Annotated in this window: 55 protein-coding genes (2 of these 55 running past the window's edge); 42 read left to right on the top strand and 13 right to left on the bottom strand. The window is 69.0% G+C overall.

Annotation, left to right across the window (positions count from 1 at the left end; translation table 11 throughout):
* The 4 genes in view from FB381_RS22765 to FB381_RS22750 are tightly spaced (at most 17 nt apart) and all read right to left on the bottom strand, a layout consistent with a single transcriptional unit that may run on beyond the window.
* On the bottom strand, window positions 1-628 hold the 5' portion of the coding sequence (locus tag FB381_RS22765) for an aliphatic sulfonate ABC transporter substrate-binding protein (RefSeq protein ID WP_141782351.1). It extends 353 nt beyond the left edge of the window; only the first 628 of its 981 coding nucleotides appear in the window; its start codon is at window positions 626-628; its stop codon lies off the left edge, out of view.
* Window positions 629-645: 17 nt separating this feature from the next.
* Window positions 646-1,461, bottom strand: a complete 816-nt coding sequence (locus FB381_RS22760) for an ABC transporter ATP-binding protein (protein WP_141782350.1) — start codon at window positions 1,459-1,461, stop codon at window positions 646-648.
* A complete protein-coding gene (locus tag FB381_RS22755; RefSeq protein ID WP_141782349.1) occupies window positions 1,458-2,288 on the bottom strand; it encodes an ABC transporter permease in 831 nt (276 codons plus the stop codon). Before FB381_RS22755 ends, FB381_RS22760 begins: the two co-directional genes overlap by 4 nt.
* On the bottom strand, window positions 2,272-3,510 hold the full coding sequence (locus FB381_RS22750) for an ROK family transcriptional regulator (RefSeq protein WP_246088274.1): 1,239 nt from the start codon (window positions 3,508-3,510) through the stop codon (window positions 2,272-2,274). Before FB381_RS22750 ends, FB381_RS22755 begins: the two co-directional genes overlap by 17 nt.
* Before the next feature lie 232 nt (window positions 3,511-3,742).
* Between FB381_RS22750 and FB381_RS22745 the strand changes: the two genes are divergently transcribed.
* From FB381_RS22745 to FB381_RS22685, 13 genes are all read left to right on the top strand, one after another.
* On the top strand, window positions 3,743-5,089 hold the full coding sequence (locus FB381_RS22745) for a family 43 glycosylhydrolase (RefSeq protein ID WP_141782347.1): 1,347 nt from the start codon (window positions 3,743-3,745) through the stop codon (window positions 5,087-5,089).
* A 102-nt stretch (window positions 5,090-5,191) separates the two neighbouring features.
* Window positions 5,192-6,517, top strand: a complete 1,326-nt coding sequence (gene hemL / locus FB381_RS22740; protein ID WP_141782346.1) for a glutamate-1-semialdehyde 2,1-aminomutase — start codon at window positions 5,192-5,194, stop codon at window positions 6,515-6,517.
* Window positions 6,514-7,221, top strand: a complete 708-nt coding sequence (locus tag FB381_RS22735) for a histidine phosphatase family protein (RefSeq protein WP_141782345.1) — start codon at window positions 6,514-6,516, stop codon at window positions 7,219-7,221. The genes hemL and FB381_RS22735 overlap by 4 nt, the downstream gene beginning before the upstream one ends.
* A 34-nt stretch (window positions 7,222-7,255) precedes the next feature.
* On the top strand, window positions 7,256-7,849 hold the full coding sequence (locus FB381_RS22730; RefSeq protein WP_246088273.1) for a TlpA family protein disulfide reductase: 594 nt from the start codon (window positions 7,256-7,258) through the stop codon (window positions 7,847-7,849).
* Entirely contained in the window at window positions 7,846-8,604 is a 759-nt protein-coding gene (locus FB381_RS22725; RefSeq protein WP_141782344.1) for a cytochrome c biogenesis CcdA family protein, read from the top strand. The genes FB381_RS22730 and FB381_RS22725 overlap by 4 nt, the downstream gene beginning before the upstream one ends.
* Entirely contained in the window at window positions 8,601-10,178 is a 1,578-nt protein-coding gene (gene resB / locus FB381_RS22720) for a cytochrome c biogenesis protein ResB (protein ID WP_246088272.1), read from the top strand. The genes FB381_RS22725 and resB overlap by 4 nt, the downstream gene beginning before the upstream one ends.
* Window positions 10,175-11,200: a c-type cytochrome biogenesis protein CcsB gene (gene ccsB / locus FB381_RS22715; RefSeq protein WP_141782342.1), complete on the top strand. Its 1,026-nt coding sequence runs from the start codon at window positions 10,175-10,177 to the stop codon at window positions 11,198-11,200. The genes resB and ccsB overlap by 4 nt, the downstream gene beginning before the upstream one ends.
* Window positions 11,201-11,202: 2 nt before the next feature.
* Window positions 11,203-11,499, top strand: coding sequence for a DUF4229 domain-containing protein (locus tag FB381_RS22710; protein ID WP_141782341.1), 297 nt, complete (start codon window positions 11,203-11,205; stop codon window positions 11,497-11,499).
* Window positions 11,500-11,516: 17 nt separating this feature from the next.
* On the top strand, window positions 11,517-12,137 hold the full coding sequence (locus tag FB381_RS22705; protein WP_141782340.1) for a maltokinase N-terminal cap-like domain-containing protein: 621 nt from the start codon (window positions 11,517-11,519) through the stop codon (window positions 12,135-12,137).
* Between the two features lie 297 nt (window positions 12,138-12,434).
* On the top strand, window positions 12,435-13,499 hold the full coding sequence (gene chvE, locus FB381_RS22700) for a multiple monosaccharide ABC transporter substrate-binding protein (RefSeq protein ID WP_141782339.1): 1,065 nt from the start codon (window positions 12,435-12,437) through the stop codon (window positions 13,497-13,499).
* Between the two features lie 96 nt (window positions 13,500-13,595).
* Entirely contained in the window at window positions 13,596-15,128 is a 1,533-nt protein-coding gene (gene mmsA / locus FB381_RS22695; RefSeq protein ID WP_141782338.1) for a multiple monosaccharide ABC transporter ATP-binding protein, read from the top strand.
* Window positions 15,129-15,134: 6 nt separating this feature from the next.
* The gene (mmsB, locus tag FB381_RS22690; protein ID WP_141782337.1) at window positions 15,135-16,424 is read left to right on the top strand and encodes a multiple monosaccharide ABC transporter permease; all 1,290 of its coding nucleotides are present in this window, start codon (window positions 15,135-15,137) and stop codon (window positions 16,422-16,424) included.
* A gap of 196 nt (window positions 16,425-16,620) precedes the next feature.
* Window positions 16,621-17,496 carry a 1,4-dihydroxy-2-naphthoate polyprenyltransferase gene (locus tag FB381_RS22685; protein WP_141782336.1) on the top strand — a complete coding sequence of 292 codons (876 nt, stop codon included), beginning with the start codon at window positions 16,621-16,623 and terminating at the stop codon, window positions 17,494-17,496.
* A gap of 102 nt (window positions 17,497-17,598) precedes the next feature.
* Here the strand turns inward: FB381_RS22685 and FB381_RS22680 are convergent, their stop codons facing one another.
* The 3 genes from FB381_RS22680 to FB381_RS23995 all read right to left on the bottom strand — a co-directional run bounded on the left by FB381_RS22680 (window position 17,599) and on the right by FB381_RS23995 (window position 20,402).
* Entirely contained in the window at window positions 17,599-18,609 is a 1,011-nt protein-coding gene (locus FB381_RS22680; protein ID WP_141782335.1) for a type IV toxin-antitoxin system AbiEi family antitoxin domain-containing protein, read from the bottom strand.
* 206 nt (window positions 18,610-18,815) lie between these two features.
* Window positions 18,816-20,051, bottom strand: a complete 1,236-nt coding sequence (locus tag FB381_RS22675; protein ID WP_141782334.1) for an MFS transporter — start codon at window positions 20,049-20,051, stop codon at window positions 18,816-18,818.
* A gap of 177 nt (window positions 20,052-20,228) precedes the next feature.
* A complete protein-coding gene (locus FB381_RS23995) occupies window positions 20,229-20,402 on the bottom strand; it encodes a hypothetical protein (RefSeq protein ID WP_170225278.1) in 174 nt (57 codons plus the stop codon).
* Window positions 20,403-20,867: 465 nt separating this feature from the next.
* Here FB381_RS23995 and FB381_RS22670 point away from each other — a divergent pair, with 465 nt between their 5' ends.
* The 9 genes from FB381_RS22670 (at window position 20,868) to menD (ending at window position 33,537) form a co-directional block, all read left to right on the top strand.
* Window positions 20,868-21,134, top strand: coding sequence for a hypothetical protein (locus FB381_RS22670; protein WP_141782333.1), 267 nt, complete (start codon window positions 20,868-20,870; stop codon window positions 21,132-21,134).
* 39 nt (window positions 21,135-21,173) lie between these two features.
* Complete coding sequence (locus tag FB381_RS22665) at window positions 21,174-22,334, top strand: hypothetical protein (RefSeq protein ID WP_141782332.1); 1,161 nt, start codon at window positions 21,174-21,176, stop codon at window positions 22,332-22,334.
* Window positions 22,331-25,054, top strand: coding sequence for an ATP-binding protein (locus FB381_RS22660; protein WP_141782331.1), 2,724 nt, complete (start codon window positions 22,331-22,333; stop codon window positions 25,052-25,054). The genes FB381_RS22665 and FB381_RS22660 overlap by 4 nt, the downstream gene beginning before the upstream one ends.
* Before the next feature lie 32 nt (window positions 25,055-25,086).
* Complete coding sequence (locus FB381_RS22655) at window positions 25,087-27,207, top strand: hypothetical protein (RefSeq protein WP_211352514.1); 2,121 nt, start codon at window positions 25,087-25,089, stop codon at window positions 27,205-27,207.
* Window positions 27,207-27,749, top strand: a complete 543-nt coding sequence (locus tag FB381_RS22650) for a hypothetical protein (RefSeq protein WP_141782329.1) — start codon at window positions 27,207-27,209, stop codon at window positions 27,747-27,749. Before FB381_RS22655 ends, FB381_RS22650 begins: the two co-directional genes overlap by 1 nt.
* 3 nt (window positions 27,750-27,752) lie before the next feature.
* Entirely contained in the window at window positions 27,753-29,702 is a 1,950-nt protein-coding gene (locus FB381_RS22645) for a peptidoglycan DD-metalloendopeptidase family protein (RefSeq protein ID WP_141782328.1), read from the top strand.
* Between the two features lie 166 nt (window positions 29,703-29,868).
* Window positions 29,869-30,906 carry an AMP-binding protein gene (locus tag FB381_RS22640; RefSeq protein WP_141782327.1) on the top strand — a complete coding sequence of 346 codons (1,038 nt, stop codon included), beginning with the start codon at window positions 29,869-29,871 and terminating at the stop codon, window positions 30,904-30,906.
* Complete coding sequence (locus tag FB381_RS22635; RefSeq protein WP_281285067.1) at window positions 30,903-31,871, top strand: o-succinylbenzoate synthase; 969 nt, start codon at window positions 30,903-30,905, stop codon at window positions 31,869-31,871. The genes FB381_RS22640 and FB381_RS22635 overlap by 4 nt, the downstream gene beginning before the upstream one ends.
* A 61-nt stretch (window positions 31,872-31,932) precedes the next feature.
* Window positions 31,933-33,537, top strand: a complete 1,605-nt coding sequence (gene menD / locus FB381_RS22630; protein ID WP_141782325.1) for a 2-succinyl-5-enolpyruvyl-6-hydroxy-3-cyclohexene-1-carboxylic-acid synthase — start codon at window positions 31,933-31,935, stop codon at window positions 33,535-33,537.
* A gap of 106 nt (window positions 33,538-33,643) precedes the next feature.
* Here the strand turns inward: menD and FB381_RS22625 are convergent, their stop codons facing one another.
* The 3 genes from FB381_RS22625 to FB381_RS22615 are packed head-to-tail and all read right to left on the bottom strand — an operon-like array spanning window position 33,644 to window position 35,042.
* Window positions 33,644-34,213, bottom strand: coding sequence for a TIGR03086 family metal-binding protein (locus tag FB381_RS22625; RefSeq protein ID WP_246088271.1), 570 nt, complete (start codon window positions 34,211-34,213; stop codon window positions 33,644-33,646).
* Complete coding sequence (locus FB381_RS22620) at window positions 34,210-34,698, bottom strand: SRPBCC family protein (RefSeq protein WP_141782324.1); 489 nt, start codon at window positions 34,696-34,698, stop codon at window positions 34,210-34,212. Before FB381_RS22620 ends, FB381_RS22625 begins: the two co-directional genes overlap by 4 nt.
* On the bottom strand, window positions 34,695-35,042 hold the full coding sequence (locus tag FB381_RS22615; RefSeq protein ID WP_141782323.1) for an ArsR/SmtB family transcription factor: 348 nt from the start codon (window positions 35,040-35,042) through the stop codon (window positions 34,695-34,697). The genes FB381_RS22620 and FB381_RS22615 overlap by 4 nt, the downstream gene beginning before the upstream one ends.
* 198 nt (window positions 35,043-35,240) lie before the next feature.
* On the opposite strand from FB381_RS22615, the gene FB381_RS22610 reads away from it, so the two are divergent.
* Together FB381_RS22610 and FB381_RS22605 are read left to right on the top strand one after the other, a co-directional pair.
* Entirely contained in the window at window positions 35,241-36,119 is an 879-nt protein-coding gene (locus FB381_RS22610) for a GH25 family lysozyme (protein ID WP_141782322.1), read from the top strand.
* A gap of 298 nt (window positions 36,120-36,417) precedes the next feature.
* Window positions 36,418-37,692, top strand: a complete 1,275-nt coding sequence (locus FB381_RS22605) for an HNH endonuclease signature motif containing protein (RefSeq protein WP_141782321.1) — start codon at window positions 36,418-36,420, stop codon at window positions 37,690-37,692.
* A 360-nt stretch (window positions 37,693-38,052) separates the two neighbouring features.
* On the opposite strand, the gene FB381_RS22600 is transcribed toward FB381_RS22605, so the two are convergent.
* The 3 genes from FB381_RS22600 to FB381_RS22590 all read right to left on the bottom strand — a co-directional run bounded on the left by FB381_RS22600 (window position 38,053) and on the right by FB381_RS22590 (window position 40,359).
* Window positions 38,053-38,337, bottom strand: a complete 285-nt coding sequence (locus FB381_RS22600; protein WP_141782320.1) for a YciI family protein — start codon at window positions 38,335-38,337, stop codon at window positions 38,053-38,055.
* On the bottom strand, window positions 38,337-38,969 hold the full coding sequence (locus FB381_RS22595; protein ID WP_141782319.1) for an MBL fold metallo-hydrolase: 633 nt from the start codon (window positions 38,967-38,969) through the stop codon (window positions 38,337-38,339). The genes FB381_RS22600 and FB381_RS22595 overlap by 1 nt, the downstream gene beginning before the upstream one ends.
* A 67-nt stretch (window positions 38,970-39,036) precedes the next feature.
* On the bottom strand, window positions 39,037-40,359 hold the full coding sequence (locus tag FB381_RS22590) for an isochorismate synthase (RefSeq protein ID WP_141782318.1): 1,323 nt from the start codon (window positions 40,357-40,359) through the stop codon (window positions 39,037-39,039).
* Window positions 40,360-40,479: 120 nt separating this feature from the next.
* Between FB381_RS22590 and FB381_RS22585 the strand changes: the two genes are divergently transcribed.
* The 18 genes from FB381_RS22585 to nuoN all read left to right on the top strand — a co-directional run.
* Window positions 40,480-41,061 carry a hypothetical protein gene (locus FB381_RS22585; protein ID WP_141782317.1) on the top strand — a complete coding sequence of 194 codons (582 nt, stop codon included), beginning with the start codon at window positions 40,480-40,482 and terminating at the stop codon, window positions 41,059-41,061.
* Window positions 41,062-41,083: 22 nt separating this feature from the next.
* Window positions 41,084-41,773 carry a demethylmenaquinone methyltransferase gene (locus tag FB381_RS22580; RefSeq protein ID WP_141782316.1) on the top strand — a complete coding sequence of 230 codons (690 nt, stop codon included), beginning with the start codon at window positions 41,084-41,086 and terminating at the stop codon, window positions 41,771-41,773.
* Between the two features lie 20 nt (window positions 41,774-41,793).
* Entirely contained in the window at window positions 41,794-42,465 is a 672-nt protein-coding gene (locus FB381_RS22575; RefSeq protein ID WP_141782315.1) for an ankyrin repeat domain-containing protein, read from the top strand.
* Window positions 42,466-42,515: 50 nt separating this feature from the next.
* Window positions 42,516-43,193 (top strand): HD domain-containing protein, encoded by a 678-nt coding sequence (locus FB381_RS22570; protein WP_141782314.1) that lies wholly within the window; start codon window positions 42,516-42,518, stop codon window positions 43,191-43,193.
* A 232-nt stretch (window positions 43,194-43,425) separates the two neighbouring features.
* Window positions 43,426-43,782: an NADH-quinone oxidoreductase subunit A gene (locus FB381_RS22565; RefSeq protein WP_141782940.1), complete on the top strand. Its 357-nt coding sequence runs from the start codon at window positions 43,426-43,428 to the stop codon at window positions 43,780-43,782.
* Between the two features lie 135 nt (window positions 43,783-43,917).
* Window positions 43,918-44,472 carry a NuoB/complex I 20 kDa subunit family protein gene (locus tag FB381_RS22560; RefSeq protein WP_141782313.1) on the top strand — a complete coding sequence of 185 codons (555 nt, stop codon included), beginning with the start codon at window positions 43,918-43,920 and terminating at the stop codon, window positions 44,470-44,472.
* Between the two features lie 56 nt (window positions 44,473-44,528).
* The gene (locus FB381_RS22555) at window positions 44,529-45,149 is read left to right on the top strand and encodes an NADH-quinone oxidoreductase subunit C (RefSeq protein ID WP_246088334.1); all 621 of its coding nucleotides are present in this window, start codon (window positions 44,529-44,531) and stop codon (window positions 45,147-45,149) included.
* Window positions 45,146-46,468, top strand: coding sequence for an NADH-quinone oxidoreductase subunit D (locus tag FB381_RS22550; protein WP_141782311.1), 1,323 nt, complete (start codon window positions 45,146-45,148; stop codon window positions 46,466-46,468). Before FB381_RS22555 ends, FB381_RS22550 begins: the two co-directional genes overlap by 4 nt.
* Window positions 46,465-47,106, top strand: a complete 642-nt coding sequence (nuoE, locus tag FB381_RS22545) for an NADH-quinone oxidoreductase subunit NuoE (protein WP_141782310.1) — start codon at window positions 46,465-46,467, stop codon at window positions 47,104-47,106. The genes FB381_RS22550 and nuoE overlap by 4 nt, the downstream gene beginning before the upstream one ends.
* On the top strand, window positions 47,103-48,416 hold the full coding sequence (gene nuoF, locus FB381_RS22540) for an NADH-quinone oxidoreductase subunit NuoF (protein WP_141782309.1): 1,314 nt from the start codon (window positions 47,103-47,105) through the stop codon (window positions 48,414-48,416). Before nuoE ends, nuoF begins: the two co-directional genes overlap by 4 nt.
* The gene (locus tag FB381_RS22535; protein WP_141782308.1) at window positions 48,395-50,620 is read left to right on the top strand and encodes an NADH-quinone oxidoreductase subunit G; all 2,226 of its coding nucleotides are present in this window, start codon (window positions 48,395-48,397) and stop codon (window positions 50,618-50,620) included. The genes nuoF and FB381_RS22535 overlap by 22 nt, the downstream gene beginning before the upstream one ends.
* Entirely contained in the window at window positions 50,617-51,915 is a 1,299-nt protein-coding gene (gene nuoH / locus FB381_RS22530) for an NADH-quinone oxidoreductase subunit NuoH (RefSeq protein ID WP_246088270.1), read from the top strand. The genes FB381_RS22535 and nuoH overlap by 4 nt, the downstream gene beginning before the upstream one ends.
* Window positions 51,912-52,451 carry an NADH-quinone oxidoreductase subunit NuoI gene (gene nuoI / locus FB381_RS22525; protein ID WP_141782306.1) on the top strand — a complete coding sequence of 180 codons (540 nt, stop codon included), beginning with the start codon at window positions 51,912-51,914 and terminating at the stop codon, window positions 52,449-52,451. Before nuoH ends, nuoI begins: the two co-directional genes overlap by 4 nt.
* Window positions 52,448-53,176, top strand: coding sequence for an NADH-quinone oxidoreductase subunit J (locus FB381_RS22520; RefSeq protein ID WP_141782305.1), 729 nt, complete (start codon window positions 52,448-52,450; stop codon window positions 53,174-53,176). Before nuoI ends, FB381_RS22520 begins: the two co-directional genes overlap by 4 nt.
* Complete coding sequence (nuoK, locus tag FB381_RS22515; protein WP_141782304.1) at window positions 53,173-53,478, top strand: NADH-quinone oxidoreductase subunit NuoK; 306 nt, start codon at window positions 53,173-53,175, stop codon at window positions 53,476-53,478. Before FB381_RS22520 ends, nuoK begins: the two co-directional genes overlap by 4 nt.
* Window positions 53,475-55,352 (top strand): NADH-quinone oxidoreductase subunit L, encoded by a 1,878-nt coding sequence (nuoL, locus tag FB381_RS22510; protein ID WP_246088269.1) that lies wholly within the window; start codon window positions 53,475-53,477, stop codon window positions 55,350-55,352. Before nuoK ends, nuoL begins: the two co-directional genes overlap by 4 nt.
* Window position 55,353: 1 nt before the next feature.
* Window positions 55,354-56,778 carry a complex I subunit 4 family protein gene (locus FB381_RS22505; RefSeq protein WP_141782303.1) on the top strand — a complete coding sequence of 475 codons (1,425 nt, stop codon included), beginning with the start codon at window positions 55,354-55,356 and terminating at the stop codon, window positions 56,776-56,778.
* 4 nt (window positions 56,779-56,782) lie between these two features.
* Window positions 56,783-56,893, top strand: the beginning of a protein-coding gene (nuoN, locus tag FB381_RS22500) for an NADH-quinone oxidoreductase subunit NuoN (protein ID WP_141782938.1). It continues 1,437 nt past the right edge of the window; only the first 111 of its 1,548 coding nucleotides appear in the window; the start codon lies at window positions 56,783-56,785; its stop codon lies beyond the right edge, outside the window.

The raw sequence follows: 56,893 nt of genomic DNA, 5'->3' as shown, positions 1-56,893 counted from the left end.
TCATCTGGGACTCGAAGTCGGAGTTCTTGCCGAGCTCGACGACGTCGGGCACCTCGGCCTTGATGGTCTCGATCGCCGGGTACCAGAAACCTGCCGCGTCGATCTTCTTGGACGCGAACGCGGACACGACCGTCGAGGGGTCCATGTTGACCACTTTCACGTCCTTCTTGGTCATGCCGGCCTTCTCGAGCGCGAGCTCGAGGATCATGTCGCCCGAGGTGCCCTCGGGCACGGCGACGGTCTTTCCTCTGAGCTGCTCGATGGATGTGATCCCGGGCTGGGCGATGACGCGGTCGGCGTTGCCGAGCGTGTTGATCGCGACGACCTTGGCCTGCCCCGACGCCGGCATCCAGAACGCACCCGGGCCGATGTAACCGAAGTCGAGGTCGCCGGTGCCCAGCGCCTGGATCTGCAGCGGTCCGTTGGTGAACACCTTGGCGTCGACCTCGAGGTCGTGCTTCTCCCAGAGGCCCTGATCCTCTGCGATGGCGAGCAGGCTGGTGCCGTTGTAGTCACCGATGTAGCCGAAGCTGACCTTCTCGGTGTCGGAGCCGCCGCCGCAGGCGGAGAGCACCATGGCGGCGATGCCGAGGGCGGCAGCGGCTGTGATTCTGCGGGTGAGTGACATGGGGGTGGGTCCTTACGTCAGGCCGTCGTCGATGACGGCGCGGGGTGGTTCGAGTCGGCGGCGGTGCGGCCGTCCTGGTGGTAGACCGAGCGCCAGACGTGGTTGCGCAGGGCCGCGAACTCGGGGCTGAGCCGGAACTCCTCCGTACGCGGGTAGGGGATGTCCACGTCGACCACGTCGTAGATCCGTCCCGGCCGGGCGGCCATCACGATGACGCGATTGGCGAGGAAGACCGCCTCGTCGACGTCGTGGGTGATGAACAGGACGGTGCGCTGCTCCTTGCTCCACGTGTCGAGGAGCTGCTCCTGGAGCTTCACCCTGGTGAGTGCGTCGAGCGCGCCGAACGGCTCGTCCATCAAGAGGATCGAGGGGTTGACGGCGTACGCGCGAGCGATCGCGCAGCGCTGGCGCATGCCGCCGGAGAGCATCTTGGGCAGTGCGTCGGCGAACTGCTCGAGCCCGACCATCTCGACGAAGTGCTGTGCCCGCTCCTGGCGCTCCGCCTTGGCCACGCGCGCCGTCTTCAGCCCGAACTCGACGTTCTGGCGGACCGTCAGCCAGGGGAAGAGCGCGTACTGCTGGAAGATGACGCCACGTTCCGGCCCGGGCCCGGAGACGACAGCACCGTCGACGAGCGCCTGCCCCTCGGTGGGATCGTCGAGTCCGGCCAGGATGTTGAGCAGCGTGCTCTTGCCGCAGCCGGAGGGGCCTACGACGGTGACGAACTCGTTGTCGGCGATGTCGAGGGAGACACCGTCCAGCGCGGTGAAGGTCTCCTTGCCGAGGGCGAACGTCTTGGCAACGTCCTTGAGGGAGATCTTGGGGGTGATCATCGGCGCTCCTGCCATCCGGTGAGCTTGCGTTCTGCCATCAAGAGAATTCGGTCCATGACCAGGCCGAGGATCCCGATCGTGATGAGCCCGACGAAGATCGTGGGCAGGTCGTAGTAGAGCTGCGCGTTCTGCATCCGGAAGCCGAGGCCTTCCTGGGCGGCGATCAGCTCGGCAGCGACCAACGTCGCCCAGGCCGACCCGAGCCCCACCCGCATCCCGACCAGGATGAACGGCGTGGTGGCCGGCACGACCACCCGCAGGAAGATGCCGGCGTCGCGGGCACCGAGCACGCGGGCGGCGTTGACCAAGGTGCGGTCGATGTTGACCACGCCCTGGTACGTCGAGATCACGCAGACGAGGAAGGCGGCCAGGAAGATCACGAAGATCTTGGGCGGCTCGCCGATCCCCATCAGCACGATGGCCAGCGGGATGATGGCCAGCGGCGGGATGGTGCGGAAGAACTGCACCCAGGGCTCGACGAGCCCGCGAGCGATGCCGTACCAACCCATGAGGAAGCCGACCGGGATCGCGAGCGCGGTGCCCAGCACGAAACCGGCCAGCACCCGACCCAGGCTGGCCGCGATGTCGTCGAGCAGCGTCCCGTTCGAGAGGAGCGTGCCCGCGCGCGAGACCACCTCGGGTGGGGTCGGAAGACTGAGGCCGGCCGCGGCCAGCGCCCACCACAGGGCGATGCCGAGCCCGATGGACACGGTGTTCAGCGCGAGCGGGAGCCCGCGCCGCCGCGTACTCGCCGACGCACTGCGTCCGCCCTCGCCGGTACGGCTGGTACGGCCGGTCTGGACGCTCTGCTCACTGAGCACGGCCATGAGCCACTCCTCTTCTCGTCGTTGTGCCCCGCTCGATCGACGCCGGCCTGGATGCGGCATCGGAGGCCTCGGGATAGCCCGCCAGGATCGGTGAGCTGTGGAACAGCGCGGCGAGTGCGCCGAGCGCACCGTCGTCGTCCAGGAGCTGCGCGCCGCGCACCACCGGCGTCGTCGCACCGGGGAAGTTCTCGAACGCGACGGTGGCGGCCGCCTGCTGCACCACGGCCGGCGCGATCCGGGTGATCTCGCCGCCGATCACGATGTTGGCCGGGTTGAGCACCATCGATGCCGCTCCCAGCACCCGCCCGACGGCGGCACCGGCCTCTCGAACGACCCTGTCCGCGGTCGGGTGGGAGCGCTCGATCGCGGCTCCCAGATCGTCGAGGTCATCGATGAGGAGGCCCTGGTCGCGGCAGGCGGCGAGGATGGCCGGAACCGACGCCACGGTCTCGACGCAGCCCCTCTTGCCGCACCGGCACTCCAGGCCGTTGGGGTCCACCGTGACGTGCCCCAGCTCACCGGCCAGCCCCGACGAGCCGGCGACCAGGCGACCGCCGACCACCAGGCCTCCGCCGACGCCGTCGGAGAGTCGCACGTAGAGGAGGTCGTCGACCGAGCTGCTGCCGAAGGTGACTTCGGCGAGCGCGGCCAGGCGGCTGTTGTTGTCGACGATGACCGGGGCTCCGAACCGGTTCGCGAACTCGGCCTGTGCGGAGGCGGTGTCGCTGGCCGCGACCGAGCTGTGCGGTGCCAGGAGCAGGACCCCCGGAGCTGCCGTGTAGGGCCCCGGCACCCCGATGCCGATGCCCTGCAGCGCGCCGTAGTGAACTCCGGACTCCGCGGCGAGGCGGTCGAGGAGCCGGAACGCCGCGTCCAGCCGGATCGGCCAAGCGGTGTCGTCGTCGTACCGTTCCGACCCGGACACGACGATCTCGTGCGAGGCGTCCGCGACGGCGACCTGTACGCGGCGATGGCCGAAGTCGACGCCCATGAACTGCCCGGAGGCGGGGTCCAGGGCGAGGCGTTCAGCCGGCCGACCGCTGCCCTCCCGCTTGGCCGCGTCGGTGTCGACCACCACGAGGGCACCCCGTTGCAACAGGTCGCCGGTGATCTCGGAGAGGGTCGTGCGCGACAGCCCGACGGCTCGCGCGATCTCGCCCCGGCTCAACGCGCCCTGCTCGCGCAGGACGCGCAGGACGCGCTCTTCGTGAGTTCGTCTCACGAGTACATGCACTCCAGCGTGCGTTGCCATCCCGCCAAACTAGGGAGGGTGCGTTTTTCCGGCAACACCCCGACAAAAAGATTCGACGATTCGTCCGAACCAATGCCGAAAAGAGCTCCATGACTGCTGAAAAGGACCTTTTTGTCGTGGGTTCACTGTCGGAATGAGTCGGCCTAAGGTCTCCTCGCAGGCGGGGCACGGCGCCTCGTGCGGAGCAGGAGGGATGAGCCTGATGAGCGGTTTCGAGAAAGGATTACGCGTCGAGCGACGGTCCGTGCTGGCCGGTCTCGCCGCTGGAGCCATCGGGGCGTCGGGCCCGTTAGCAGGATCGGTCGCGGGCGCTGCCACCTCCGCCGCGACCGCGGCGACCGAGGCAGCGCAGGCGCGGCGGCACCCGCCGAGCTGGCCCGACCTCGAGCCGTACGGACTCGCGGACACCCGACCGGACCTGTGGCCCCGCGACGACAACTCCTTCATCCTCCCGTTGGAGCTCCGTCCACGTGATGAGGAGCGCGGCCAGGTCTGGATACGCGACACCTACGTCAACTGCTTCGTGGTCGACGGACGCCCGCTCTACGTCGCCACCGGGACCTCCCGTGTGCCCGAGCTCGACAAGGCCGCCCCGTGGAACGACGGGATCTTCGTGTGGGTCGCCCCGTCGCTGCGGGGGCCGTGGAGGCTGGTCGACACGACCGGGATCCGGCCCGACGCGGAGAAGGGCAAGGTCTGGTCTCCGGAGTTCACTGCCGAGAACCGGCCCGGACGCACGGTCGTCGCTCCGTGGCAGGAGTACTGGTACGACGACCGGTTCGGCAAGCGGGGACAGGTGTGGGCCCCGGAGCTGCATCTCCACCGCGGCACCTGGTACATCGTCGCGTGCATGGGAGACCACTCCCGCAAGGTCGGTTCGTTCATGCTGGTCAGCGAGGGCGGGATCGAGGGCCCGTACCGGCTCGTGGAGGGCAGTCTCGAGAAGCCGTTCGGCGACCCGGTGCCGGGCGGCCCGTCGTTCGTCGAGCCCGGCGCCTACCACCACATCGACGGCGGCCTCTTCGCCGAGGACGGCGACGCGTGGCTCGTCCTGCACAACGACCACTACGCGAGGTTCCGGGACGACATGGAGGACATCGTCCCCACGACGAACCTCCCCGCGTTCCGGCAGACCGCGTACTCGCCTGAGCCCTACCTCGAAGGGGCGCAGGTGTTCGAGCACGAGGGCAGGTACTACCTCCTCCACGCTGCCTGGGATCGGAGCTCGACCGACGCGGACGGCGGCACCCGATACGCCTACGACCCACCAGGCCCGGGCCGCACCCAGTATCAGTACGACGCCATCCTCGCCGTCGCGGACAGCTTCGAGGGCCCGTACTCGCGCCGGTGGACCGCAGGTGTCGGCGCCGGCCACAACAACATCTTCAGGGACCGCGCCGGCTCGCTGTGGGCGACGTTCTTCCGTAACCCGAACGCCGGCTACTGGGCCGACCCCGCCCGGATCGCCGACGCCGCCGTGCCCGGAGTCGTGCGGCTCGAGAGGGCCGGCGTCGACGGGAGCCGCCTCTACGTGCAGCGCCGAACATAGCGGTCGGCGTGTCCGTTGCCGTGTCGTCGCTGAGGCCTTCGGTTCCTGTGGGAAGGCGCACCGAATGTGAAGGATCCGGTAGCAGTGGGGGAGAATGCACGGGTGCCTGACGACATCTCACCCCTGTCCGCAGCGGCATCCGAAGCTCTCTTCGCCCGGGCGAAGACCGTGACGCCGGGCGGCGTGAACTCGCCCGTGCGCGCGTTCAACGCCGTCGGCGGGACGCCGCGGTTCATCCGGGAGGCGAAGGGAGCGTGGCTCACCGACGTCGACGGCAACGACTACGTCGACCTGATCTGCTCCTGGGGCCCGATGCTGCTGGGCCACGCCCATCCGGAGGTCCAGGCGGCGGTGCTCGAGGCGGTCACGCGCGGCACCTCGTTCGGCACGCCGACCACGCCCGAGGTCGAGCTCGCCGAGGAGATCGTGAGCAGGGCTCCGGTCGAGAAGGTGCGGTTCGTCAGCAGCGGCACCGAGGCGACGATGTCGGCCATCCGGCTGGCGCGCGGGTTCACCGGGCGCGACGTGATCCTCAAGTTCGCCGGCAACTACCACGGGCACGTCGACTCGCTGCTGGCCAGCGCCGGCTCCGGGCTGGTCACCCACGCCATCCCCGGCACTCCGGGCGTGCCCGAGAGCAGCACCGAGCTCACCGTCGTGCTTCCCTACAACGACCGCGCGGCCGTCACCGCCGCCTTCGAGAGCTACCGGGACCGGGTCGCCTGCCTGATCACCGAGGCCTCGCCGGGCAACATGGGCATCGTGCCGCCCGAGCCCGGGTTCAACGAGTTCCTGGCGACCACCTGTCGCGACAACGGTGCCCTGTTCATCTCCGACGAGGTGATGACCGGGTTCCGGGCCGGCAAGCAGGGTCAGTGGGGCCTCGACGGCAAGAGCGAGGGCTGGGCGCCCGACCTGGTCACCTTCGGCAAGGTCATGGGCGGCGGCTTCCCGGCGGCGGCCTTCGGCGGCCGCGCCGACGTGATGGGCTCGCTGAGCCCCGACGGGCCGGTCTACCAGGCCGGCACGCTGTCGGGGAACCCCGTCGCGACCACCGCCGGCCTCACCACGCTGCGCCTGGCGACCGACGAGGTCTACGACCACATCTCCCAGGCGGCCGAGACGGTCAAGGCGGCGATCGTGGAGACCTTCACCAAGGCCGGTCTCCCGCACGTCGTCCAGGCCACCGGCACGATGTTCTCCGTCTTCTTCGCCGAGGGGCCGGTGCGCAACTTCGAGGAGGCCAAGACCACCGACGAGGCGGCGTACAAGGCCTTCTTCCACGCCATGCTCGACCAGGGCGTCTACCTGCCGCCGAGCGCCTACGAGGCGTGGTTCCTCTCCTCCGCCCACGACGAGCGGGCCGTCTCCCAGATCACCGAGGCGCTTCCGTACGCCGCCGAGGCTGCTGCAAAGGAGCTGTCATGAACGCGAAGGGCACGAGCAACGAGACCACCGTCCACCTGCTGCGGCACGGTGAGGTGCACAACCCCGACGGCATCCTCTACGGGCGCCGTCCGGGCTACAACCTCTCCGAGCTCGGCCTGAAGATGGCCGACCGTGTCGCCGAGGAGATCGGTGAGCGAGACATCACCCACATCGTCTCGAGCCCGCTCGAGCGAGCCCAGCAGACCGCCGGCCCGCTGGCGCAGGCGCGTGGCCTCGAGATCTCGCTCGACGAGCGGGTGCTGGAGTCGGAGAACCTCTTCGTGGGCAAGAGCTTCCGTGACGGCCTCGGCCCGCTGCGCGACCCCAAGGTCTGGCCGAAGCTGATCAACCCGCTCAAGCCGTCGTGGGGCGAGCCCTACCTCGAGATCGTGGCCAGGATGATGTCGGCGATCTACGACGCGCGCGACGCGGCGCGCGGCCACGAGGCCGTCATCGTCTCCCATCAGCTGCCGATCTGGACCACCCGGCTCAACATCGAGGGCCGCAGCTTCCTCCATGACCCGCGCAAGCGGGAGTGCGCGCTGTGCTCGCTGACCTCGCTCCACTTCGTCGACAACGAGTTCGTCGCGCTCTCCTACAGCGAGCCGGCCGGCGACATGCTTCCGGCGAAGGACAAGTACGCGCCGTTCTCGGCCGGCGACGCTCCGGAAGGCTCGGGCCCCGAGGCCTCCGTCGACGATTAAGAGGCTCTCAGTTTTGTCAGGAAGAGTCTGGGGTGTGAACCAGAAGAGTGGCCGCGGCATCCCGGTGCGTGTAGTGCTCGCGCTGGCGATGGTCGGGCTGCTCGCCGCGTGCGGGCAGAACGGCACCAACGAGGCCGGCTACATCTCCGGCGACGGCCGCACCCAGGAGATCCCGGTCGCCGATCGCGGCGAACCGGTCGAGATCACCGGCAAGACGCTGGAGGGCAAGCCGTTCGACCTCGCCGACACGCGTGGCAAGGTCACCGTGCTCAACGTGTGGTGGACCGGGTGCGCGCCGTGCCGCAAGGAGATGCCGATGCTCCAGGCCGCCAACGAGGAGCTCGGTGACGAGGTCGCCTTCGTGGGCCTCAACACCCGCGACGCCTCGGCGGCGCAGGGCCAGGCCTTCGAGCGCCACTACGGCGTCGAGTATCCCTCGGTCTACTCACCCGACGGCGCTGCCGTGCTCGCGCTGAAGGGCTCGCTGGCGCCCCGGGCCATCCCCGCCACCGCGATCCTCGACACCCAGGGACGTGTGGCGGCTCTGATCCGCGGGGAGATCCCCTCGGCTCGTACGCTCGACACGCTCATCACCGCGGCGGGCTCCGGCGGCAAGGACCCGGCATGACCGACTGGTTCGCGAGCACCGCCGGGAGCGGGTCGCTGCTGCTGGCGATCCCGGTCGCGCTCCTGGCCGGGTTCCTCTCCTTCGTCTCGCCGTGCACGCTGCCGATGCTGCCGGGATACCTCTCCTACGCCACCGGCCTGTCCGGCGCCGACCTCGCCTCCGGTGACGTACGCCGCGGCCGCATGCTCGCGGGGTCGCTGCTGTTCGTCGCCGGGTTCTCCGTGGTCTTCGTGCTGCTCGGGGTCACCGTAGGCGGGATCGCCTACAAGCTGCTCGCCTTCCAGGAGACCGGCACCAAGGTCCTCGGGGTGCTCTCGATCGTCATGGGCATCGCGTTCATGGGCTTCATCCCGCTGCTGCAGCGCGACCTGAAGTTCCACAAGGTGCCGGCGGTCGGGCTGGCCGCCGCGCCGCTGCTGGGCTTCCTGTTCGGGCTGGCCTGGACTCCGTGCACCGGGCCGACGCTCGGTGTCATCACCGGCCTCGCCTGGGATCAGGGCACCGCCGCCCGTGGTGGTCTGCTGCTCGCCGTCTACGCGCTCGGTCTCGGCATCCCGTTCGTGCTGGTCGCGGTGATGTGGCGACAGGCGACGGTCGCGCTGAGCTGGTTCCGCCGCCACACCCGCGCGATCACGATCGTCGGCGGCGTGCTGATGATCCTGATCGGCGTCGCCATGCTCACCGGATGGTGGGACAACGGCGTCCAATGGCTCCAGGTGCAGCTCGTCCAGCGCTGGGAAGGCATCGCACTGTGAACGACGACTCTCGCCGCCCGGGCGAGCTCAACGCCCGCGAGCTGGCCCGCTGGGGCTGGCGCCAGCTGACCTCGATGCGTACGGCACTGATCCTGCTGCTGCTGCTCGCCCTGGCCGCGGTGCCGGGCTCGCTGATCCCGCAGGACGGGGTCGACTCGCTCAAGGCCGACCAGTGGCGCGAGGCGCACACGACGCTGACCCCGATCTACAAGACGCTCGGGCTCTTCAACGTCTACTCCACGCCGTGGTTCGCCGCCATCTACCTGCTGCTGATGGTCTCGCTGGTCGGCTGCATCATCCCGCGCTGCCTGGTCTACGCGAAGGCGATGCGCGCGCAGCCGCCGGCGACCCCGGGCAAGCTGACCCGGCTGCCCGACTCCGACTCGTACGTCACCGACCAGGAGCCCGAGGAGGTGCTCGCCGCGGCGCGCAAGCAGCTTCGCGGCTATCGCATCCGCAAGGCCGACGACGGCGAGTCCGTGAGCGCCGAGAAGGGCTATCTGCGTGAGGCCGGCAACCTGATCTTCCACATGTCGCTGATCATCGTGCTGGTCGCGTTCGCGACCGGGAGCCTGTTCGGCTACAAGGGCGGCGTGATCGTGCTCGTGGGGGAGGAGTTCGGCTTCGCCAACGAGATGTCGCAGTACGACGACTTCAAGCCGGGCTCGCTCTTCGCGCCCGAGGACCTCGACGACTTCACCTTCAAGATCGGCGACTTCAAGGCCGACTGGCTGACCACGGGTGCCGGCGCGGGCACGGCGCGCGGCTTCGAGTCGCACATCCGCTACACCGAGGGCTCCGCGAAGGCGAAGGACTACAAGCTCAAGGTCAACCACCCGCTGACCGTCGGCGGCACCGACGTCTTCCTGCTCGCCCATGGCTACGCACCGGTGATCACGGTGCGCGACGGCAACGGCGACGTGGCCTACTCGGGGCCGACGGTCTTCCTCCCGCAGAGCCAGAACCTGCTCTCCTTCGGTGTCGTGAAGGCGCCGTACGCCTCTCCCGAGGAGATCGGCTTCCAGGGGCTTTTCTACCCCTTCGAGGGCACCGCCGACGGCGAGCCCGTCAACCTCACCGGTGACATCGGCGACGGCAAGCACGCGATGCTGTCGCTGCAGGGTTTCCGGGGCGACCTCAACCTCGACTCCGGCCCGCAGTCGGTCTATTCGCTCGACACCTCCAAGGCCAACATGATGTCGCCCGACGAGTCCGGGAAGGCGTTCAACCTGCGGCTGGGGGACACGGTCGAGCTGCCCGACGGGCTCGGCTCGGTCTCCTTCGACGACGTCCAGCAGTGGAACCGGGTGCAGATCTCGAAGTCGCCCGGCAAGGAATGGGCGCTGCTCGGCGTCTCCCTGGCACTGGTGGGGCTGCTCGGGTCGCTCTTCATCCGCTCCCGCCGGGTCTGGGTTCGCGCCCGCCGAGTCGATGGGGGCACACTGGTCGAGGTCGCCGCGCTCGACCGCTCCGGCGGTGGAGACACCGCGGCCGTCGTCGCCGGTCTCGTGGAGACGTTGCGAGGCGGGCGAGCTGCGGACCAGCCGCAGACAGCACACGAGGAGAACCGATGACTGACCACACCTGGGGCGTTCTCAGCGACCAGGCCATCTCGGCGGCCGGGGTCGTCTACTTCCTGGCGCTGCTCTGTGCGCTGGTCGAGTGGTCGGCGTGGCTCTCGAGCGCGAAGGCCTCTGTCGCGGAGAAGGAGCTCGTCGGCGCCGGCGCGCCCACCGACTCCGCCGACTCCGCTGACTCCGTCGGGTCGGCTGCGGGCCTGGCCGATGCCGCGCGCGAGCGGCGAGCCGAGCTCTTCGGTCGCCTCAGCGTGCTGCTGACGGGCATCGCGGTGCTCTGCCACCTGGTGGCGCTGGTGGGTCGCGGGATGGCCGCCGACCCCAACCGGGTGCCGTGGGGCAACATGTACGAGTTCACGATCTCGGGCTCGTTCGTGGTCGCCGCTGCGTACGTCGTGCTCTACCGCCGTCTCAAGCTGGCCTGGATGGCGCCGTGGGTGCTCGGGTTCGTCGTGGTCGTGCTGATGCTGGCCGTGGTCGGCCTCTACGAGCCGGTCGCTCCGCTGACCGAGGCGCTCAACTCCTACTGGCTCGTCATCCACGTCGTCGCCGCGATCATCGCGACCGGTGGTTTCACGCTGGGAGGCATCGCCTCGGCGGCCTACCTCTTCAAGGCCCGCTTCCCCGACGCGACGATCCTGGCGCGGGTGCCCGACCTGGGCACGCTCGACCGGATCTCCTACCGCATCCACGCCTTCGCGTTCCCGATCTGGACCTTCGGGGTGCTGATCTCGGGTCCGATCTGGGCCCACGACGCCTGGGGCTCCTACTGGAACTGGGACCCCAAGGAGGTCTGGGCGTTCATCACCTGGGTCGTCTACGCCGGCTACCTCCACGCCCGCGCCACCGCCGGGTGGAAGGGCAAGAAGGCCGCGACCGTCGCGCTGATCGGGGTGGCCACGCTGTGGTTCAACTTCGTCGGCATCAACTACTTCTCCTCGACCTCGCAGCACTCGTACGCCGCCCCGGCCGGTCCGGTGGACGAGCAGGTCGAGATCACCGTCCCCGTGGGAGTCTGAGCATGAAAGAGTTCTGGATCTACACCGGTCTGCGGCTGCTGTCGCTGGTCGCGACCTTCGGCATCGTGGCGGGCATCTGGTCGCTCGTCGCCGGCGAGGTCAACATCTTCTACTCGGTGATCCTGGCGTTCCTGATCAGCGGCGCGCTCTCCTTCTTCGTGCTCGACCCGCAGCGTCGGGCGCTCGCCGAGAAGGTCGAGGCCCGCGCCGCGAAGGCGGTCGAGGCCTCCCGCGCCAAGGAAGACTCCGAGATCGACGGTGAGCCGACCGGCGAAGGCGATAGCCAGAAGGTCTCCTGACCTGTTAGACAACGATCATGGCGATCGTTCACAAGGCCACCCTCACGCCGTCGAAGGCCGAGATCTTCGGTGCCTGGCTGGCCGACCAGCCGTGGCGACCGGGTGACCTGAGCCGCCTGATCGGGGGCTACCGGTTCGACGACCCGGCCGGCAAGGTCGGGATCGAGTGCGTGCTCCTCGACGCCGGCGACTCCGTCGTCCACCTCCCGGTCACCTACCGCGAGGCGCCGCTCGAGGGCGCCGAAGACTTCCGGCTGTCGACCTGCGAGCACTCCGCGCTCGGCACCCGCTACGTCTACGACGCCTGCGCCGACCCGGTGGCCGTGCGGGTGCTCCTGACCGCCGCGCTCACCGGCGCGAGCCAGGAGCCGATCGACGTCTACGACGAGAGCGGTTTCGTCGAGCGCCGTGATGCCGTCGTCACTGCCGTCGGCTCCGGGTCGCGACCACGCAACGCGGCGCCCTCCTTCGACGGCGTGACCATCCGTTCTCACGGTGCCGAGACCCACGTCGAGGCGGGCAGCTTCGCGATCGTGGTCAAGCGCCTCGTCGACGGATCCGCCGCTGACGGCGACGAGTCGATCGACGTCGCCTGGCCCGGCGGGTCAGGTGCTCTGGTCGGCGTACGTCACCTGTGAACCATCGGCTCTCGGCTCTGCCGTGAGCCTGCTGTGAGCCCGCCGTGAGCGATTGCTCCGCCGGGCCCCGCGCGGGTCCTGCGGGCGACCGCTCGGACGGCTCTCGCGAGACGGGCGCCACACGGGGTGAACGCTTCGCTACCCCCGCGATCACTTAGTCACGAGTCGGAAACATCCCCGTTCGACTCTTGACGCGTTCGGCGTCGAAGGTGCAGCCTGTGCCGATGTGAGCGTTCACATCGTGATCTGGCTCACCCCGAGACCGGCCCGTGGCCGCAGACGAAATGGAGCAGGTAAGTGCGCAAGCTACTCACCACGATCACCGCGGCGGCGCTTGCGCTCGGCCTGGCGGCATGCGGCGGCGACGGCGGCGGCGATGGTGACAAGGGCACCATCGGTGTGGCCATGCCGACCAAGTCGTCCGAGCGTTGGATCGCCGACGGCAACAACATCAAGAAGGAGCTGGAGGCAGAGGGTTACAAGGTCGACCTGCAGTATGCCGAGGACGACATCCCGACCCAGGTCTCCCAGGTCGAGAACATGGTGACCAAGGGCGTCGACGTCCTGGTGGTCGCCGCCATCGACGGCACCGCGCTCGGCGAGGTGCTCGACACCGCCGACTCCCAGGAGATCCCGGTGATCAGCTACGACCGCCTCATCCTGGGCACCGAGGCCGTCGACTACTACTCGACCTTCGACAACTACGAGGTCGGCAAGCAGCAGGCCACCTCGCTGGTCGAGGGCCTGAAGGCGAAGGGCAAGGGGCCCTACAACGTCGAGCTCTTCGCGGGTTCGCCGGACGACAACAACGCCGACTACTTCTGGGACGGCGCCATGACGGTGCTCGAGCCGCTGATCAAGTCCGGCGAGATCGTCATCCCGTCCGGCCAGACCGACTTCAAGCAGGTCGCGATCCTGCGCTGGGACCCGGCCACCGCGCAGAAGCGCATGGAGGACCTCCTCACCAAGACGTACGCCTCGAAGAAGGTCCAGGGCGTGCTCTCGCCCTACGACGGTCTCTCGCTCGGCATCATCGCCGCCCTCAAGGGCAACGGCTACACCGCCGCCGACCTGCCGATCATCACCGGCCAGGACGCCGAGGTGCAGTCGGTGAAGTCGATCGCAGCCGGTGAGCAGTACTCCACGATCTTCAAGGACACCCGCAAGCTCGCGCAGGTGACCCTCGACATGATCATCGCCGTCGGTGAGGGCAAGGAGCCCGAGGTCAACGACACCGAGACCTACGACAACGGCAAGAAGGTCGTGCCGTCGAACGTCCTGGAGATCGTCCCGGTGAAGAAGGACAACATCCAGAAGGTGCTGGTCGACTCCAAGTACTACACCGCCGACGAGATCAAGTAGCGCCACACGGCTGGGCCCGGCGATCCGCCGGGCCCAGCCTGTTGGGCGTCCCGCGAGCGCCAGGTCAGCCTCGTGGGCCGAGAAGTCAGGAACGACATGACCTCACCGATCCTGGAGATGCGCGGCATCACCAAGGAGTTTCCCGGCGTCAAGGCGCTCGCCGACGTCAACCTCGTCGTCAACCGCGGTGACATCCACGCCATCTGCGGCGAGAACGGAGCCGGCAAGAGCACCCTGATGAAGGTGCTCAGCGGCGTCTACCCCCACGGGACGTACGCCGGCGAGATCGTCTTCGAGGGCACGCCCGCGACGTTCGGCAACATCCGGCAGAGCGAGGCCGCCGGCATCGTCATCATCCATCAGGAGCTCGCCCTCATCCCCGAGCTCTCGATCGCGGAGAACATCTTCCTCGGCAACGAGACCGCCAAGCGCGGCGTCATCGACTGGGGCCGCGCCAACCGTGACGCCATCGACCTGCTCGCGCGGGTCGGCCTGCGCGAGAACCCGCTGACGCCGGTCAAGAACCTCGGCATCGGCAAGCAGCAGCTCGTCGAGATCGCCAAGGCGCTCTCGAAGGAGGTCAAGCTGCTCATCCTCGACGAGCCGACCGCCGCCCTCAACGACGACGACTCCCAGCACCTGCTCGCGCTGCTGGAGGGGCTGAAGGAGAAGGGGATCACCTCGATCATGATCAGCCACAAGCTGAACGAGATCGAGCAGATCGCCGACGAGATCACCATCCTCCGCGACGGCCAGAGCATCGAGACCCTCTCCGTCGCCGCCGGTGGTGTCGACGAGGACCGGATCATCCGCGGGATGGTCGGCCGTGATCTCGACAACCGCTTCCCCGACCACACCCCAGCCATCGGCGATGTGCTCTTCGAGGTGCGTGACTGGACGGTCATGCACCCCCAGGACAGCCACCGCGAGGTCATCCGGCAGGCCAACCTCTCTGTGCGTGCCGGCGAGATCGTCGGCATCGCCGGGATGATGGGCGCCGGACGCACCGAGCTGGCGCGGTCGATCTTCGGACGCTCCTACGGATCGCGGACCTCCGGCTCGCTGGTCCTGGACGGAGCCGAGCTGCACCTCAGCACGGTCACCCAGGCGATCGATGCGGGCATCGCGTACGTCTCCGAGGACCGCAAGGGCCTCGGGCTCAACCTGATCGACGACATCAAGACCTCGGTGACGTCGGCCGCGCTGAAGAAGCTGCGCGCCGGGCTCGTCGTCGACGAGCACAAGGAGGTCGTGGTCGCCGAGAGCTACCGCAAGAACCTCAACATCAAGGCGCCCTCGATCACCGCCGGGGTCGGCAAGCTGTCGGGAGGCAACCAGCAGAAGGTGGTGCTGTCCAAGTGGATGTACACCGACCCGAAGCTGCTGATCCTCGACGAGCCGACCCGAGGCATCGATGTCGGCGCCAAGTACGAGATCTACGGGATCATCCAGGAGCTCGCCCGCAGCGGTCGCGGGGTCCTGGTGATCTCTTCCGAGCTGCCTGAGCTGCTCGGACTGTGTGATCGCATCTACACCCTCGCCGAGGGCGTGATCACCCATGAGTTCGACCGCTCAGAGGCCACCCAGGAGTCCCTGATGCGCTACATGACCGCGGACGCGAGGAAGTAACCCCCGATGAATGCCCTGCTCAACACACTGCGCGGGAACGTCCGCCAGTACGGGATGATCATCGCTCTGGCGGCGATCGTCATCCTCTTCCAGCTCTCCACCGAAGGCGTGCTGCTCAAGCCGCTCAACGTCTCCAACCTGGTCGTCCAGAACGCCCAGATCCTGATCCTGGCCATCGGCATGGTGATCGTGATCGTGGCGCGCCACATCGACCTCTCGGTCGGCTCCGTGGCCGCCTTCGTCGGCGCCGCGTCGGCGATCATGATGACGCAGTACAGCGTGCCGTGGTGGCTGGCCGTCTTCCTCGGCCTGCTGCTCGGCACCGCCATCGGCGCCTGGCACGGCTTCTGGGTGGCGTACGTCGGGATCCCGGCGTTCATCGTGACGCTGGCCTCGATGCTGCTCTTCCGCGGTCTGACGCTGGTCGTGCTCAAGGGCGCGACCGTCGGTGGCCTGCCCGACCAGTTCAAGGCCATCGGCAACGGCTTCCTGCCCGAGATCGGGCCGGACACCGGGCTGCACAACCTGACCCTCCTCATCGCGGTGGCAGCCGTCGGGGTGCTGATCTTCCTCGAGGTGCGGCGCCGCTCTGCCCAGGCTGCCTACAACTTCGACGTGCTGCCCTTCCCGCTGTTCATGGTGAAGCTGGCGCTGCTGACGATCGTGATCATGTACTTCGCCTACCTGCTCGCCGACGCTCGCGGACTGCCGATCGTCGGCCTGATCCTGGCCGGGCTGATCGTGGCCTACACGTTCATCATGAACAAGACGGTCTTCGGCCGGCACGTCTACGCGATCGGCGGCAACGTCGACGCGGCGACCATGTCGGGCGTCAACACCAAGCGCGTCGACTTCCTGGTCATGACCAACATGGGGCTGCTCGCGGGTCTGGCCGGTCTGGTGACCACCGCCCGTCTGACCGCGGCCAACCCCAAGGCCGGCGTCAACTTCGAGCTCGACGCGATCGCCGCCGCCTTCATCGGTGGCGCGGCCGTCACCGGCGGCGTCGGCACCGTCGTCGGCGCGATCATCGGCGGCCTCGTCATGGGTGTGCTCAACAACGGCATGTCGCTGCTCGGTGTCTCCATCGACTGGCAGCAGGCCATCAAGGGCCTGGTGCTCCTGCTCGCCGTCGCGTTCGACGTGTGGAACAAGCGCCGCACGGCCGGGTCCGGAGGCGCCGGTGCCGAGGCCGCCGAGCCCAGCGCCCCGCCGCCCGACGAGCTCGCCGAGGAGATCGACGCCATGGGCGCCGAGCTCAGCGTCGACGCCGACAGCGACTCTTCGAAGACCTGATCCACCTCCCCCCCCACCCCACGACCCCCGCCTCCCTCCCTCCCCAGGCGGGGGTCGCTGGGTTTTCGGGGTCGGCGGCTCGTGTAACACGCTGTTCGTAGGACTATCCGGTCGTTCAGATAGGGCGAGTAGTCCTACGAACGACGTGTTACAGCCCAGCCGCACCCGCCTCCGGCGGCAGGTGTTGAATAGCCCCGTGGCAAACACCGCTCAGTGGCTCGAGGGAGCCCGTCCCCGCACACTCCCAGCGGCGCTCGCGCCGGTCATCGCCGGGACGGGGGTGGCTGCGTACGCCGGTGGGCTGGTCTGGTGGAAGGCGCTGCTCGCGCTCGTGGTGTCGCTGGCGCTGCAGGTGGCGGTCAACTACGCCAACGACTACTCCGACGGCATCCGGGGCACCGACGACGAGCGGGTGGGCCCCCTGCGGCTGACCGGCTCCGGCCTGGCGAAGCCGGCGGCGGTCAAGCGCGCCGCCTTCATCGCCTTCGGTGTCGCCGCGGTGGCCGGCCTCGTGCTGGCGCTGACCTCGGCGTGGTGGCTGGTCGTGGTGGGTCTGGTCTGCATGATCGCGGCCTGGTACTACACCGGCGGCTCGCACCCCTATGGCTACGCCGGCCTCGGCGAGGTCATGGTCTTCGTCTTCTTCGGCCTCGTCGCGGTCGTCGGCACCACGTTCGTGCAGACCGAGACCTGGGAGTGGGGCGCGCTGTGGGCGGGCGTCGGCATCGGTGCCGTCACCTCCGCCCTCCTCGTCGCCAACAATCTCCGCGACATCCCCGGCGACACCGAGTCGGGCAAGGTCACCCTGGCCGTGCGGCTCGGTGACGCGCGCACCCGCTGGCTCTACGCCGCCCTGGTGGCCCTGGCCGCGGCCGCGGTCGTGCTCGTCGCCCTGACTACCTCGTGGTGGGCGCTGCTCGGCCTCGGCTTCCTCGTCGTCGCCGCACAGGGTGTGCGCACCGTGCTCGATCGCGCCAACCTCGGCCCCCGCCTGATCCCCGCCCTCCAGCAGACCGGCCTGGCCACCCTGGTGTGGGGGCTGCTGGTCGGACTGCCGCTGCTGTTCGTCTGAGCTGCTCGGAGAGGCTGTAACACGTCGTTCGTAGGACTATCCGGTCGTTCTCATAGGGCGAGTAGTCCTACGAACGACGTGTTACATGAGTGGCACGCAGCATCAGGCCGCCCTCGGGCGACGTACGCGGAACCGCTCGAGGTCGGAGATGTCGGTGCCGAAGGCGCGACATGTGGCCAGATACTCCCGGTTCAGACGGGGCTTGAGGAAGGTGCGCTCGCGGCCGAAGAGGTCGTGCCACCTCACCCGTGACATGCCGAGGTGGAAACCGTGGGCCCAGTCTTGGCGGTCCTTCTCCTCGGCCAGCACCTCGTCGACCGACCGCAGCGCCAAGCCGCCGTCGGCGGTTGCCACGTATTTGGAACGTCCATCGAACTCGAAGATGTGGCGGCCCACCCTAAGGTCGAACCGAGCGGTGCGTATGCCGTCCGAGATCTCGAACTGGGTCTCGATGTCTGAGAGCCCGAGCTCTTCGAGTACGTCACGAGTGAGTGTCTCGCCGATCGACTCGGACCCTGCGTACGAGAGGTCGATGGCTTCCTGCGCCTGCCGTCGGTAGGGCCAGTGCTCCATGTGGTCGAGGACCTCCTGAAGCTCACTGAGAGGAACTCCCATCCGGCGGGCGGAGTCGACGGCGACGACACCGTACGGCCGGCCGTGCTCGCGGGCGATGTCGACCGCGGTGCGGGCGAGACCGAGGACATCGAACCCGTTTGCCTGCGCAACTTGAACGTCGAGATAGGGCGCAAGATGATGCTTGACGCCCCACTTGTTGTGGCTGCCGACGACTGGTGCGCGCGTGACGTGCGTCTGCGGCTTCTTCGGCAGCAGGATGGGCATGTCGAGCTCGAGCGCTGCCGTGTCGTGGCTTCGTAGGAACGGCACCGTGATGGCCGCACAGGCGGCCCGATCACGAAGGCGCTGTCTGTCTGTGGGCAGCGTGATGCTCTGGACGTACGCGGTTTCGGCGTAGACGCCGCGGCGCACGGCCGTCCACGCGCCACTCTTGACGTGAGTGTGGATCGTCTCGAGGTCCAGGCCGGCTGCGAGCGCCTGCCGGCGAGTGATGAGGCCATGGTTGGCGGCCATGGTTGCCTGGATTCGTGGGTTCATGGGCCCAGCCTGCGAGTCCCGCCTGATGAGCGCGACTGCCCCGGAGTGCCCTGTGGATAACTCGTGCCTGAGGCACTCCTGTGTGTGGCAGGTGGCCCTCGGCCGTTCCGGCTTCGGGCGGTAACACGTCGTTCGCAGGACTATCCGGTCGTTCCAATAGGGCGAGTAGTCCTCCGAACGACGTGTTACAGCTGCCCGGCGACCGGCTAGGCAGCAACCGGCTGCCGGCGCACGAGGTAGCGCTCGGCCGCGCGGGCGGAGGGGTGGATGCCGATGGTCGCGACGACGATGACGACCGCGATGATGCCCCAACCGAGCGTGCCGACCTCCATGGCGAGGAACGTGTAGGCCGCCGGGGCCCAGACGGTGCCGAGGGTGTCGCCGACCTGGGCGGCTCCCTGGTAGTCGCCACGATGGTTCGGGTCGGACAGGTCGGCGATCAGGCCCCATTCACCGGACGACTGGAGCAGCTCGGCGCCGGTGACGGTGACGTGCCCGATCCAGACGAGAGCGATCGTGACCAGGCCGACGGTGTCGTGGGTGACCGCGACGATGCCGCAGGAGGCGAGGAAGCAGAGGGCGCCGCGGCGCTGTGCCTTCAGCGACGTGGTCACGTCGTTGACGCCGCGCGCGGCGATCACCTGCAGGCCGACGGCCATCACCGTGTTGGTGCCGAACAGCCACGCGAGCAGCACTCGCGGCGCATCGGTCTCCTGCACCAGCCACAGCGGGATGACCACGTTGAGCAGCACCTGATGGGTGGCGAGCACCCCGTTGAAGAACGTGGTCGCCAGGAACGGGAGGTTGCGCAGGGCGCCGAGCCGGTCGCGTACGTCCTGCGGCGCCGCGATCGCGGGAGCCGGGGTCGTCAGGCGGGGGAGGCGGGAGATCCAGAAGGCGTTGACCAGCAGCACCACGGCTGTCATCACCGGGACGGCCTTGATCAGGGTGTTGGAGTCGGCCGCCAGGGCGAGGCCGCTGGCCAGGGCGCCGAGCGTGTAGCCGACGTTGCGAGCCGCACGCATGTAGGCGAAGGACCGCACCCGCGTCTTGGCGGGGAAGATCGAGATCCGGTAGGCGTCGCGGCCCGACTTCTGCCACGACGAGGCGAGCGCCAGGAGCACCTCGACGGCGACGTACGCAGCGAAGTTGTCGACCAGGATCCAGGCTCCGAAGAGGAGCGCCTGGAGGATGGCGCCGAGGATCCAGGTGACGCGGGTGCCGACTCGATCCGCGAGTCGGCCCAGGGGGACGGCGAACAAGAACGTTGCTGCGCCCGCGATCGTGAGACCGAGGCCGACCTGTGCGGCGGAGAGGCCGACGATCTGAGTGAAGAAGATCGCCGATCCGGTCAGGAAGGTGCCTTCGGCGAACGCCGAGAGCACTGACTGGTAGGACATCGCTCGGATGAGCGGGTCTTCTGAGAGGACCTTGTCCCGCATCCGGGTGAGAAGAGACAAGGCGACTCCAACTATCTTGACATCGAGACAAGCGAAGTCTTGTCAGGTCGCCCGTCGACGTCAAACAGTTATCCGTGCTGCGCAGTCCCCATACCGGGCAGCGAAGAAAAAGGAGTCCACAACGCCGGGGCCTGAGCGCCGGCGTAGGTCAGGCAGGGGTCAGTTCGTCGAGCCCTTGATGGTGCCGATCACGCCGCCGAAGACGTCGGTGGTGACGCCCCAGATGCCACCGGCGATGGCCGAGATCGTGCTGGTCAGTCCTTGCGGATCGGTGAACAGCCAGAACCCGACGAACAGAACGCCGATGATGGTGAGAATCTTCTTCTTGTCCATGTGAGCTCGTCCTCCCGAGAAATCCGATTGAATGAAGGGCAAATCTGCGAATCCGGACGCAAGCGCGCGAATTTCGCGAAAGTGCGCCGACTATAGATTCCCCGAAGTTAGCCTCACCTCGCAAGAACTCGGAGAATGAGACCACAGAGCGGGACAACCTGTCGAGCCGTGGCCAGGTGGCGACAAGCGAACCTGTCGGCGGCGTGACCAGCGGCATGATACGCACGTGCGTACGCACGTGTCGTCTGGTGGAACGAGGTGCGCCGGGGCGGTCTGAGGACTACGCTCGTCTCACATGGCGGTGGCGTTTGTCCAAAATGTCGACGCCCGGGAGTTCGCGTCAACGCACTGGAGGGGCGGGACGCCTCCACCTGTCGGTGCCGCATGGGGCTGCGCCGAGTGGGACAACCGAATACTTCCGGACGCATCCGGCAATCAGACCTCACCTCGGGAAAGGGAGAAATCATGGCACCGCACCAGTTGATCCAGAGTTCGTCGCAAGCCGCTGAGTACGGCACCGGCGGCCTGGCCGAGTGGATCACCGACAACATCATCACGCTCGTCGTCCTGATCCTCGGCGTGACGGTCCTGTGGGCCGCGCGCAGCGGCAACATCTCGAAGGCCGTCACCATCGTCGGCGGCCTGATCATCGGCCTCGGCGTCCTCGGCCTGGCTGTGGGCAACAACGCCACGGACCTCGGTCAGTGGATGGCTGGTCTCTTCAAGGGGTGAACCCGGTCCCGTTAGCAAACCCAGGGAGGGATCTCGGGGATGAGGCTGCCTGACGACGACGAGCTGTACGAGGTCGACCAGACCTATCTCGGTCCTCCTCGTCGCTACATCGGGGAGATGCGTTATCGCACCATCTTCCTGTTCCTGGTGATCGCACCAGTGACGCTTGTGCTGCTGCGCAAGCTCGGCATGCCGGTGACCCTGCTCAGCATGGGGCTGTGGCTGATCGCCGCGTCCTACCTCTCGATGAAGGCCTCCGACTACATCAGCTCGGAGAGCTCGGCCGGCGCGTGGCTGATGACCTTCTGGCACGAGCTGACGACTCCGCGCGTGGAGACCGAGGCCCACTACGCCGGTGGCGTCGCGGTCGCCTTCCGGCACGCGTCGCGTCCGCGCGGCGGCTGGGCGAAGGCGCAGCGCAGGGCTGGACGCCTCTACACCCCGCAGCCGGCCGCCGCCGCGACGCCTGCGCCGCGGGTGCTGAAGACCTCGGCTGCCAAGCCCGCCGTGCAGACACCGCCGGTGCGGAAGAAGGCGGCGCCCGTGCGGCCGGTCATCGAGGCCAAGATCGTCGAAGGCGCGCTGCCGGCATCGGTGCGCGACGCCCAGGCCGAGCGGCAGCAGCCGACGAGTGGCGTACGCCCCGCCAAGGGTGGCTGGTCGAGCCGGCCCTCGTCGTCTCCGCGCGAGCCGCGCGACGTTCCGTGGAAGGGCGGGGCGCCGTGGCAGGAGCGCAAGCAGGCAGCGCAACCGGAGCAGCAGACCCAGCAGACCCAGCCGGCGCAGCAGCAGGAGCCGGAGCCCGCAGCCGCGTCGTCTCCCGCCGCTCCGGCTGCACCCGCCGCACCGGCCGCACCGACTGCTCCTCCGCCTCCGGCACGCCCGACCGGCCAGGCTCCGCCCGCGCCGCCCCAGCAAGCCGCGCCACCTGCACCGAACCCGGCGAGGCAGCCGCTCGCGCCGGCGGTGCGGCCCGAGGTGAAGATCGCCCCGGAGCCCGGGCTCGACGAGGTCGACGCGGTCGACGAGATCGGAGATGAGCCCTCGGGGCGTACGCGTCGCAGGGAGAATCAGGATCAGCCGGTGGTCTCCGACCAGCAGCGACCGCAGAGCGTGAACGACTACCGCAAGCGCCTCGATGGCGACGACGCACCAACCGACGGACCAATTGACGGACCAGCTGACGGAGGAACCGCATGAGGCGGCCGCGAACGGAGCGGGCCTACGGGCCCGGCTTCGAGAAGCCCAGGTCGGGACGCAAGGGCGTCTTCGGCAAGGGCGGCGACGACTCGAAGGGCGCGCGTGAGCCGAGAGGCGACAAGTGGGCGCTGGAGGAGGTGCGTGGCCACCTGACCTTCACGGCCGACCGCATCATCGCCTGGTATCTCGCCGAGCCGCAGACCTGGTCGTTCCGTGCCCACTCCGACCTCGAGGGGCTGATCACCGACCAGGCCAGCCAGCTCGCTGACCTGGTCGGCAACACGGTCCACGGCCGCGTGACCACCCGCCCCTATCCCGTACGCCACTGGGCGCATGCAGCGTTCGCCAACGCTCCCGATCCCCAGCCCGGGTTCGAGGAGATGATGGCGCGCAACCAGGCCCACATGGCCGCGCACAGCCAGGCCGACAAGCTCGTCTACTACGGCGTCGACCTCGGCAGGCGCGACGCCACGGTGCGTACGCTGGCGAAGTTCTCCGCCGGCGCCGCCGAGCGTGAGATGGCCGCGATCAGCGAGCGGCTCGACACGGTCAACCGGGTGATGTCGCGGGCCGGCTTCTCCGCGCGGCCGGCGGTCGGCCACGACATGGAGTGGATGATCGCGCGCTCGCTCTCGCTGGGCGCCAAGATCCCCGTGCCCGAGCCCGGCGAGGCTCAGCAGAACTTCCTCGACACCGACGACATGGCCGAGTGGTTCGAGTCGGTGTCATGGTCGGCCGAGCCGCTGGCGCCGACCGTGCAGGTCACCAGCAGCATCGGCGGTCGCCAGGAGACCAGCCACGTCTGCGTCGTGACCGTCTCGCGCATCGGTGACATCGAGGTGCCCGAGACCCACGCGCCGTGGATGGCGAAGACCGACGCGCTCGGCTTCCCGGTGGAGTGGTCCTTCCGGGTGGAGCCGCGCTCTCCGGAGGATGTCTCCCGGGAGATGTCGTCGCTGACGCGGCGTATCGACGGCCAGGTCAGCCACTGGTCCGACGACCACGGCAAGCGCCCGCCCAAGCAGCTCAGCCGTCAGGCCGGCCGCGCCGCCGACGTCGAGGACGAGATGCGCTCGGAGTTCACCGGCCTCTCCACCCGCACCCGGGGCTGGTATCGGATCGCGGTCACCGGCCGCACCGAGGCGGAGGCGCTCGACAAGGCGCAGAAGGTCGTCGACCTCTACCGCCCCCAGATCAAGATCACCCGCCAGCTGGGGCAGTATCACCTGGCGCGCGAGTTCGTGCCCGGTGAGCCGCTGGCGAGCACCGCCCACGCGCGCAAGTTCCCCGTGCTCAAGGTCGCCGCCGGACTCCCGGCAGTCACCGCGGAGGTCGGCGACAAGCGCGGCTTCTATCTCGGTGAGACCTCCGCGATGGCGTCGCGGGCGGTGCTGATGGACCCGTGGTATCTGACCGAGGTCATGGAGCAGGCCGGCCTGATCCCGCTGGTCGGCACGCCCGGTTCGGGCAAGTCGACCCTGATGGGTGTCGTCATCTACATGTCGATCCTGAGCGGTGTGCACGGCGTCGCGATGGACCCGGCGGGTCGTCTGCAGCGGCTGATGACGCTGCCGGAGATCGGTGGCGGGGTCTTCAACGGCCAGCAGGTGCCGGCCCGGGCGCGCAGCGTCGACGTGCTGGGCGGTCGCCCCGGCTCGCTCTCGCCGTACGCCGTCGTGCCCGACCCCAACCCCGAGCTCATCAGGGCCGAGGCGATGTCGGAGCACGAGTTCGCCGAGCGCCTCCACCGGGAGCGGTCGGCCGCCGTGCAGCAGCGCCGTGACCTGACGGTCTCGGTGCTCCGCGCCTGCCTGCCGGTCGGGCTGTCCAACAACGAGGACGTGCTCAAGCGCATCCGCGCGCGTGTCATGGAGGCGCAGGCCGACCGTGGCGCCGACACCTCGACCATCGTGAAGATGCTCTTCGAGGGCGACGGCGGTGACCAGGAGATCGCCCGCGAGCTGGCCGCCGCCCGCGAGCGCGAGCTCGGCCGCCTCTTCTTCGGCAACGACTTCCGTCAGGCCGACGAGGAGCTGAAGGGCACGCCGTTCACCTTCTACAACCTCAAGGGCCTCAACACTCCGCCCGAGCACGTGCCGCGCGAGGAGTGGAGCGCCGAGGAGCAGATGGCCCGCCCGATCATGACCCTCGCGGCCTGGTCGGCGCTGCACCTGATCTACCGCAGCGACCCCAACGAGCGGAAGCTGTTCGCGCTCGACGAGGCCCACGAGGTCACCCAGGCGAGCGGCGGCACCGGTCGTGCCCTGGTGCACAAGCTCTCCAGCGACTCCCGCAAGAACAACTGTGCCGCGCTGGTCTCCACCCAGAACGCCTCCGCGATCCTGGGCTCCGACATCAACAACTTCGTCGGCGCCGCCTTCGTGGGGCGTACGCAGGACGAGTCTGCCCAGCGCGACGCGCTCAAGCTGCTCGGCAAGCCCGAGGGCCTGGGCTACGAGTCGATCCTGGCCCGGCTCTCACCGCGCACGCGGCGCGGCGACGAGCAGCTCGGCTTCCGCGAGTTCATCTACCGCGACGGTCTCGGCGGCGACACCGGCCACGGCGGCATGGAGATCATCAAGGTCACCCTCAACCACCACCCCGGTCTGCAGGAGGCGCTCAACACCACCGCCGACCCGACCCGCCGCGTCAGCAGGGCGCTCGGTGGCGAGTCGGCCGGTCTCTCCGCGGCTGACCCTTCCGGGGACGGGCTCGACTGATGGCTGCGCGCCCCGCTCATGAGAAGAGGACTGTGCCGGGACGGCTGCGTCGCAGGGCCGCTGCCCTGGTCGTGCTCGTCCTGGCTCTTCTCGCGCTCGCGGGGCCGGCGTCGGCGATAGGTCCGAAGGGGATCGACATCCCGATCCCGTTCGACCCCACCGGTGGGCTCTCGGGTGTCGGCGACGCGTGCAACAACCTGGATGCGCCGATGCCGGCGTCGCCTTACGGCGATGGCAGCTTCATCGTGCGGATGACGGCGTTGGGGGCGGCGTCGAAGGCGGGCACCAAGCTCAACGACCCCGAGAAGGTCAACGACGAACTGGACCCGTTCCGCAACAAGGACAAGGTCTCGTTGGAGTCGGCCTACGGCACGAGCCCGCAGTGGTGGACCTACGACAACGGCTGCACGGGCCAGTTCGTCGCGGGCGCGGGCACGGCCATCGGCAACATCATGATGGAGATATCGGGGATCCTGCCGAACTGGTCGCACGCGTTGCTGAACGCGGTGATCGGGGAGAACTCGTTCCTCAAGGCGCTCGACGGCCCGATCGTGGCGGCGTCGAAGGCGGTCACCGACGGGGTGTGGGCGCCCTGGGTGAGCGTGGTGCTGCTGCTGGTGGCGGCGACGGTGATGATCCGGGCGCGTGACGGCCGGTTCGCCCGGGCGGTGACGGCTGCCGGCTGGGCGCTGGGTGTACTGGTGGTGACGTCGTGGCTGATCCAGTATCCGACGGAGTCGACGAAGCTGGTCGACGACGGGGTGCGGTCGGCGACGGGGATGATCGCGACCGGGTTCAACGACGGTCGCACCGTGCCCGGGGTCAACGACGACAAGTTCGGTGAGACCGACGCGGTCAAGGCCATCGACGGTCAGATGGACGAGGTGGTGCGCTCGACGCAGTACCGCACCTGGCTGGCGGGGGCGTTCGGCGATCCCGACTCGGCCACCGCGCGCACCTACGGACCGCGGGTGTTCCGGGCGACGCACTTCTCCTGGCAGGAGTACGACACCTATCGCAAGGACCCCAACGGCGAGGGCAAGAAGGTCCTGGAGGCCAAGCAGGACGCCTTCAAGAAGCACGCCGAGGCGGTGAAGAAGAACGACCCGGTCGCGTATGAGTTCTTCAAGGGTGAGCACTGGTCGCAGCGGGCGACCACGGCGCTGGTGAACCTCGCCGTGGTCGTGGTGGTGTGCGGGTTCTTGCTGGTGGCGGGGTTGGCGATCCTGTTGTCGTTCGCGTTGATCCGACTGATCGTGCCGTTCGCGCCGGCCGCGGGTGTGCTGTTCATGCTCGACCACACCCGCGACGCGGCGGTGGCGATGCTGAAGCGGGTGGTGGGGCCGCTGGTGATGGGCCCGATCTACTTCCTGGTCGCGTTGTTGCTGCTGCGGCTCGACTCGGCGCTCTTGACCTCGTCGATGTGGTTCGTGCTCAAGCTGGGGCTGATCGCGGTGCTGACCGTGCTGGCGTGGCGGCTCACCCGGCCCGCTGCGTACGGGATCCCGCTGCCGGGCATGGGCCGGTTGACGTCGATGCTCACCTCCTACGTCGGAGCCCGCACGGGCACCGAGGCCGGGATCCGTGAGGCGACCGAGGATCGGCCGTCGGTCACCGGCGGCCCGGTGACCGCGCCGGCGGGCGGCGGTCAGGTCTCCAGCCCCGGCGGGGTCTACATGCCCGGCCACGAGCTCACCGGCGGCAGCCGGCCGCGGACGACCGCCGAGCAGGTGCCCAACCAGCCTCCGGTGACGGCGGCTGCGGCGCTGGGGTCGGGGTCGGGTCAGAGCTCGGCGACGTACGCCCTCGAACCCCCGATGAGCGGCACCAGCAGCGACCGGGTCGCCGGACAGTGGTTCGACTCGCGCTCCACCGAGCGCGACCTGACGGCCAATCGTGACGACCCCGCCTTCGGGCAGGGCACCGGGCCGGCAGCCGCTCAGACCTGGGGCGACCGCCCCTCGGCACCCGACCCGGTCGACTACACCGCCGGCAGCTACGAGCGTGAGCCGGAGCCGCCGCAGCAGACTCCGATCGCGGAGGCCAACGTCGACTACGACGCCGACGGCAACGCGGTCTTCGTCATCTACTCGCCGAGCGGGAACCGATCGGTCCCGGTCGACAACCGCTCGTCTGAAGGAGGATCCCGGTAGTGCGGTCGACGACGACGCGTGGTGTGCTGTGGGAGGTCATCGCGCCGCTGCTGAGGTGGCCCATGCGGTCTCCGCTGCGATTCTTCTCGGTGGTTGCCGCCATCGTCTTCGTGATCTGGGGGATATCCCAGTGGAGCGACGCACCCGACGCGGATCCGGCCTCCCAGCCGGAGCGGGGATCGGCCTCGGCCTCGGCGGGCGGAAGCGCCTCTGCCGGTGCGTCCGCGGCGCCGGTGCCCGACCCGGGTGCGGCTGCGACCAAGTTCGTCGCCGCCTGGGCTCGCCCCGACCTCACCACCGACCAGTGGTGGGCCGGCATCAACGCGGCGCACCCCGACGAGTCGCTCGCCCAGGCGCTCGGCACGACCGATCCGGCCACCATCGACGCGACCAAGGTCGTCGGGTCTCCCCAGGTGCTCGAGCAGACGGACTCCGAGGCCAGCGTCGACGTCGCCACCGACGGGCCCAAGGTCACCGTCTACCTGACTCTCATCGACAACGTCTGGTACGTCGCCAACATCCTCCCGGGCTCGGCTGGATAGCCCATGTGGATCTTCAAGGCGCGTCTGATCTGGGGACTCGTGGCCGCGGCGGCCACGATCGTCCTGGTGGTCACGGGCGTCTTGGTGATCCTCATCGGTGGTCTGGCGAGCACCGAGCAGAGCAGCCAGGACCAGGCCGAGTCGGGCTGCGTCGGCGGCACCAACGCGGTGCCCGCCGGCGATCTCGGCGGTGCCGACGGTGAGGAGCCCGAGGGCAGCCTCGCCGGGATGACCAACGAGCAGCTCCAGAACGCCCGCACGATCGTCGCGGTCGGCAAGCAGGCCGGTGTGCCCGCCTACGGCTGGGTGATCGCGCTGGCGACCGCGATGCAGGAGAGCGGGCTGCGCAACCTCGGCCACGGTGACCGCGACTCGGTGGGCCTCTTCCAGCAGCGTCCGGTCTCGGGCTGGGGCACCAACGCCGACATCATGAACCCGGTCAAGTCGGCCCAGGCGTTCTACGGCGTCGCCGCCCACACCGGCAACACCGGACTCCTCGACATCCCGGGGTGGCGCAAGATGCAGGTCACCGCGGCGGCGCAGGCGGTGCAGCGGTCGGGGTTCCCGCTGGCGTACGCCCAGCACGAGGAGGAGGCCCGGGCGCTCGTCGCCGCGATCGCCGACGGCGTCACCGCCGCCGATCTGAAGGCCACCGCGACCGACGTCTCCTGCACCATCGGCCAGGCCGGGATCAGCACCTCCGTCGTACGCCCCATCCAGGCGGGCCTGGCGACCGACAACGACAACTACGGCAACTCCGGCTCCAACTGGGCCAACATGCACACCGGCAACGACTACTCCTCGCCGTGCGGCACGCCCGTGCAGGCTGCTCACGGCGGTACCATCGTGCTCGAGTCGGGCGGCGGCTGGGGCTGGTCGGGGCGCTGGTTGGTGAAGGTGCAGACCGCCGAGGGCAACCTGACCACCTGGTACGGCCACATGCAGGCGCTCTCGGTGAAGGAGGGCCAGCAGGTCAAGGCCGGCCAGGTCATCGGGCAGGTCGGCAGCGAGGGCAACTCGACCGGGTGCCACCTCCACTTCGAGGTGCACCCGCACGGTGGCGGCTACCTGCAGGACCAGGTCGACCCGGTCGCATGGCTGAAGAAGAACATCGGCAAGTCCCTCGAGGCGACCAAGCAGGTCGCGGGGCTGCCGGGTGCCGCCGGGCAGATCGGGTCCTCGCCGGCCGCTGTCTCCGGCCCGCAGGTGCGCCTGGCGCAGGCCAACATCAAGGTCTCCTTGCCGCGGGCGAAATACCGCTCCGACCTGGCCGATGTCATGGAGCACGGGCCCGACTTCGTCTCCCTCAACGAGGCCCAGTCGCGTACGGTCTCCGACATCTCGGTCAAGGGCTACGGCACCTACCGCGCCTCGGCGGAGGAGTACGGCAAGCGCAGCCAGGCACTCAGCCCCGTCGTCATGTGGCGCACCGACCGCTGGGTGGCCGTCGACAAGGGCACCGTGCAGCTCACCAAGCCGGTCACGGGGGTCAAGAACGACAGCCGGTACGCCACCTGGGTGGTCCTCGCGAGCAGCGACGGCTCCGGGCGCATCTCGGTCATCTCGACCCACACGATGACCTCGCCCGCGAAGAGCCCGCAGGCGCGGAAGGACGAGGCCCAGCGCGGGTTCGCGAAGCTCGCCGGGCTCGCGCAGGGGCTGCAGAAGTACGGCCCCGTGCTCGTCGGCGGCGACCTCAACTCCCCCTACCCGCGCAGCGGCGGCAACGGTGACGCCTGGGGGCCGAAGCCGCTGATGACCAAGGCCGGGATGACCTCCTCCTTCGAGACCCTCGGCGCGCCGCCGCAGGGCTGGGCCACCCACGACGGCGGTGGCACCATCGACTGGCTCTTCGGCTCCCGCTCGACCGCCGACGCGACCAGCCAGGCCACGTTCCCTCTCGAGTCCGACCACCGCGGGCTCATCGCCGACTTCAAGATCCGGGGTCAGTAGCCCGCGTCGGCGCGAGCTGTTGCGGTCCGCTCGAGCTGTAACACGTCGTTCGGAGGACTACTCGCCCTATCAGAACGACCGGATAGTCCTACGAACAGCGTGTTACAGCTCGCAGACCCCGCCGACCCGGCGCGCGCCCGCGCACCTCAGGGGATAGCGTTGGGGTGTGAGCGACGCGGTGGAACGGGCTGAGAGCACCGTCGCCGCGATGGCCGAGTGGCTCGCCGGAGGCGGGCCGGAGCACTGGGTCGTGGAGACCTCGGGGTCGACGGGGAGCCCCAAGCGGGTGATCCTGTCGCGGGAAGCCATGAAGGCGTCGGCGGCGGCGTCGGCGCGACGTCTCGGAGCGAGCGGGCAGTGGCTGCTGACCCTCCCGGACTCCTACGTCGCCGGGGCCAACGTGATCGCGCGCTCCTTGCTGGCCGGCCACGAGCCGGTGATCGCCGACGCCCACGAGTCCTTCGCGAAGGCCGCGGCCGCGATGGCCCCCGGGCCGCGGTTCGTCTCGCTGGTGCCGACCCAGCTGCACCGCATCCTCGAGGCGGGCGGTGACGATCTCGCCGCGCTCGCCGGGTTCCACACACTGCTGCTCGGTGGCGGGCCGATCGACCCGTCGCTGCGTGCCCGGGCCGCGGCGGGCGGGATCGAGATCGTCGCCACCTACGGCTCTGCCGAGACCTGCGGAGGATGCGTCTACGACGCGATGCCGCTCGACGGGGTCGGGATCGCGATCGGCACCGACGGACGGGTGCGGATCACCGGTCCGACGCTCTTCGACGGCTACCAGGACGACCCCGAGCAGACCGCGAACGCCCTGGTCGACGGCTGGTTCCTCACCTCCGACGCCGGCACCCTGGACGACGACGGCCGGCTCAAGATCCTCGGCCGGATCGACGACATGGTGATCACCGGAGGAGTCAAGGTGCCGGCGGCGCTGGTCGCCCGACGGCTCCGCGAGCACCCGGCCGTCGCGGCCGCGGAAGCGCTCGGCGCACCCGACGAGGAGTGGGGCCAGCGGCTGGTCGCCTTCGTCGTCGGCGACCTCGACGCAGCCGGCGCCCGTGACTGGGTCGCCGCGGAGCACCCCCGATCATGGGCGCCGCGCCAGATCGTCACGCTCGACGAGATCCCGCTCCTCGGCAACGGCAAGCCCGACCGTCGGGCCATGCTCGCGCTGGCCACCGGAGCGGAGGAGCCGCGGTGACGTACGCCTTGCACACGTTCTCCCTGCCGATGACCACCCGGTTCCGCGGGATCACCGAGCGCGAGGGTGTGGTCTTCGAGGGCGCCGGCGGGTGGGGCGAGTGGTCGCCGTTCCTCGACTACGACACCCCCGAGGTCGAACCCTGGCTGCGCTGCGCCGAGGAGGCCGCGGCGGGTGACTGGCCGGCCCCGCTGCGCGAGACGGTGCCCGTCAACGTGACCGTGCCGGCGGTGGGACCCGAGCGAGCTCACCAGATCGTGGCGCGCTCCGGGTGTGCGACCGCCAAGGTGAAGGTCGCCGACCCGGGCCAGAGCCTGACCGACGACATCGCCCGGGTCGAGGCGGTGCGCGACGCCCTCGGCTCTTCCGGACGCGTGCGGATCGACGTCAACGGACTCTGGTCGGTCGAGGAGGCGGTCGCCGCGATCGGCGTGCTCGACCGTGCCGCCGGCGGGCTGGAGTACGTCGAACAGCCCTGCCCCACGGTCGAGGAGCTCGCCGACGTACGCCGCAAGGTGGATGTGCCGGTCGCGGCCGACGAGTCGATCAGGCGAGCCGCGGACCCTTATCGCGTACGCGACCTCGAAGCCGCCGACGTGGCCGTGCTGAAGGTGCAGCCGCTGGGCGGCGTACGCGCGTGCCTGCGGATCGCGGAGGACATCGGGCTGCCGTGCGTGGTCTCCTCGGCGCTGGAGACCTCGGTCGGGATGGCCGCAGGTGTCGCGCTCGCGGCGGCACTGCCCGAGCTGCCCTACGCGTGCGGGCTGGGCACGGTCTCGATGTTCACCGCCGACACCGCCGCCGAGCCGCTGCTGCCTTCCGCCGGAGCCCTCCCGGTGCTCAGCACGTCGCCGGCGCCCGAGCGGCTGGTCGCCGAGCAGGCGCTGCGAGCGACCCCGGAGCGGGCGCGGTTCTGGCAGCAGCGTCTGGAGGACGTGCTCGCCTATCGGGAGTCGCTCCGGTGAGCGGGGCAGAATCCTGCCAGGGCGGGAAAATGGCGCCGACGCATCAACACAGAGGAGCACCATGACGACCGCTACCGACCTTGCCCGGGCGGTCGTCACCGCGCTCGTCGAGGCGCGGGTCACCGACGTCGTCATCGCGCCGGGGTCGCGCAACGCGCCGCTGTCGTTCGCGGTGCTCGACGCCTCACGGGCGGGTCTGCTGCGCCTGCACACCCGCATCGACGAGCGCTCCGCCGGCTTCTTCGCGCTCGGCCTGACCAAGGTCGGCGCGCGGGCGGCGGTGATGTGCACCTCGGGCACCGCGGTCGCCAACCTGCACCCGGCCGTGCTCGAGGCAGCCCATGCCGGGGTGCCGCTGGCCGTGGTCACCGCCGACCGGCCGTCCCGGCTGCGCGAGACCGGCGCCAACCAGGTCACCGACCAGGTCGGCGTCTTCGGTCGGCTGGTGGAGACCGTCGACCTGCACGTGGCGCCCGAGGCGGGCGATGTCGAGACCCTCGATCTCGCGCGCGGGCCCGTCCACTGGAACGTCCAGCTCGACGACCCGCTCACCCCACCCGACCGGTGGGAGCCGGGGCGGATCGAGGCCCGTCCGGAGCCGGTACGTCCCGAGCTGATGATCTTCGAGTCGATCGAGACCGGCGCCGGAACGCCGCGCACGGTCGTCGTCGCCGGTGACGATGCCGGCCCACCTTCGCGCATCCTCGCCCAGGAGGGTGGCTGGCCGCTCCTCGCCGAGCCCTCCTCGGGCGCGCGCACGGGCGACAACGCTCTGCGCACCTACCGTCTCCTGCTGGAGTCACCGCTCGCCGAGCGGGTCGAGCGGGTCGTCGTCTATGGCCACCCGACGCTCTCCCGGCCGGTCACCAACCTGCTCGCTCGCGCCGACGTCGAGATCATCGCGGCGCCCGTCGAGGGTGCCTGGCCGGCGCGCCCGTTCCGCGTCGACCGCACGATCCGCACCCGGCTCCATGTCGAGGGCGAGCCCGACCCGGCATGGCTGGAGGAGTGGCGTTCCGCGGATCGCGACCTCGGTCGTGGTGTGGACCGGCTGCTTCACGAGCAGCCGGAGATGACGGCGTACGACGTCGCCGCCGTGGTCGCCCGCGCCCTGCCCGACCGTGGGCTGCTGATGCTCGGCCCGTCCAACCCGGTGCGCGACCTGGACGTGATGATGCGGTCCAACAACGTCGGCGGGCGGCGCAAGGTGATCGCCAACCGCGGCCTGGCCGGCATCGACGGGATCGTCTCCACGGCGATCGGCGCCGCCGTGGGCCGCTCCTGGTCGACGCGCTCGCTGGCGCTGATGGGCGACGTCACCTTCCTGCACGACAGCGGTGGCCTCCTGCTCGGCCCCGAGGAGGTCCGTCCCGACCTCACCATCGTCGTGGGCAACGACGACGGCGGCTCGATCTTCGCCTCGCTGGAGCAGGGCGCCGACGAGTATGCCGACAGCTTCGAGCGTCTCTTCGGCACACCTCACGGCACCTCGCTGGAAGCCCTTTGCGCCGCCCATCGCATCCCGCATCTCGCGGTCACCTCCGTGCCCGAGCTCGAAGCCACCCTCGCGTCCCCCAACGGCGGCATCGAGGTCGTCGAGGCCGTGGTCTCCCGCAGGGGCCGCCGCGACCTCGACCTCGCCATCCGCGCCCTCGCGCGTTCCTGAAGCCCGTACGCCGAGTCGGCTCGTTCTGACCGATCCCGAGGCCGAGTCGGCTCGTTCTGACCGATCCGGACGTCGAGTCGGCTCGTTAGAACGAGCCGACTCGGCATCAGGGGGTCCAGTGCGGGTCGCGGCCGATGAAGCCGAGAAGCTGCTCCTGAGGGGTGGCGTCGGGGGAGACCTCGACCCGGGGGCCGAACTGACCGGAGCCGCGCATGGCGTCCTCCATCGCGGGCGCGGCGGCCAGCATGGCCGCGGCGCGGTCGGCGCCGAGGTCGAAGTCCTGTCCGAGGGCGCGAGCGAGGTCCCAGGAGTGCATCCAGACGTCGGGCGTGTAGATCTCGGCGAGAGCCACGTCGAGCGGTTTGTCGCCCACGTGCGGGTTGGAGACCGCCCGGCCGGCGGGGTCGTCGAAGAGCTGCTGGATGTCGGAGGTGTGGACCTTCCAGGCTGCGGCCGGGTCGGTCCGGACATCGAGCGGCGCGAGATCGACGCCGGCCGATCCGCTGAGGAAGGCTCGTGACCACTCGACGAGGTGGCTGACGACGTCGAGCGCGGTCCAGGCCGCCACCGGGCTGGGACGGGCCCAGTCCTCGGTGGCGGCGGAGCCGATGAGCTCGGCGAACCGGCCCGCGTCGTACGCGTGCTGCTCGCGCCCGCTCAGGTCGGAGGAGGTCACGAGAGCCCCGCGAGGAGCTCGTCGAGCTGCTCGTAGCCCTGGATGACGCCCTTGTCCATGCCGCTGGACATGATCGCCGCCTGGGTCTCGAACGACTCCACGACGCTGAAGCCGATCAGACGGGTGCGGCCGCCGGGGAGGGGCTCGAAGGTGAGGTATTCCAGCGAGGCCCCGTCGGGGGCGCCGCGCCAGGTGAAGGTCTGCACGATGCGCTCGTTCTCGCGCACCTCGTGGAAGCTGCCGAAGAACTGGGTGAACTCGTCACCGTCGCGCTCGGCGGAGTAGGCCCAGGCGCCGCCGGTGCGGAAGTCCCAGTCGGTGATGTGCATGCCGACGTCGGCGGGGCCCAGCCACTTGGCGTACAGCTCCTTCTCGGCGTGGGCGCGGAAGACGAGCTCCGGCGGAGCGTCGAACTCGCGGGTGATGGTGATCGTCGGGGTCTCCTTCGAGGCCTCGATCAGGGTCTCGTTCTTCGTCGTGGTCATGATGCGTCCTCTTCTCGTCCTGATGGGTTGTGCTGCATGTCGTCGAGCAGCGCGTCCAAGCGCCGGTAGCGCTCCTCGGCCTGCTGCTGGTATCGCTCGATCCACTTCGTCATGAGGTCGAACACCTCCGCTTCGAGACGCACGGGGGCACGGCGCGACTCCCTGCTGACGAGGCCCGCGTCCTCGAGCACCTTGAGGTGCTTCGAGACCGCCTGGAGACTGACGTCGTACGGCGCGGCGAGGTCGCCGACCGTCGTGTCGGCCGCCGAGAGCCGGGCGACCAGGTCGCGACGGGTCGGGTCTGCCAGTGCCGCAAAGACTCGGGAGAGCCTGTCCTCGCTCATCTCGCTCCATCCTTGATGTCAACCGTTTGGTTGATAACAAGGTTAGGCGGCCTCGTCGACGTTTGTCAACCAATTGGTTGAGTAACTTTGTTACTCGCGAATCATGCCCCGGGGGACGTGGGGTGCGGCACGATGATGGGGCCGGGCAACTCCGTCCGGACCAGATCGAACCGTCTCCTCGGGAAAGGCCCAGCCCCCATGAGTCCTTTGCGCCTCAGATCCGTCAGAGCGACCGCGATCGCCGCCGGTCTCCTCCTCGCTCTCTCCTTGTCCCCGACAGCGCCGGCCGGCGCCGAGCCCGCCGCCGCGACCCCGAAGAAGAACGACCGCCATCTCACCGACAACGCGAAGAGCCACGGTGTCACGCTGAAGGACGGCGCCTACGTCGGCTGGTCGACCAAGGGCTCCCACGCCCAGGGCGGCAGCCCCCACAAGGAGCCCATCTCCGCGCAGGCCACCGTGAGCGGCATGGACGTCTCCGGTCACCAGGGCAACGTCGACTGGGCCTACTGGTGGGGCCAGGGCAAGCGGTTCGCCTACGTCAAGGCGACCGAGGGCAGCTACTACAAGAACAGCACCTACTTCCCGCAGCAGTACAACGGCTCCTACAACCAGGGATTCATCCGCGGCGCCTACCACTTCGCCAACCCGTCCGACTCCGGCGGCGCCGCCCAGGCCGACTACTTCGTCGACAACGGCGGCGGCTGGTCGGGCGACGGGAAGACCCTTCCCGGGGTGCTCGACATCGAGTACAACCCGTACGACGGCGGCACCTGCTACGGGCTCTCGCAGGCCTCCATGCGCTCCTGGATCGCGGCCTTCCTCGACCGCTACCGCTCCCGCACCGGCCGCGACGCGGTGATCTACACGACCACCGACTGGTGGACGACCTGCACGGGTAACACCTCGCAGTTCTCGTCCGCTCACCCATTGTGGATCGCGCGATATGCGTCTGGTCCCGGCACGCTGCCGGCGGGCTGGGGGTTCTATACGTTCTGGCAGTACACGTCTTCGCCGTTGGATCAGAACACGTTCAACGGAGCGTACGACCGGCTTCAGGCGCTCGCGCGAGGTTGATGTTCTTCGGGGGCATGCGTGCCGCCGACCCGTTCTTCACGGTCTTCTCGATCTGGCCCGGCGTCAAGGACGCCCTGCGGGCGCCGGCTTCGCCGGCCGCTTCGCGGTCCTGGACTCCGGGCCAGATCGAGAAAAGATTTGGCTGATTATCGGGGCGGCGGCACCGGTGTGGCCGGGAGGTATGACCGTTGGTTCGCTGCCGCAAAATAGGGTTTGACCTGCGGAAATGACTGGCTTTACTCGTTGGTAGAGAGTAAAATCAGGGGTACCCGAAGGGCACCTTGAGAGGGGGTCAGCAATGAGCGTCGAGAACCACGTCGACCACTGGGGCACCAGCCCCGGCGACCCCGTCTCGGCTGCTCTCGCTGCCATCGAAACCGCTCTCGGCGACCTGCTCACCATGGACCCCGCGTACTGGCGAACCAGCCAGAAGAAGGACGTCTTGGCGCGGCTCGAAACCTTGAAGGCGCAGCAGGCTGCGCTCGAGCTGCGGGTGCTCGCCACTGCTGGCGACATCGCAGAAGAGGCAGGCGACCGAGACGCCTCCGCCTGGATCCGGGCAAATCTCCTTGTCGACAAATCGGCAGCCCGGGCTCAGATCAAGCTCGCAGCCGCCGTAGCCAAACACGAGCTGCTCGCCACCGGCCTAGCCGACGGTGTGATCTCCCACGACAAAGCCCGAGTGATCACCAAAGCTTTGAACGCGATCGAGGCGAACTCTGCCGCGAGCGCAGAAGACTTGTTGCTCGCCGAGAAACTCCTCGTCGACTACGCCACCCGGCTGACCGCCAACGAACTTCGGGTCGTTGGGAAGCGGATCCTGGTCGAGATCGACCCAGCCCGGTTCGAAGACGCCGAAGCCAAAGCCCTCCTGGCTGAGGAAGAACGGGCTCAGCAGAAGACCGCGCTACGGATCTGGGACAACCACGACGGCACAGTTGGCTTCGACGGCGTGTTGCCGGTCGCCATGGGGATGCGGTTCAAGACCCACGTCGAAGCCTGGGCACAGCCCCGTAAGCAACAGTTGGCGGAGAAGGGCACACCGCTCCCGCCGTGGGAGCGACTCGTGGGCCAAGGCTTCGCCCGTCTGATCGAGACCATCGACCCCGTCGCCCTGCCCCGCCACGGTGGTGACGCGACGACCATCAACGTGGTGATCTCGCTCGATGACCTCCGCAAAGAGCTTGGCACCGCCATCTTGGGGTTCGACGAGACCAACGGGACCATGATCAGTGCCACCGAGGCCCGCAAGATTGCCTGCAACGCCACGATCATCCCGTGGGTGCTCGGCAGCGATGGCCAGGTCCTTGATGCGGGTCGTTCGAGCAGGTTCTTCCAGCCGATCCAGCGCAAAGCACTCCGGTTGCAGCAGAAGTGCTGCCAAGCCGAGGGTTGTGACATGCCACCGGAATGGTGCGACGCCCACCATCTGACTCCATGGTCGTTAGGCGGGAAGACAGACCTGAAAGACGGGGTCCTGCTGTGTCCCCATCACCATCGGTTGGCGCACGCACCCGGTTTCACCCACGAACGTCTGCCCGACGGGACGATCCGGTTCACTCGCCGGCCCTGATCCAGGCATTCGCTTTGTGAACGATTCACAAAGCGTCATCGTCTAGTACAGCGACCCGCGACCGCCTCGGCGGGCAGCCAGACCTGCCCCCATTCTCGGCCCGGCACCCAACCCGAATGTGTCGTACCAGACCCCTGCCGCCGACCCGATAGACAGCCAAAATTCTCGGCGGTGCCCGGTGTCAAGGATCGCCGAAGGCGACCGGCGAAGCCGGCGGCCGCAGGCCGTCCTTGACTCCGGGTGCCGGCGTGAAACACCCTCCGCGTACGGGTCGGCGGCAAACAGTCCCACGCAACAACAGCACCCAGCGAGTGCGCAGCCGCGCGAACGTACGCCCAATGCTCAGGCGCGCCCCAAGACTCAGAGCCCCAGCGTGTCCTTCCAGCTCCCCAGAACCGGAGTCCACTCGAACACCTGACGTGCGTCGATGAGGCCGACGGCGCGGAAGGGGTCGTCGTCGAGGGTGGTCTCGATGGATTCTGTGTCGACGTCGCCCTCGAAGAGGAGGAGGGCGGAGCCGGTGGAGGTGGGGCCGGAGAGCACCAGGCCGGGCAGGCTTCCGAGGAACTCACGGTGTGCGCTCAGGTGGGCGGCGCGCAGCTCGGGAAGGTCGTTGTAGGTGTAGGTGACTGCGATCAGAGCCATCAGAGATCGGCTCCGTCCGCGAGGCGTACGTAGCCGCGCTCGGCGGGGATCAGGGCACCGGCCTGGGTGTCGAAGACGTTGGCGCCGGCGTCGGAGTAGATCCGGTCGTGGATGGCGACGGTGCGGGAGGCGCCGGTGTCGCGGGCGAAGTCGATCAGCTCCGACGAGCGTGCCCACGGCGCGGAGACGGGCAGGAAGAGCACGTCCACCGGACGGCCGGGGCCGTCGAGGGCGTCGCCCGGGTGGAAGAGGGTCTGGTCGCCGGCGGTGATCAGGTAGCCGGAGTTGTCGAAGTGGGGCATGTCGGGGTGGATCACCGCGTGCTTCTCGTTGACCGCGGTGACGGGCAGGCCGGCGTCGAACGACTCGCCCGGGCCCACCACCGTCGTACGTTCGTGCACCGCGGGCGCACCCTTCTCGATCTGTGCCGCGACAGCGCCGATCGTGTAGACCGGGGCGTCGTTGCCCTCCAGGAGCGCGGGGCTGTAGTGGTCGGGGTGCTCGTGGGTGATCAGCACCGCCGTCGCGCCGTCGAGCGCCTCGGGCTGGGTGAAGACGCCCGGGTCGACGACCACCACCGCCCCGTCGTGCTCGATCCGGACACAGGCATGGCCGAACTTCGTGATCCTCATGCCGACGAACCTATCGCGCGGGATCCACCCCACGGCGCCGGTCAGGGCTGCCGGTCAGGGCTACGGGTCAGGACAGGGCGTCGCGGATGGGGACGAACTTGGCCTGGGTCTCGGCCAGCTCGGTCTCCGGGTCGGAGCCCGCGACGATGCCGCAGCCGGCGAACAGCCGGGCGGTGTGGTCGTCGATCATCTCGGCAGACCGCAGCGCGATGCCCCACTCGCCGTCACCGGTGGCGTCCATCCAGCCGACCGGTCCGGCGTATCGGGCACGCTCCATCGACTCGATCTCGGCGATCAGGTCGACGGCTTGCTCGCGAGGGGTGCCGCCGACCGCGGCCGAGGGGTGCAGCGCGGCGGCGAGGTCGAGCGAGCTCACCCCGTCGCTGGCCACGCCCGTGATGTCGGTGGCCAGGTGCATCACGTTGGGGAGCTTGAGCACGAACGGAGCCTCGGGCACGTTCATCGAGGAGCAGTGCGGCTCCAGGGCGTCGGCGACCGACCTGGCGGCGTACTCGTGCTCCTCGAGGTTCTTCGACGACTCGGAGAGCGAGGCGGCCAGGGCGAGGTCGCTGGATCGTTGCGGGTCGGCATCCTCGCCGGTCGGCCAGATCGTGCCGGCGAGCACGCGCGAGGTGACCAGGCCGCGCTCGCGGCGTACGAGGAGCTCGGGTGTCGCGCCGAAGAGGTCGTCGACGTGGAACGTCCAGCACGTCGGGTAGGTGTCGGCCAAGCGCCGCAGCACCGCGCGGATGTCGATCGGGGCGTCGGCGGCGGCCAGCAGGTCTCGAGCGAGGACGACCTTGTCGAGATCGCCGGCCTGGAGGCGGGAGACGGCGTCGGCGACGATGCGCATCCAGTGCTCGCCGTCGACGTACGCATCGGCGAACACGACATCGCGCGGCGACTCGGGCGGGGCGGTGGGTGCCAGCACCGGCGGCGGCGAGGCGGCCGGCCCGATGGTGGTCACCCAGGCCGCGTCACCGCGGCGGCCGACGACGACCGACGGCACCGTGAACACCGAATAGCCGGGCAGGTCGGCGAACGCGAAGGACCCGAAGCCGATCAGGCCGCTGCCGGGCACCTCGACCTCGTCGGAGACCGTCGAGGCGGCGGCGAGCTCGTCGAACCACTTGGTCGCGTGCGCGAACCGTTCGGGGCCCGACGTGCGGATCTGGGCCGCGGTGCCCCAGCCGACGAGGCCTTCGCCGTGGCGGACCCAGGAGAGGACTCGGCGCCGGGCGGGGAGCAGTGCGAGCAGGTCGTCCAGGGTTTCCGAGCCCGCGTCGAGCGCCACGGTCGTGGCGACCAGAGCCCGCTGCTCAGACTCACTCTTCTCGGGGTCGCCGTGGCCCCCGGAGCGAAGCGAGGACGTTGTGGGGAGTTGGCTCACCGACCCAGGATATCGGCGTGGTGGCGGGGGAGACGAGCCGAAGTGATCCGATCGGAGGTGATATCGGCCATCGAGCCCCCGCTTCCGTTGGTCACCACCTGGGTTGTAGCGTGCGCTGGCGTGAGTACCAACAAAGAACAGTCGTTCATCGCAGAGAACGGCATCACCCTCGGCATCATCGGCCTTGCGCTGCTGGTCGTGCTCGGCGTGGGCCTGCCGCGATGGGTTGGCGACTCCGAGTCCTCGTCCGGCGCGAAGATCAGCCTCCCGCAGACGCTCTCCGGCGGCCTGAACCCCGCTGACAAGAAGTCGTCCTACGACCTCGACGTGATCAAGAAGCAGGGTGCCACCGAGGACCAGCTCGACACCTTCATCAAGCAGAGCGCGGCTGGTGCGAAGACCGAGGACCGCAACGTGTCCAAGGCGCTCGGCTTCTCGATGGCTTCGCGCACCTACATCTCCAAGGACATGAAGAAGTCTGTCCTGATCCGCGCCTTCGCGGGCGACGGCAGCGCCTACTACGGCGGTGGCGAGGTCTCCAACGTGCGCGACAACGTCTGCTACTCCAGCGCCGACCAGCAGACCGGTCAGACGCAGGCGACCTGCTCGCACGCCACCGACGACGTGACCGTCCAGGCCACCGCGACCTCGAAGAAGGAAGCGGCGAAGTACGCCGACGAGATCTTCAAGAAGCTCGCCTGAGGAGACCGGGGCCTACACACCCGTGACCCGAGCAGATCTGGACAAGCAGCCCGGTGAGGTTCGCCGGATGTTCGACGCCGTGGCCAAGCGCTACGACGTCACCAACGACGTGCTCTCGCTCGGGCAGGACCGGCGCTGGCGACGCGAGGTCATCAAGGCGGTCGATCCCAAGCCGGGGGAGATCGTCCTCGACCTCGCCGCCGGCACCGGCACCTCGTCGCAGCCGTTCCTCGACGCGGGCGCCGAGGTCGTGCCGACCGACTTCTCGATCGGCATGCTCCAGGTCGGCAAGGAGGCCAAGCCGCACCTGCCGTTCACCGCGGGCGACGGCACCAGGCTGCCCTACCGCGACGGCACGTTCGACGCGGTCACCATCTCGTTCGGCCTGCGCAACATCGTCGACCCGGAGGCGGGTCTGCGTGAGCTGCGCCGCGTCACCCGCCCCGGCGGCCGGATCGTGGTCTGCGAGTTCTCGCACCCGACCTGGAAGCCGTTCCGCACGGTCTACGTCGAATACCTCATGAAGGCGCTTCCGCCGGTCGCCCGGGCAGTGTCCTCATCTCCTGACGCCTACGTCTACCTCGCCGAGTCCATCCGGGCCTGGCCCGACCAGGCGGGGCTGGCCGCGATGCTCTCCTCAGCCGGTTGGCAGACGCCGACCTGGACGAACCTGTCCGGCGGAATCGTCGCACTTCATCACGCAACCGCCTGATCTCTGCGAAAGTTCGGAATATGACAACCACGTTGCCATGGGATGGCATCTTGATGCCCCGCGAGGCCTATGGTCCCGCCGCGGTGAAGGCCCGGGACTCCCTGACCGACGCCGCCGCCCAGGGCGACTGGCGCCGGGCGCTCTCACAGGTGCGCAACGACTACACCGTCGGCGTCAACACCTGGAAGATCGGCGGCGAGTCGATGTTCACGCCGCTCCACCACGCCGCCTACCTCGGTGCGCCGAGGGAGACCGTGCAGGAGCTGCTCTCGCTGGGTGGGGTCCGGTCGCTGCCCACCGCTCACGGCGAGACCCCCTACCAGCTCGCCAAGCGGCGGGGGCACGCCCACCTGCTCGACATGCTCGACCCCTACTTCCGCCCCGGCACGCCGCTCGGCGACCATCTCGAGGGCGTCAACCATCACGTGAACGCCACCCTCGGCGAGCTGACCCACGACTTCCGTGGCGACCACCAGCTGCGTACGTTCGACATCCGGCTCATCTGCGAGGAGCGCGGCCCCGAGGAGGCCTGGTTCACCGCTCCGGGCATGTACGGCGGTATCCGGATCGGCATGTTCTGGGGCCGTGCCCACCTCGAGTACAGCTCCCGGCTCGGCGACTCCTACGCCGTGGTGGGGCCCGAGGGGGCGGCGTACGTGACCCGTTCGACGAGGCCCCTGCCCGCTCGCTGACCGGAGTAAGTCGCTTCCCCCGGACGTACGCCGCATGCGAAGGTCGGCGCATGGACGACTCGCCCGCCGACCTGATCATCGACCTGAACCCGCTCCCGGACGAGATCGATGATCGGCTGCGAGCGCAGCTGACCTTCATCGCCGAGGCCGACAGGCTCAAGACGATCCTGCGCGCCTCGGGGCTGGCCGCGGTGGAGCGCCGCGAGAACGACGCGGAGCACTCCTGGCATCTCGCGCTGATGGTGCTGCTCCTGGCCGAGTACGCCAACGAGCCGATCGATGTCGGCCATGCGATGAAGCTCGTGATCATCCACGACATGGTCGAGATCTATGCCGGTGACAGCCCGGTCTTCGACCCCGCGGCCGTCGTCGGCCAGGTCGAACGCGAGGTCGCGGCGGCAGAGCGGCTCTTCCCGTTGCTCCCGGAGGACCAGGCGCGCGAGATCCGGGCCCTGTGGGACGAGTTCGAGGCCGCCGAGACCCCGGAAGCCAGGTTCTGCAAGGGCATCGACCGCCTCGAGCCGATGCTGCTCAACTGGCTCAACCGCGGCGGCACCTGGCGGATGCCGGGCGCGACCGAGTCGAAGATCCGCGGCCGCGAGGCCGGCGTGGTCGCGGCGAGCACGACTCTCGGCAAAGCCACGGACGCGATCGTCAGGAACGGCATCGCCAACGGCTGGATCCGTCCGGACCCGGCCCCGGGCTCAGACTCGGACCCCGACGCCTGACCGACCGGATCCACACCATGGCGTGATTCTGCGGGAGTTTGCCGCCGGATGATCACGCACCTCCACGCCGCTGCGTAAAAGTGCAGAGGCTGCGATCCCGCAAGCCGCTTGCAATCCCCCTCAGGAGTGGCAAGATGTGACCCGGCGCACATTGTGATTCGGTTCACAAAGTCACGAAGTGGCGCTCACTGCTGGAAGCCAGCAGCGCAACAAGCGTGTGTATGGAGGCGAGATGGAGCTCTACGTGCCGGTGCTCGCCTTGGCGGGACTGGCGACGCTCTTCGCGGTCGGTTCGGTGGTCATGAGCTCGGTCGTCGGACCGAGCCGAGCCAACCAGGCCAAGGCCGACCCCTACGAGTGCGGGATCGAGGCCACGCCACAGGCGCTCGGCGGTCGATTCCCGGTGAAGTACTACATCACCGCGATGCTCTTCATCATCTTCGACATCGAGATCATCTTCCTCTACCCGTGGGCCGTCAGGTTCGACTCGATGGGGTGGTTCGGTCTCGCCGAGATGGGCCTGTTCCTGCTGACCGTCTTTGTTGCGTACGCCTACGTCTGGCGTCGCGGCGGACTGGAATGGGACTGAGGCCCGCGATGCACTGCACCTGCCTGCGTTCTCCTCGGTCGTCGACCGCTCCGCTGCGCTCAGCACGAAGGTCGACCTCCCTCGTCGGCCTTGGCATGCGCAGCGCCTCGCGACCCTCAGCGAGAGGAAACTGATATGGGTCTAGAAGAGAAGCTTCCCTCGGGCGTACTGCTGACCACGGTCGAAGGTCTGGCCGGCTACTTCCGCAAGGCGAGCCTGTGGCCGGCGACGTTCGGTCTCGCGTGCTGCGCGATCGAGATGATGACGTCGGGCGGGCCGAAGTACGACCTGGCCAGGTATGGCATGGAGGTCTTCCGGGCCTCGCCGCGGCAGGCCGACCTGATGATCGTCGCCGGTCGGGTGAGCCAGAAGATGGCCCCGGTGCTGCGCCAGATCTACGACCAGATGCCGGAGCCGAAGTGGGTGCTCGCGATGGGCGTCTGCGCCAGCAGCGGCGGCATGTTCAACAACTACGCGATCGTGCAGGGCGTCGACCACATCGTGCCCGTCGACATGTATCTGCCCGGCTGCCCGCCGCGGCCCGAGATGCTGATCGACGCGATCGTGAAGCTCCACGAACAGATCCAGGGTGGCTCGCTCGGCGTCAACGCCGAGGCCGAGGAAGCCGCTCAGGAGACCGCCGCGCTGCGCCAGCTGCCGCTGATCGACCAGACGGGACTCCTGCGGTGAACGAGGCGAACGACCAGGCCGGAAGCAACCAGGCCGGAGACAACCAGAGCACCGGCATGTTCGGCGTGCAGGACTCCGGCGACACCAGCGGCTACGGCGGGCTGACCCGTCAGCACGCGATGCCGAGCCGCACCAGTGACGTCGGCGTGCAGCCCTACGGCGGCTGGTTCAAGGAGGTCGCCGATGCGCTCGCGTTCGCCGACGCCGACGCGGTCATCCACCGCGGCGAGCTGACCTTCCACGTACGCCGCGAGCGGCTGTTCGAGGCCTTGAAGGTGCTGCGCGACGAGCTGCGTTTCGAGCTCTGCTCGGGGGTCTCCGGGGTTCACTACCCCGCTGACCAGGGGTTGAGCGATCACGGTGGCGAGCTGCACGCGGTGTACCACCTGCTCTCGATGACCTTCAACCGCCGGGTGCGGATCGAGACGTCGGCCCCCGACGCCGACCCGCACGTGCCGAGCGGCGTGAGCGTCTACCCCACGCTCGACTGGCACGAGCGGGAGACCTACGACATGTTCGGGATCGTCTTCGACGGCCACCCGGGCCTGACCCGCATCCTGATGCCCGACGACTGGCCAGGCCATCCGCAGCGCAAGGACTACCCGCTCGGCGGCATCCCCGTGGAATACAAGGGCGCGACGATCCCGCCGCCGGACCAGAGGAGGTCCTACTCATGACCGCGACCGCTGAGCCGACCGGCGACGAGCGTACGTTCACCGTCACCGGCCAGGACTGGGACGAGCTGACCGACGCCCTCAAGGACGTCAAGGACGAGCGGATCGTCGTCAACATGGGTCCGCAGCATCCCTCGACCCACGGGGTGCTGCGACTGATCCTCGAGCTCGAGGGCGAGACCGTCACCGAGGCGCGTGCCGGCATCGGCTACCTGCACACGGGCATCGAGAAGAACATGGAGTTCCGCTCCTGGACGCAGGGCACCACCTTCGTCACCCGGATGGACTACCTCTCGCCGATCTTCAACGAGACGGCGTACGTCCTGGGTGTGGAGAAGCTGCTCGGCATCGGCGCCGAGGTGCCGGAGAAGGCCAACGTGATCCGGCTCCTGCTGATGGAGCTCAACCGGATCTCCTCCCACCTGGTCGCGATCGCGACCGGCGGCATGGAGCTCGGCGCGCTGACCGTGATGACCATCGGGTTCCGCGAGCGTGAGCTGTGCCTCGACCTGTTCGAGTTCATCACCGGCCTCCGGATGAACCACGCCTACATCCGCCCCGGCGGCATCGCCCAGGACGTGCCCGAGGGCACCGTCGCGCGGCTCGAGGAGTTCATCGAGCTGATGAAGAAGCGGCTCGAGGAGTACGCCGCGCTGTGCAACGCCAACCCGATCTTCAAGGGCCGCCTCGAGCAGGTCGGCTACCTCGACCTGGAGGGCTGCCTCGCGCTCGGGCTCACCGGCCCGATCCTGCGCGCGACCGGCTACCCGTGGGACCTGCGCAAGACGCAGCCCTACTGCGGCTACGAGGAGTACGAGTTCGAGGTCATCACCTGGGACACCTCCGACTCCTACGGCCGCTTCCGGATCCGGCTCGCCGAGATGTGGGAGTCGCTGCGCCTGATGGAGCAGGCCACCAAGCGGCTCGCCGACCTCGAGGGGGCGCCCGTCATGGTCGCCGACAAGAAGATCGCCTGGCCATCGCAGCTCTCCGTCGGCTCCGACGGCCAGGGCAACTCGCTCGACCACATCCGCCACATCATGGGTGAGTCGATGGAGGCCCTGATCCACCACTTCAAGCTGGTCACCGAGGGCTTCCGCGTGCCTGCCGGCCAGGCGTACGTCGCGCTCGAGTCGCCGCGCGGCGAGCTCGGCGCCCACGTGGTCAGCGACGGTGGCACCAAGCCCTACCGGGTCCACTTCCGCGACCCGTCGTTCACCAACCTGCAGGCCACGAGCGTGATGTCCGAGGGCGGCATGGTGGCCGACGTGATCGTGGCGATCGCGTCCATCGACCCGGTGATGGGAGGCGTCGACCGATGACGTTGGCTCCGGAGACGTTCGACGAGCTGCGGGAGATCGCCGCTCGCTACCCGCAGGCCCGGTCCGGGCTGCTGCCGATGCTCCACCTGGTGCAGTCGGTGGAAGGACGCGTCACGCCCGAGGGCATCGACGCGTGCGCCGAGGTGCTGGGGCTGACCCCTGCCGAGGTCAGCGGCGTGGCGACGTTCTACACGATGTACAAGCGCCACCCCGTCGGCACTCACCACGTCGGGGTCTGCACCAACACCCTGTGCGCTGTCATGGGCGGCGACGAGATCTTCGCCTGCCTGCGCGAGAAGCTCGAGATCGGCAACGACGAGACCAGCGCCGACGGTTCGGTCACGCTCGAGCACATCGAGTGCAACGCGGCCTGCGACTACGCGCCGGTGGTGATGGTCAACTGGGAGTTCTTCGACAACCAGACGCCGGAGTCGGCGATGAGGCTGGTCGACGACCTGAGCGCGGGCCGCGAGGTCGTCGCCTCCCGCGGCGCGAAGATCACCTCCTGGCGCGAGGCCGAGCGGGTCCTGGCCGGCTTCGAGGACGGGCTGGTCGACGAGGGCCCGGCGGCGGGCGAGGCATCCCAGGTCGGTCTGAGACTGGCCGCCGAGAACGACTGGAAGGCGCCGGAGGCATGACCGACACCTTGACCCCGGTGCTGACCAGCAACTGGGGCGACGAACGGGCCTGGACGCTGTCCGCCTACGCGGCGACCGGGGGCTACGACGCTCTCGATGTCGCGCTCGGGATGGCGCCGGAGGACGTGCAGACGACCGTGAAGGACTCCGGCCTCCGGGGCCGTGGTGGTGCGGGCTTCCCGACCGGCGTGAAGTGGGGCTTCCTGCCGCCGGCCGACCCGGACAACCCCAAGCCGCGCTATCTCGTGGTCAACGCCGACGAGTCCGAGCCGGGCACGTGCAAGGACATCCCGCTGATGATGGCCTCGCCGCACACCCTGGTCGAGGGCGTGATCATCTCCTCCTACGCGATCCGCGCCGAGCGTGCCTTCATCTACGTACGCGGCGAGGTGCTGCACGTGATCCGGCGGCTGCAGGCTGCGGTCCGCGAGGCGTACGCGGCCGGCCACCTCGGCAAGAATATCCACGGCTCCGGCTACGACCTCGAGCTGGTCGTGCACGCCGGTGCCGGGGCCTACATCTGTGGTGAGGAGACCGCGCTGCTCGACTCGCTCGAGGGGCGCCGTGGTCAGCCCCGGCTCCGGCCGCCGTTCCCGGCCGTCGCCGGTCTCTACGCGAGCCCGACGGTGATCAACAACGCCGAGTCGATCGCCTCGGTGCCGGCGATCGTGAAGAACGGCGCCGACTGGTTCTCCGGCATGGGCACCGAGAAGTCGGCTGGCGTCGGCATCTTCTCGCTCTCCGGTCACGTCGAGACGCCCGGCCAGTTCGAGGCCCCGCTCGGCATCACGCTGCGCAAGCTGATCGAGCTCGCCGGCGGCGTACGCAAGGGGCACGAGCTGAAGTTCTGGACCCCCGGCGGCTCCTCGACCCCGCTGTTCACCCAGGAGCACCTCGACGTGCCCCTCGACTTCGAAGGGGTGCAGGCGGCCGGGTCGATGCTCGGCACCCGAGCACTGCAGATCTTCGACGACTCGGTGTGCGTGGTGCGCGCGGTGCTGCGGTGGACGGAGTTCTACAAGCACGAGTCGTGCGGCAAGTGCACCCCGTGCCGTGAAGGCACCTGGTGGCTGGTGCAGGTGCTGGAGCGGCTGGAGAAGGGCGACGGTGTCCCCGAAGACCTCGACCTGCTGCTCGACCAGTGCGACAACATCCTCGGCCGCTCGTTCTGCGCGCTGGGTGATGGTGCGACGAGCCCGATCACGAGCTCGATCAAATACTTCCGGGACGAATACCTGGCCCACCTCGAGCAGGGTGGCTGCCCCTTCGATCCCACGAAGTCGACCGCATGGGCGGAGGCGAAGCAGTGACTGACGTGACCGTCAAGATCGACGGACATGAGGTGGCGGTGCCGGAGGGCACGCTGGTGATCCGGGCCGCGGAGCAGGCGGGCATCGAGATCCCGCGCTTCTGCGACCATCCGCTGCTCGCGCCCGTGGGCGCGTGCCGGCAGTGCCTGGTCGACATCCCCGACGCCGGCAACGGACGCGGTTTCCCGAAGCCGCAGGCCTCCTGCACGATCCCGGTCGCCGAGGGCATGGTGGTCGAGACGCAGAACTCCACCGCGGTCAAGGCGCAGCAGGGCATCATGGAGTTCCTGCTGGTCAACCACCCCCTGGACTGCCCGGTCTGCGACAAGGGCGGCGAGTGCCCGCTGCAGAACCAGGCGATGTCCCACGGGCAGGGTGAGACCCGGTTCGAGGGCACGAAGCGTACGTTCCCGAAGCCGATCAACCTCTCGGCCAACATCCTCCTCGACCGCGAGCGGTGCATCGTCTGCCAGCGCTGCACCCGCTTCGCCGCCGAGATCCCGGGCGACCCGGGGATCGCGCTGGTCGAGCGCGGCGCGACCCAGCAGATCGGCATCGCCGAGGACAAGCCGTTCTCCTCCTACTTCTCGGGCAACGTCATCCAGATCTGCCCGGTCGGCGCGCTGACCTCCGACGACTACCGCTTCCGGGCCCGCCCGTTCGACCTGGTCTCGACACCCAGCGTCGCCGAGCACGACGCCTGCGGCGCGGCGATCCGCATCGACCACCGCCGCGGCAAGGTCATGCGGCGGCTCTCCGGCAACGACCCGGAGGTCAACGAGGAGTGGATCTCCGACAAGGACCGCTTCGGCTTCCGCTACGGCGTCCGTGACCGGCTCACCTCACCGATGGTCCGTGAAGACGGCGAGCTCCGCCCGGCTTCCTGGCTGGAGGCCGTCGCGATGGCCGCCCAGGGGCTCGCCGCCGCCGGCTCGACCGGTGTGCTGACCGGTGGCCGGCTCACGCTGGAGGACGCGAAGGCCTACGCGACGTTCGCGCGCGAGAGCCTGCGCACGCCCCACGTCGACTTCCGCTCGCGACCCGTCTCCGAGGAGGAGACCAGGTTCCTGCGTTCGCACGTGGCGGGCACGAGCGTCACCTACGCCGACCTCGCGGTCGCCGACCATGTCGTGCTGGCCGGGCTCGAGCCCGAGGACGAGGCCGGCACCCTGTTCCTGCGGCTGCGCAAGGCCAACCAGGCCGGGCTGCGCATCACCACCCTCAGCCCGTACGCCTCGGAGGGCTCCCGCAAGCTCGGCGCCGAGGTCATCCTGACCCCTCCCGGTGCCGAGAAGAGCGCGTTGTCGCAGGTCGGCGACGTCACCGACGCTTCGGTGATCCTGGTCGGCGAGCGCCTGGCGACCAGCCCCGGCGCGCTCGACGCGGCCGTCGAGCTGGCCGAGCGCACCGGCGCGATGATCACCTGGGTGCCGCGTCGTGCGGGCGACCGGGGCGCGGTCGAAGCCGACCTGCTCCCGGGGGAGGGCGGTCTCGACGCCGCCGGCATCGTGCACGGCGGCCTCGACGCCCTGCTCGTCGCGGGCGTCGACCCCGACGACACCGCCGACCCGGCCGCCTTCCTGGCCGCGCTCGACAACGCCGGTTTCGTGGTCAGCCTCGAGCAGCGGGTCACCGCCGTGACCGAGCGTGCCGACGTGGTGCTCCCGGTCGCTGCCGCCGCGGAGAAGGCGGGCACCTTCGTGACCTGGGAGGGCCGCCGCAGGCCGTTCGGGAAGGTCTTCGACAAGCCCGCGACCTATTCGGATGCCGAGGTGCTGGGGCACATCACCCGCGAATACGACTCTGTTGGTCTCGACACGCCTCCGCCTAGCGGCTCCGGCGGCTCGACCAGCGACGCACTGCTGGTTGAGCCCGCGAGCGCAGCGAGCGGTGTCGAAACCAACACCTCGACCTTCCGCCTGGCGACCTGGCACCTGATGCTCGACAACGGCACGCTGCAGAGCGGCGACAAGGCGCTGAGCGCGACCGCCCGGCCCGCCGTCGTACGCCTCCCGGCAGCGCTCCACGCGCAGGTCGGTGACGTCGTCACGATCACCGGCGACCGGGGCAGCTGGACGCTCCCGGCAGAGGCGGGAGAGCTGGCCGAGGGCACCGTCTGGGTGCCGACCAACTCGTTCGGGCGCGGCGTATGGGCCGACCTGGCCTCGCCGGGATCGACCGTGAGCGTGGAGGGGGCCAAGTGAACGGCCTGGAGCAGTTCGGCCAGGATCCTTGGTGGATCATCGCGATCAAGGTGCTGCTGGTCTTCGTCGTCTGCGTGGTGCTGACGCTGTTCAACATCTGGTGGGAGCGCAAGGTCGTCGCCCGGATGCAGCACCGGATCGGGCCCAACCGGCACGGACCGTTCGGCCTCCTGCAGAGCCTCGCCGACGGCGTGAAGCTCGCGCTCAAGGAGGATCTGACCCCGGAGAAGGCCGACAAGATCGTCTTCCTCACCGCGCCGGTGCTCGCCTGTGTGCCCGCGTTCGTGACGTTCTCGGTGATCCCGTTCGGCCCCGAGGTCAACCTCTTCGGGGAGCGTACGCCGCTGCAGCTGACCGACCTTCCGGTCGCGGTGCTGTTCGTGATGGCGATCGCCAGCATCGGCATCTACGGCATCGTGCTCGGCGGCTGGGCGTCCGGCTCGACCTACTCCCTGCTCGGCGGGCTCCGCTCGAGCGCCCAGATGATCTCCTACGAGGTCTCGATGGGGCTGGCGCTCGTCACCGTCTTCCTGATGTCCGGCAGCCTGTCGACGAGCGAGATCGTCGACGCCCAGCGCGACTGGTGGTTCGGGGCGCTGCTGCTGCCGTCGTTCGTGATCTACTGCATCTCGATGGTCGGCGAGACCAACCGGGCGCCGTTCGACCTCCCCGAGGCCGAGGGTGAGCTGGTCGGCGGCTTCCACACCGAATACTCCAGCCTGAAGTTCGCGCTCTTCTTCCTGGCCGAATACATCAACATGGCCACCGTCAGCGCGCTCGCCACGACCCTGTTCCTCGGCGGCTGGCGGGCCCCGCTCGGCCTCGGCACCCTCTGGGCCGGCGCCAACGAAGGCTACCTGCCGGTGCTGTGGTTCTTCCTGAAGATGTTCTTCTTCATCTGGATCTTCATCTGGCTGCGCGGCACCCTGCCGCGGCTGCGCTACGACCAGTTCATGTCGCTCGGCTGGAAGGTCCTGCTCCCCTCGAGCCTGGCCTGGATCGTCGCCGTCGCGGTGATCAAGATGACCGCGATCGAGGGCGGCTTCAGCCCCAACTGGTTCCTCTTCGGGTTCGGCCTGGCCGTCACAGTGGTGGTCGTGCTCGGCTTCCTCAACCGGCTCCCCGAGAAGGAGCCCCAGGTCAGCACGCCCGCCGGTGGCTTCCCGACCCCGGCCCTGCCGCAGGGCGGCGCGGTCAAGGGTGCCGCACAGCCCCTGGTGTTCGGTCCGGGCGCCGTGGTCCCGGCCCGCAACGGCGTACGCATTCTTCCCTCTCGTGAGGAGGCTCAACGGTGAGCAACGAAGACCGCTCGTTCAAGGAGCGTTTCTGGGATCCGGTCTCGGGTTTCGCGGTGACGTTCGGCACCCAGTTCAAGAAGCCGGTCACCGAGCAGTATCCGCAGCAGAAGGAGCCGACCGAGGAGCGTTTCCACGGTCGTCACCAGCTCAACCGGCATCCCGACGGGCTGGAGAAGTGCATCGGCTGCGAGCTGTGCGCCTGGGCCTGCCCGGCCGACGCCATCTACGTGGAGGGTGCGTCCAACACCGAGGAGGAGCGTTTCTCGCCGGGGGAGCGCTACGGCCGCGTCTACCAGATCAACTACCTGCGCTGCATCCTGTGCGGGCTGTGCATCGAGGCCTGCCCGACCAGGGCGCTGACGATGACCAACGAGTACGAGCTGGCCGACACCTCGCGCGAGAGCCTGATCTACGAGAAGCAGGATCTGCTCGCGCCGCTCGAGGAGGGCATGGAGGCGCCGCCGCACCCGATGTTCCTCGGCAACGACGACACGTCCTACTACGCTCCAGAGCCCAAGGAGCGGGTCCAGTGAGCTTCGTGATTCTCGCCTCGATCACTGTGATCGCGGCGCTGGGGCTGCTGTTCGCGCGCAAGCCCGTGCACGCCGCGCTGTCGCTGGCGATCGTGATGATCGGCCTGGCGATGATCTACGCGACGCTGGAGGCTCCGTTCCTCTTCGCGGTGCAGATCGTGGTCTACACCGGCGCGATCCTGATGCTGTTCCTCTTCGTGATCATGCTGGTCGGCGTCGACACCGCCGACACCCTCAAGGAGACGATCGCCGGGCAGAAGGTGCTCGCAGGGGTGCTGGGCGTCGGCCTCGGCGCCCTGCTGGTCGCGGGCGTCGGCCAGGCGAGCATCGCCACGATGCGCGGGCTCGCCGGCGCCAACGAGGGCGGCAACGTACAACGCCTGGCTGACCTGCTCTTCTCGCGCTACGTGGTCGCCTTCGAGGCGACCAGCGCGTTGCTGATCACCGCTGCGATCGGGGCGATGGTGCTCGCCCACCGGGAGCGGCTCGACCCGAAGCAGACCCAGACCGACCTGGCCCAGCAGCGGGTGAGCGACTACGCGGCGAGCGGCAAGCACCTCGGCCCGCTGCCCGCGCCGGGCACCTTCGCACGCCACAACAGCAACGACACCCCGGCCCTGCTGCCCGACGGCTCGCAGAGCAAGCGGTCGGTGCCGGCGATCCTCGCCAACGGCGGCGGATCGAACGGACCGTCCGGGGCGCCCACTCGGGAGGACGACGAATGAGCGACAACACCACGGCCTACGTCATCTTGTCGGCGATCCTCTTCACGATCGGCACCATCGGCGTGCTGACCAGGCGTAACGCGATCGTCGTCTTCATGTGCGTCGAGCTGATGCTCAACGCCGCCAACCTGGCCCTGGTCGCCTTCTCGCGGCTGCACGGCAACCTCGACGGGCAGGTCACGGCCTTCTTCGTGATGGTCGTCGCGGCCGCCGAGGTGGTCGTCGGGCTGGCGATCATCATGACCATCTTCCGCACCCGAAACACGGCTTCGGTCGACGAGCCAAGGATGCTCAAGTGGTGAACGCTGCGATTGCCCACCCCATCGAGGCCGGCGGGGTCTTCTCCCTGCTCTGGCTGGTCATCGCGCTGCCTCTTGCCGGCGCCGCCCTGATCCTGATCGGGCGCCCGCTGGCACCTGCGCTCTTCGACCGTGTGGGCCACTGGCTCGCGGTCGGGCTCGCCGCGGCGTCCTTCCTGCTCAGCGTGGTCCTCTTCGTCACGACGCTCGGTCGCGACGAGGAGAGCCGCCAGGTCGTCCAGCACCTCTACACCTGGTTCGACACCGGCTCCCTGGACGTCGGGTTCGACCTGCTCTACGACCAGCTCTCCAGTCTGTTCCTGCTGCTCATCACCGGTGTCGGCACGCTGATCCACGTCTACTCGGTCGGCTACATGGCCGACGACGAGCGGCGTACGCGATTCTTCGGCTACCTCAACCTGTTCCTCGCCGCGATGCTGATGCTGGTGCTGGCGGAGAACTACGTGGGCCTCTTCCTCGGCTGGGAGGGCGTCGGTCTGGCGTCCTACCTGCTGATCGGCTTCTGGCAGCACAAGCCGTCCGCGGCCGCGGCGGCCAAGAAGGCCTTCGTGATGAACCGCGTCGGCGACATGGGTCTCTCGCTGGCGATCGCGCTCTGCTTCGTCACCTTCGGGTCGACGTCGTTCTCCGCGATCTCGGTCGAGGCCGCCTCGACGACCACCCTCAACTGGCTCGGCATCCTGCTGCTCGTCGGTGCCTGCGGCAAGTCGGCCCAGGTGCCGCTGCAGGGCTGGCTCCTCGACGCCATGGAGGGCCCGACCCCGGTCTCGGCGCTCATCCACGCGGCCACGATGGTCACCGCCGGTGTCTATCTCGTGGTGAGGTCGTCGCCGATCTTCGACGCCGCCGAGGCCGCCTCGACCGCCGTCGTGGTCGTCGCGCTGGTGACGATCATCTGGGGCGCCGCGATCTCGTGTGTGAAGGACGACATCAAGAAGGTCCTCGCGGGCTCGACGATGAGCCAGATCGGCTACATGATGCTGGCCGCGGGCCTCGGTGGTCCCGGCTACGCCTTCGCGATCTTCCACCTGCTCACCCACGGCTTCTTCAAGGCCAACATGTTCCTCGGCGCCGGGTCGCTGATGCACGGCATGAACGACGACGTGAACCTCAAGCACTACGGCGCCCTGAGCCGGGCGCTCCCGGTCACGTTCCTCACGTTCGCGATGGGCTACCTGGCGATCATCGGGTTCCCCGGCTTCGCCGGCTTCTGGTCGAAGGACAAGATCCTCGAGGTCGCGTTCGCCGAGAGCTGGCTGGTCGGTCTCATCGCCCTGCTGGCCGCCGGCGTGACCGCCTTCTACATGACCCGCCTGATGATGCTCGCCTTCTTCGGTCGCAAGCGTTGGCTCGAGGGCGTGCATCCGCACGAGTCGCCGCGGATCATGACCGGCCCGCTCGTGGTCCTGGCCGCGCTCTCGGTGCTCGGTGGCGTCTTCGCGATCGGCGGCTGGATCGAGCACTGGCTCGAGCCGGTGACCGCGATCGGTCACGCCGAGCATCACGGCCCGCTCCCGGTCTGGGCGACCTCGGTGCTCGCGGTGCTGGTCGTGGCGATCGGTGTCGCGGCCGCCGGGTTCGTCTTCGGTCGCCGCCCGACCACCACCGAGCCCACCCCCTACCTGCACGTGCCGCACGTCGAGGACGTCGTGGTGCCGCCGGGGCTGGCGCTCACCCGCGGTGTCGTCTCGACCGACAAGTACGTCGTCGACGGCGTGATGAGCGGTGGCCCGGTCGCGCTCGCGGCGATCGCCGGCGAGCTCCGCAAGGCACAGACCGGCTACGTACGCTCCTATGCCCTCTCCGTCCTCGGTGGCACGCTCCTGGTCGCCCTCGCCCTGATCGTGGTGAACTGACTTGCTCTCCATCCTCGTCCTGATCCCGTTCGCGGGGGCGCTGATCACCGCGGTGATGCCGGCCCGGCCCAAGCTGTGGGCGTTCGGGTTCGCTCTGGCCACGCTGCTGGTCGGCATCGTCACGATGTTCACCGCGCCCGACACCGACCTGGCCTGGATGAAGCCGCTCGGCGTCCACTGGGCGCTCGAGCTGGACGGCTTCGGCAAGCTGATGGTGCTGCTGACCGTCGTGCTGGTGCCGCTGGTGATGGTCGCGGCGGTCAAGGACCACGACAAGCGGTGGTACGCCTGGGCGCTGGCCCTGGAGGCGTTCGGGCTGCTGACCTTCCTCGCCGCCGACCTGTTCGTCTTCTACATCGCCTTCGAGGCGACGCTGATCCCGGCGTACTTCATGATCGGTCAGCACGGCGGGCCCAAGCGGGCCAAGGCGGCGCTGAAGTTCCTGATGTTCCAGCTCGGCGGTGGCCTGGTGCTGCTCGGCGCGCTGATCGGCTTCTTCGTGGTCTCCTCGGAGGCCGGCACACCGTCCTACCTGATCAGCGACCTCGCCCAGCTCGACATCGGCACCACGGCACAGCGCTGGATCTTCGTGGCGATGTTCATCGCGTTCGCGGTCAAGGCGCCGCTCTTCCCGGTGCACACCTGGCTGGCCGACACGACCGAGCAGGCCACTCCGGCGACGTCGGTGCTCCTGGTGTGCATCCTCGACAAGATCGGCACCTTCGGCATGATCAGGCTCTGCCTGGGCCTGGTGCCGGAGGCATCGGCATGGGCCACACCGGTCGTGGTGGTGCTGGCGCTGATCTCGATCGTCTACGGTGCGGTGCTGGCGATCGGGCAGGACGACCTGCTCCGCCTGATCGGCCTCACCTCGCTCAGCCACTTCGGGCTGATCACCCTCGGCATCTTCGCGGCCACCCGCGAAGGCCTGGTCGGATCGATCCTCTACATGGTCAACCACGGTGTGGCGACGGCGGCGATGTTCCTGATCGCCGGGTTCCTGATCTCCCGCAAGGGCACCGCGTCGATCTCGTCGATGCGCGGTCTCGAGAAGGCGACGCCGGTGCTGGCCGGCACGTTCCTCGTCGCCGGGCTGGCCACCGCCGGTCTTCCCGGGCTCTCCCAGTTCGTCTCCGAGATCATGGTGCTGATCAGCGCCTTCGACTACCACTGGCTGATCGGGGTCATCGCCGTGACCGCGATCGTGCTCGCCGCGATCTACGTGCTGTGGGCCTACCAGCGGATCTTCACCGGGCCCGCGGAGAGCTCCCCGCGACCGGTCAAGGACCTCGACCGGCGGGAGGTCGGCGTGCTCGTGCCGTTGCTGGTCGCGCTCCTCTTCTTCGGCTTCGTCCCCGGACCGCTGATCTCGGCGGCATCGCCGGTCGTGGAGCCTCTCGTCAATGTGATCCAGGCAGGTGAGTGACGCGATGTTCGAGTCCCCCGGAATTTCGTACGCCACCCTGTGGCCCGTCCTGCTGGTGCTGGGCGTGGCCTGCGCGGGTGTGGTGGTGGAGGCGTTCGCGCCGCGCGCCGCACGG

Source organism: Nocardioides albertanoniae, from assembly GCF_006716315.1.
GTDB classification, from domain to species: Bacteria; Actinomycetota; Actinomycetes; order Propionibacteriales; family Nocardioidaceae; genus Nocardioides; species Nocardioides albertanoniae.
Note: the sequence above shows the minus strand (reverse complement) of the source record. Positions and strands in the feature narration are given on the sequence as shown.

Excerpts from the sequence above, each read along its gene's own strand:
- FB381_RS22535 (WP_141782308.1), top strand. The coding sequence starts at position 48,395 with ATGGGCGGAGGCGAAGCAGTGACTGACGTGACCGTCAAGATCGACGGA.
- nuoE (WP_141782310.1), top strand. The coding sequence starts at position 46,465 with ATGACGTTGGCTCCGGAGACGTTCGACGAGCTGCGGGAGATCGCCGCT.
- nuoF (WP_141782309.1), top strand. The coding sequence starts at position 47,103 with ATGACCGACACCTTGACCCCGGTGCTGACCAGCAACTGGGGCGACGAA.
- FB381_RS22550 (WP_141782311.1), top strand. The coding sequence starts at position 45,146 with ATGACCGCGACCGCTGAGCCGACCGGCGACGAGCGTACGTTCACCGTC.
- FB381_RS22670 (WP_141782333.1), top strand. The coding sequence starts at position 20,868 with ATGGCACCGCACCAGTTGATCCAGAGTTCGTCGCAAGCCGCTGAGTAC.
- FB381_RS22620 (WP_141782324.1), bottom strand. The coding sequence starts at position 34,698 with ATGACCACGACGAAGAACGAGACCCTGATCGAGGCCTCGAAGGAGACC.
- FB381_RS22710 (WP_141782341.1), top strand. The coding sequence starts at position 11,203 with ATGAAAGAGTTCTGGATCTACACCGGTCTGCGGCTGCTGTCGCTGGTC.
- FB381_RS22575 (WP_141782315.1), top strand. The coding sequence starts at position 41,794 with ATGACAACCACGTTGCCATGGGATGGCATCTTGATGCCCCGCGAGGCC.
- FB381_RS22645 (WP_141782328.1), top strand. The coding sequence starts at position 27,753 with ATGTGGATCTTCAAGGCGCGTCTGATCTGGGGACTCGTGGCCGCGGCG.
- FB381_RS22755 (WP_141782349.1), bottom strand. The coding sequence starts at position 2,288 with ATGGCCGTGCTCAGTGAGCAGAGCGTCCAGACCGGCCGTACCAGCCGT.
- nuoK (WP_141782304.1), top strand. The coding sequence starts at position 53,173 with ATGAGCGACAACACCACGGCCTACGTCATCTTGTCGGCGATCCTCTTC.
- mmsA (WP_141782338.1), top strand. The coding sequence starts at position 13,596 with ATGACCTCACCGATCCTGGAGATGCGCGGCATCACCAAGGAGTTTCCC.
- FB381_RS22660 (WP_141782331.1), top strand. The coding sequence starts at position 22,331 with ATGAGGCGGCCGCGAACGGAGCGGGCCTACGGGCCCGGCTTCGAGAAG.
- FB381_RS22605 (WP_141782321.1), top strand. The coding sequence starts at position 36,418 with ATGAGCGTCGAGAACCACGTCGACCACTGGGGCACCAGCCCCGGCGAC.
- FB381_RS22570 (WP_141782314.1), top strand. The coding sequence starts at position 42,516 with ATGGACGACTCGCCCGCCGACCTGATCATCGACCTGAACCCGCTCCCG.
- ccsB (WP_141782342.1), top strand. The coding sequence starts at position 10,175 with ATGACTGACCACACCTGGGGCGTTCTCAGCGACCAGGCCATCTCGGCG.
- FB381_RS22610 (WP_141782322.1), top strand. The coding sequence starts at position 35,241 with ATGAGTCCTTTGCGCCTCAGATCCGTCAGAGCGACCGCGATCGCCGCC.
- FB381_RS22675 (WP_141782334.1), bottom strand. The coding sequence starts at position 20,051 with ATGCGGGACAAGGTCCTCTCAGAAGACCCGCTCATCCGAGCGATGTCC.
- FB381_RS22565 (WP_141782940.1), top strand. The coding sequence starts at position 43,426 with ATGGAGCTCTACGTGCCGGTGCTCGCCTTGGCGGGACTGGCGACGCTC.
- FB381_RS22735 (WP_141782345.1), top strand. The coding sequence starts at position 6,514 with ATGAACGCGAAGGGCACGAGCAACGAGACCACCGTCCACCTGCTGCGG.
- FB381_RS22560 (WP_141782313.1), top strand. The coding sequence starts at position 43,918 with ATGGGTCTAGAAGAGAAGCTTCCCTCGGGCGTACTGCTGACCACGGTC.
- FB381_RS22760 (WP_141782350.1), bottom strand. The coding sequence starts at position 1,461 with ATGATCACCCCCAAGATCTCCCTCAAGGACGTTGCCAAGACGTTCGCC.
- FB381_RS22725 (WP_141782344.1), top strand. The coding sequence starts at position 7,846 with ATGACCGACTGGTTCGCGAGCACCGCCGGGAGCGGGTCGCTGCTGCTG.
- FB381_RS22665 (WP_141782332.1), top strand. The coding sequence starts at position 21,174 with ATGAGGCTGCCTGACGACGACGAGCTGTACGAGGTCGACCAGACCTAT.
- menD (WP_141782325.1), top strand. The coding sequence starts at position 31,933 with ATGACGACCGCTACCGACCTTGCCCGGGCGGTCGTCACCGCGCTCGTC.
- FB381_RS22680 (WP_141782335.1), bottom strand. The coding sequence starts at position 18,609 with ATGAACCCACGAATCCAGGCAACCATGGCCGCCAACCATGGCCTCATC.
- FB381_RS22705 (WP_141782340.1), top strand. The coding sequence starts at position 11,517 with ATGGCGATCGTTCACAAGGCCACCCTCACGCCGTCGAAGGCCGAGATC.
- FB381_RS22595 (WP_141782319.1), bottom strand. The coding sequence starts at position 38,969 with ATGAGGATCACGAAGTTCGGCCATGCCTGTGTCCGGATCGAGCACGAC.
- mmsB (WP_141782337.1), top strand. The coding sequence starts at position 15,135 with ATGAATGCCCTGCTCAACACACTGCGCGGGAACGTCCGCCAGTACGGG.
- FB381_RS22745 (WP_141782347.1), top strand. The coding sequence starts at position 3,743 with ATGAGCGGTTTCGAGAAAGGATTACGCGTCGAGCGACGGTCCGTGCTG.
- FB381_RS22615 (WP_141782323.1), bottom strand. The coding sequence starts at position 35,042 with ATGAGCGAGGACAGGCTCTCCCGAGTCTTTGCGGCACTGGCAGACCCG.
- FB381_RS23995 (WP_170225278.1), bottom strand. The coding sequence starts at position 20,402 with ATGGACAAGAAGAAGATTCTCACCATCATCGGCGTTCTGTTCGTCGGG.
- FB381_RS22600 (WP_141782320.1), bottom strand. The coding sequence starts at position 38,337 with ATGGCTCTGATCGCAGTCACCTACACCTACAACGACCTTCCCGAGCTG.
- FB381_RS22555 (WP_246088334.1), top strand. The coding sequence starts at position 44,529 with ATGTTCGGCGTGCAGGACTCCGGCGACACCAGCGGCTACGGCGGGCTG.